49 protein-coding genes and 1 tRNA gene (1 of these 50 running past the window's edge) are annotated in these 57,671 nt (G+C 47.1%); 42 read left to right on the top strand and 8 right to left on the bottom strand.

The genetic code is table 11. The features are described 5' to 3' along the window. The 11 genes from RDL68_RS00250 to RDL68_RS00200 all read left to right on the top strand — a co-directional run. Nucleotides 1–44, top strand: the 3' end of a protein-coding gene (locus tag RDL68_RS00250; protein ID WP_308539657.1) for a hypothetical protein. It extends 460 nt beyond the left edge of the window; only the last 44 of its 504 coding nucleotides appear in the window; its start codon lies off the left edge, out of view; it ends in the stop codon at nucleotides 42–44. Nucleotides 45–53: 9 nt separating this feature from the next. Continuing rightward, nucleotides 54–1,130 carry a PhoH family protein gene (locus RDL68_RS00245; protein ID WP_308539656.1) on the top strand — a complete coding sequence of 359 codons (1,077 nt, stop codon included), beginning with the start codon at nucleotides 54–56 and terminating at the stop codon, nucleotides 1,128–1,130. Beyond that, complete coding sequence (gene era / locus RDL68_RS00240; RefSeq protein ID WP_308539655.1) at nucleotides 1,111–2,463, top strand: GTPase Era; 1,353 nt, start codon at nucleotides 1,111–1,113, stop codon at nucleotides 2,461–2,463. Before RDL68_RS00245 ends, era begins: the two co-directional genes overlap by 20 nt. Before the next feature lie 74 nt (nucleotides 2,464–2,537). Next, on the top strand, nucleotides 2,538–3,296 hold the full coding sequence (gene recO / locus RDL68_RS00235) for a DNA repair protein RecO (protein ID WP_308539654.1): 759 nt from the start codon (nucleotides 2,538–2,540) through the stop codon (nucleotides 3,294–3,296). 63 nt (nucleotides 3,297–3,359) lie between these two features. Further along, nucleotides 3,360–4,295, top strand: a complete 936-nt coding sequence (gene glyQ, locus RDL68_RS00230) for a glycine--tRNA ligase subunit alpha (protein ID WP_308539653.1) — start codon at nucleotides 3,360–3,362, stop codon at nucleotides 4,293–4,295. Then, complete coding sequence (gene glyS / locus RDL68_RS00225; RefSeq protein ID WP_308539652.1) at nucleotides 4,292–6,367, top strand: glycine--tRNA ligase subunit beta; 2,076 nt, start codon at nucleotides 4,292–4,294, stop codon at nucleotides 6,365–6,367. The genes glyQ and glyS overlap by 4 nt, the downstream gene beginning before the upstream one ends. Nucleotides 6,368–6,452: 85 nt before the next feature. After that, complete coding sequence (locus RDL68_RS00220; RefSeq protein ID WP_308539651.1) at nucleotides 6,453–7,475, top strand: deoxyguanosinetriphosphate triphosphohydrolase; 1,023 nt, start codon at nucleotides 6,453–6,455, stop codon at nucleotides 7,473–7,475. Between the two features lie 94 nt (nucleotides 7,476–7,569). Beyond that, nucleotides 7,570–9,498: a DNA primase gene (gene dnaG / locus RDL68_RS00215; RefSeq protein WP_308539650.1), complete on the top strand. Its 1,929-nt coding sequence runs from the start codon at nucleotides 7,570–7,572 to the stop codon at nucleotides 9,496–9,498. Then, nucleotides 9,495–11,573, top strand: coding sequence for an RNA polymerase sigma factor RpoD (gene rpoD, locus RDL68_RS00210; protein ID WP_308539649.1), 2,079 nt, complete (start codon nucleotides 9,495–9,497; stop codon nucleotides 11,571–11,573). The genes dnaG and rpoD overlap by 4 nt, the downstream gene beginning before the upstream one ends. 101 nt (nucleotides 11,574–11,674) lie before the next feature. Continuing rightward, a complete protein-coding gene (locus RDL68_RS00205; RefSeq protein ID WP_308539648.1) occupies nucleotides 11,675–12,379 on the top strand; it encodes a class I SAM-dependent methyltransferase in 705 nt (234 codons plus the stop codon). A 70-nt stretch (nucleotides 12,380–12,449) separates the two neighbouring features. Next, nucleotides 12,450–13,250, top strand: coding sequence for a Nif3-like dinuclear metal center hexameric protein (locus RDL68_RS00200; RefSeq protein WP_308539647.1), 801 nt, complete (start codon nucleotides 12,450–12,452; stop codon nucleotides 13,248–13,250). 80 nt (nucleotides 13,251–13,330) lie between these two features. Here the strand turns inward: RDL68_RS00200 and RDL68_RS00195 are convergent, their stop codons facing one another. Next, nucleotides 13,331–14,290, bottom strand: a complete 960-nt coding sequence (locus RDL68_RS00195) for a DUF1002 domain-containing protein (RefSeq protein WP_308539646.1) — start codon at nucleotides 14,288–14,290, stop codon at nucleotides 13,331–13,333. Nucleotides 14,291–14,509: 219 nt separating this feature from the next. On the opposite strand from RDL68_RS00195, the gene RDL68_RS00190 reads away from it, so the two are divergent. Beyond that, nucleotides 14,510–15,505, top strand: coding sequence for an Abi family protein (locus tag RDL68_RS00190; protein WP_308539645.1), 996 nt, complete (start codon nucleotides 14,510–14,512; stop codon nucleotides 15,503–15,505). Nucleotides 15,506–15,546: 41 nt separating this feature from the next. Next, nucleotides 15,547–16,848, top strand: coding sequence for a Mur ligase family protein (locus tag RDL68_RS00185; protein WP_308539644.1), 1,302 nt, complete (start codon nucleotides 15,547–15,549; stop codon nucleotides 16,846–16,848). On the opposite strand, the gene lexA is transcribed toward RDL68_RS00185, so the two are convergent. After that, nucleotides 16,842–17,477 carry a transcriptional repressor LexA gene (gene lexA, locus RDL68_RS00180; RefSeq protein WP_308539643.1) on the bottom strand — a complete coding sequence of 212 codons (636 nt, stop codon included), beginning with the start codon at nucleotides 17,475–17,477 and terminating at the stop codon, nucleotides 16,842–16,844. The genes RDL68_RS00185 and lexA overlap by 7 nt on opposite strands. Nucleotides 17,478–17,755: 278 nt before the next feature. Between lexA and RDL68_RS00175 the strand changes: the two genes are divergently transcribed. Beyond that, nucleotides 17,756–18,127, top strand: a complete 372-nt coding sequence (locus RDL68_RS00175; RefSeq protein WP_308539642.1) for a desulfoferrodoxin family protein — start codon at nucleotides 17,756–17,758, stop codon at nucleotides 18,125–18,127. Nucleotides 18,128–18,250: 123 nt separating this feature from the next. Here RDL68_RS00175 and RDL68_RS00170 read toward each other — a convergent pair whose 3' ends face one another. Further along, the gene (locus RDL68_RS00170; RefSeq protein ID WP_308539641.1) at nucleotides 18,251–18,454 is read right to left on the bottom strand and encodes a DUF6465 family protein; all 204 of its coding nucleotides are present in this window, start codon (nucleotides 18,452–18,454) and stop codon (nucleotides 18,251–18,253) included. A 249-nt stretch (nucleotides 18,455–18,703) separates the two neighbouring features. On the opposite strand from RDL68_RS00170, the gene RDL68_RS00165 reads away from it, so the two are divergent. From RDL68_RS00165 to RDL68_RS00105, 13 genes are all read left to right on the top strand, one after another. Further along, nucleotides 18,704–19,264 carry a manganese efflux pump MntP family protein gene (locus RDL68_RS00165; RefSeq protein WP_308539640.1) on the top strand — a complete coding sequence of 187 codons (561 nt, stop codon included), beginning with the start codon at nucleotides 18,704–18,706 and terminating at the stop codon, nucleotides 19,262–19,264. 48 nt (nucleotides 19,265–19,312) lie between these two features. Further along, complete coding sequence (locus RDL68_RS00160) at nucleotides 19,313–20,617, top strand: M18 family aminopeptidase (protein WP_308539639.1); 1,305 nt, start codon at nucleotides 19,313–19,315, stop codon at nucleotides 20,615–20,617. Nucleotides 20,618–20,621: 4 nt separating this feature from the next. Beyond that, nucleotides 20,622–22,118, top strand: coding sequence for a methyltransferase domain-containing protein (locus RDL68_RS00155; protein WP_308539638.1), 1,497 nt, complete (start codon nucleotides 20,622–20,624; stop codon nucleotides 22,116–22,118). Between the two features lie 166 nt (nucleotides 22,119–22,284). Next, a complete protein-coding gene (locus tag RDL68_RS00150; RefSeq protein ID WP_308539637.1) occupies nucleotides 22,285–22,866 on the top strand; it encodes a hypothetical protein in 582 nt (193 codons plus the stop codon). A 282-nt stretch (nucleotides 22,867–23,148) separates the two neighbouring features. Continuing rightward, on the top strand, nucleotides 23,149–24,036 hold the full coding sequence (locus RDL68_RS00145; RefSeq protein WP_308539636.1) for a Fic family protein: 888 nt from the start codon (nucleotides 23,149–23,151) through the stop codon (nucleotides 24,034–24,036). A gap of 555 nt (nucleotides 24,037–24,591) precedes the next feature. Next, nucleotides 24,592–27,822: a helicase-related protein gene (locus RDL68_RS00140; RefSeq protein ID WP_308539635.1), complete on the top strand. Its 3,231-nt coding sequence runs from the start codon at nucleotides 24,592–24,594 to the stop codon at nucleotides 27,820–27,822. 11 nt (nucleotides 27,823–27,833) lie between these two features. Next, nucleotides 27,834–28,493 (top strand): DUF4391 domain-containing protein, encoded by a 660-nt coding sequence (locus RDL68_RS00135; RefSeq protein ID WP_308539634.1) that lies wholly within the window; start codon nucleotides 27,834–27,836, stop codon nucleotides 28,491–28,493. Continuing rightward, on the top strand, nucleotides 28,490–29,329 hold the full coding sequence (locus tag RDL68_RS00130; RefSeq protein ID WP_308539633.1) for a serine protease: 840 nt from the start codon (nucleotides 28,490–28,492) through the stop codon (nucleotides 29,327–29,329). Before RDL68_RS00135 ends, RDL68_RS00130 begins: the two co-directional genes overlap by 4 nt. Then, nucleotides 29,329–31,254 carry a site-specific DNA-methyltransferase gene (locus tag RDL68_RS00125; protein ID WP_308539632.1) on the top strand — a complete coding sequence of 642 codons (1,926 nt, stop codon included), beginning with the start codon at nucleotides 29,329–29,331 and terminating at the stop codon, nucleotides 31,252–31,254. The genes RDL68_RS00130 and RDL68_RS00125 overlap by 1 nt, the downstream gene beginning before the upstream one ends. A gap of 15 nt (nucleotides 31,255–31,269) precedes the next feature. Further along, on the top strand, nucleotides 31,270–34,329 hold the full coding sequence (locus tag RDL68_RS00120; RefSeq protein WP_308539631.1) for a DEAD/DEAH box helicase family protein: 3,060 nt from the start codon (nucleotides 31,270–31,272) through the stop codon (nucleotides 34,327–34,329). A gap of 714 nt (nucleotides 34,330–35,043) precedes the next feature. Further along, nucleotides 35,044–35,676: a DUF4355 domain-containing protein gene (locus RDL68_RS00115; protein ID WP_308539630.1), complete on the top strand. Its 633-nt coding sequence runs from the start codon at nucleotides 35,044–35,046 to the stop codon at nucleotides 35,674–35,676. Next, nucleotides 35,630–36,259 (top strand): hypothetical protein, encoded by a 630-nt coding sequence (locus RDL68_RS00110; RefSeq protein ID WP_308539629.1) that lies wholly within the window; start codon nucleotides 35,630–35,632, stop codon nucleotides 36,257–36,259. Before RDL68_RS00115 ends, RDL68_RS00110 begins: the two co-directional genes overlap by 47 nt. A gap of 546 nt (nucleotides 36,260–36,805) precedes the next feature. Continuing rightward, the gene (locus tag RDL68_RS00105; RefSeq protein WP_308539628.1) at nucleotides 36,806–37,321 is read left to right on the top strand and encodes a peptidylprolyl isomerase; all 516 of its coding nucleotides are present in this window, start codon (nucleotides 36,806–36,808) and stop codon (nucleotides 37,319–37,321) included. A 126-nt stretch (nucleotides 37,322–37,447) separates the two neighbouring features. On the opposite strand, the gene RDL68_RS00100 is transcribed toward RDL68_RS00105, so the two are convergent. Together RDL68_RS00100 and RDL68_RS00095 are read right to left on the bottom strand one after the other, a co-directional pair. Next, nucleotides 37,448–37,520 (bottom strand) — tRNA-Thr (locus RDL68_RS00100). A gap of 70 nt (nucleotides 37,521–37,590) precedes the next feature. Further along, nucleotides 37,591–38,628 (bottom strand): neutral zinc metallopeptidase, encoded by a 1,038-nt coding sequence (locus RDL68_RS00095; RefSeq protein ID WP_308539627.1) that lies wholly within the window; start codon nucleotides 38,626–38,628, stop codon nucleotides 37,591–37,593. A gap of 14 nt (nucleotides 38,629–38,642) precedes the next feature. Between RDL68_RS00095 and RDL68_RS00090 the strand changes: the two genes are divergently transcribed. The 12 genes from RDL68_RS00090 to dusB all read left to right on the top strand — a co-directional run bounded on the left by RDL68_RS00090 (nucleotide 38,643) and on the right by dusB (nucleotide 49,853). Further along, nucleotides 38,643–39,446, top strand: coding sequence for an HAD family hydrolase (locus RDL68_RS00090; protein WP_308539626.1), 804 nt, complete (start codon nucleotides 38,643–38,645; stop codon nucleotides 39,444–39,446). A gap of 86 nt (nucleotides 39,447–39,532) precedes the next feature. Continuing rightward, on the top strand, nucleotides 39,533–40,006 hold the full coding sequence (dut, locus tag RDL68_RS00085) for a dUTP diphosphatase (RefSeq protein ID WP_308539625.1): 474 nt from the start codon (nucleotides 39,533–39,535) through the stop codon (nucleotides 40,004–40,006). A gap of 100 nt (nucleotides 40,007–40,106) precedes the next feature. Beyond that, a complete protein-coding gene (locus RDL68_RS00080) occupies nucleotides 40,107–40,358 on the top strand; it encodes an RNA-binding S4 domain-containing protein (RefSeq protein ID WP_308539624.1) in 252 nt (83 codons plus the stop codon). Beyond that, nucleotides 40,355–41,050, top strand: coding sequence for a septum formation initiator family protein (locus tag RDL68_RS00075; protein WP_308539623.1), 696 nt, complete (start codon nucleotides 40,355–40,357; stop codon nucleotides 41,048–41,050). The genes RDL68_RS00080 and RDL68_RS00075 overlap by 4 nt, the downstream gene beginning before the upstream one ends. After that, a complete protein-coding gene (tilS, locus tag RDL68_RS00070; RefSeq protein ID WP_308539622.1) occupies nucleotides 41,040–42,542 on the top strand; it encodes a tRNA lysidine(34) synthetase TilS in 1,503 nt (500 codons plus the stop codon). Before RDL68_RS00075 ends, tilS begins: the two co-directional genes overlap by 11 nt. Then, nucleotides 42,539–43,099, top strand: coding sequence for a hypoxanthine phosphoribosyltransferase (gene hpt / locus RDL68_RS00065; protein WP_308539621.1), 561 nt, complete (start codon nucleotides 42,539–42,541; stop codon nucleotides 43,097–43,099). The genes tilS and hpt overlap by 4 nt, the downstream gene beginning before the upstream one ends. A 14-nt stretch (nucleotides 43,100–43,113) precedes the next feature. After that, entirely contained in the window at nucleotides 43,114–44,982 is a 1,869-nt protein-coding gene (gene ftsH / locus RDL68_RS00060) for an ATP-dependent zinc metalloprotease FtsH (protein WP_308539620.1), read from the top strand. After that, nucleotides 44,979–45,614, top strand: a complete 636-nt coding sequence (locus tag RDL68_RS00055; protein WP_308539619.1) for a DUF5673 domain-containing protein — start codon at nucleotides 44,979–44,981, stop codon at nucleotides 45,612–45,614. The genes ftsH and RDL68_RS00055 overlap by 4 nt, the downstream gene beginning before the upstream one ends. A gap of 9 nt (nucleotides 45,615–45,623) precedes the next feature. Beyond that, nucleotides 45,624–47,255: a CTP synthase gene (locus tag RDL68_RS00050; protein WP_308539618.1), complete on the top strand. Its 1,632-nt coding sequence runs from the start codon at nucleotides 45,624–45,626 to the stop codon at nucleotides 47,253–47,255. A gap of 64 nt (nucleotides 47,256–47,319) precedes the next feature. Next, nucleotides 47,320–47,943: an ECF transporter S component gene (locus tag RDL68_RS00045; RefSeq protein ID WP_308539617.1), complete on the top strand. Its 624-nt coding sequence runs from the start codon at nucleotides 47,320–47,322 to the stop codon at nucleotides 47,941–47,943. 14 nt (nucleotides 47,944–47,957) lie between these two features. Next, entirely contained in the window at nucleotides 47,958–48,833 is an 876-nt protein-coding gene (locus RDL68_RS00040; RefSeq protein WP_308539616.1) for a type III pantothenate kinase, read from the top strand. Nucleotides 48,834–48,836: 3 nt separating this feature from the next. Then, the gene (gene dusB, locus RDL68_RS00035; RefSeq protein WP_308539615.1) at nucleotides 48,837–49,853 is read left to right on the top strand and encodes a tRNA dihydrouridine synthase DusB; all 1,017 of its coding nucleotides are present in this window, start codon (nucleotides 48,837–48,839) and stop codon (nucleotides 49,851–49,853) included. Here the strand turns inward: dusB and RDL68_RS00030 are convergent. From RDL68_RS00030 to RDL68_RS00020, 3 genes are read right to left on the bottom strand one after another with little or no spacing between them, the layout of a single operon-like run. Beyond that, nucleotides 49,839–51,200: a HAMP domain-containing sensor histidine kinase gene (locus tag RDL68_RS00030; protein ID WP_308539614.1), complete on the bottom strand. Its 1,362-nt coding sequence runs from the start codon at nucleotides 51,198–51,200 to the stop codon at nucleotides 49,839–49,841. The genes dusB and RDL68_RS00030 overlap by 15 nt on opposite strands. Next, nucleotides 51,190–51,888 carry a response regulator transcription factor gene (locus RDL68_RS00025; protein WP_308539613.1) on the bottom strand — a complete coding sequence of 233 codons (699 nt, stop codon included), beginning with the start codon at nucleotides 51,886–51,888 and terminating at the stop codon, nucleotides 51,190–51,192. The genes RDL68_RS00030 and RDL68_RS00025 overlap by 11 nt, the downstream gene beginning before the upstream one ends. Before the next feature lie 52 nt (nucleotides 51,889–51,940). Next, entirely contained in the window at nucleotides 51,941–54,931 is a 2,991-nt protein-coding gene (locus tag RDL68_RS00020; protein ID WP_308539612.1) for a transglycosylase domain-containing protein, read from the bottom strand. A 208-nt stretch (nucleotides 54,932–55,139) separates the two neighbouring features. Here RDL68_RS00020 and hflX point away from each other — a divergent pair, with 208 nt between their 5' ends. The 3 genes from hflX to RDL68_RS00005 are packed head-to-tail and all read left to right on the top strand — an operon-like array spanning nucleotide 55,140 to nucleotide 57,627. After that, on the top strand, nucleotides 55,140–56,255 hold the full coding sequence (gene hflX, locus RDL68_RS00015) for a GTPase HflX (RefSeq protein WP_308539611.1): 1,116 nt from the start codon (nucleotides 55,140–55,142) through the stop codon (nucleotides 56,253–56,255). Next, the gene (locus tag RDL68_RS00010) at nucleotides 56,252–56,896 is read left to right on the top strand and encodes a YigZ family protein (protein WP_308539610.1); all 645 of its coding nucleotides are present in this window, start codon (nucleotides 56,252–56,254) and stop codon (nucleotides 56,894–56,896) included. The genes hflX and RDL68_RS00010 overlap by 4 nt, the downstream gene beginning before the upstream one ends. Nucleotides 56,897–56,901: 5 nt before the next feature. Then, nucleotides 56,902–57,627, top strand: coding sequence for a YebC/PmpR family DNA-binding transcriptional regulator (locus RDL68_RS00005; protein WP_308539609.1), 726 nt, complete (start codon nucleotides 56,902–56,904; stop codon nucleotides 57,625–57,627). Nucleotides 57,628–57,671 lie beyond the last annotated feature (44 nt).

Genomic DNA, 57,671 nt, shown 5'->3' with positions numbered 1-57,671 from the left:
ATGAAAGGATGCGCCGGCGTGTACGTCGGCAAAGAGGGGAGTAAAACGAACGCATGAAAAAATTGCTATGGTCGAATGAGGAGCACTCTTCAAAAGATTGGGCGGCTCTTTTCGGTGAACTCAACGCCCATGCCAAGGCCATCGAAAATACATTCGCGGTCAAAATGAAGCTGACCGAAAATGGCTTGCAGCTTAGTGGCGAGGAATACGAAATGGAAGCTGCCGAAGCGGTTATGGGACAGATGTTTACCGTGATTGCTAGACAAGGTTATATTTCTTCCGAAGAGGTCGCCTATCTTCTACAGATGCAGAAAGAACACGAAGATGTGCCGGTGGAAAAACTGCTTACCGACATCATCACCACAACTGCGCAGGGCAAGCCCATACGTGCGAAAACCCTCGGACAAAAGCAATACGTGGACGCCATTGCGCATAATGGTTTTACCTTCGGTATCGGTCCTGCCGGTACGGGAAAAACCTACCTCGCTGTCGCCATGGCGGTAAAAGCGTTCAAAAACAACGCTGTACAGCGCATTATTCTCACCCGTCCCGCCGTGGAAGCTGGAGAAAGTCTTGGTTTTCTTCCCGGTGATTTACAGGAGAAGATTGATCCCTATCTTCGACCGCTTTACGATTCTCTGTATGAGATTCTTGGCGCAGATGCGTATCTGAAGCTCAAGGAGAGGGGGCAGATCGAAGTGGCGCCGCTTGCCTATATGCGTGGGCGCACACTGGACAATTCCTTTATTATTCTTGATGAAGCGCAAAATACCACCAGTGCCCAAATGAAGATGTTCCTGACGCGCATGGGATACGGCTCCCAAGCGGTGATTACCGGTGATGTCACGCAGGTCGATTTGCCACAGGGAAAAACGTCCGGCTTAAAGACCATTCAGCGTATTCTGCGCCATGTCGATGGCGTGGCATTTTGCACCTTTCATCATGCGGATGTAGTGCGCCATCCCTTAGTCCAACGCGTCATTGAAGCGTTTGAACGCTATGAAAACGAGCAGGAAAATCGAAAATCACAAGCTGCGTTCGAGAGCGGTTCTTTTGGAAAGAATCGGAAGGCAATGTCCGCCAAAATGAGCGATACGAAGAGGAGAAATCATGAATCTGCTCGTGGATAATCGAGATCCTTCACTTGTTTGGGAAGAGACGGACGAAAAAGAACTGGAAAAAGCATTACGCGTTGCTTTACATACGCAGCAGATACCGGAAGATGTGGAAATTTCGCTTTCCTTTGTGAATGGCGAAGAAATTCGTGCATTAAACGCGAAGTACCGCGGCAAGGACACAGAGACAGACGTGTTGAGTTTTCCGGTGTATGAAGCGGAGGAAATTGCGCTTCTTCGTGAAGAAGGGGCGTTGGATGTCCTCGGCGATATTGTCATCAATATGGAGCGGGTCAGAACGCAGGCGGAGGAATTTGGACACAGCGAAGAACGGGAGAGAATCTATTTAGCGGTGCATTCTCTGCTGCACTTATTGGGCTTTGATCACGAAGACGAGGAGGACAAGCGCAAAATGCGCCGAGAAGAAAAGCGGATTATGCGTGCGCTTGGTTTCGCCCAGCCGTTCCATTCTGGCTACGTCGCGGTAATTGGTCGGCCAAATGTCGGCAAATCCACGTTGATCACCCGTCTGTTGGGCGAGAAGCTCTCCATTATCTCCAACAAGCCGCAGACAACGCGGCATAAGCTACAGTTTATTATGACCGATGAACGAATGCAGGCGATTTTTTTGGACACGCCGGGCGTGCAAATTCCCAAGAATGCGTTGGGCGAGACCATGCTTAAGATTTCACGCGAGGCGCTTGAGGGCGTGGATCTCTGTCTTTTTGTGACCGACGTTTCCTCGCGCATCGGTCCTTTGGACCGACTCATTCTGGAACGATTAAAGACCATCCGGTCCATTCCGTTAGTGCTCTTGCTCAATAAAATTGACCTTTCTTCTGCGGAGATGGTCGAAGCAGAAAAACGTCGTTATGAGGAATTGGGGATTTTTCGGGCGGTGTTGCCTATTTCGGCAAAAGAAGAGGAAGATTTGGATGCACTTACAACGCTCCTCTACGAGCTTCTTCCCGAGGGACCGCAGTATTTTCCGGACGATATGGTGACGGATCGTTCCGAACGTTTTATTATCACGGAAATGATCCGCGAAAAATGTCTCTATCACATGCAAGAGGAAATTCCGCACGGTATTCATGTCGGCATTGACAGCATGAAAAAGAGAAGTGATCGTGAATTGTATGATATTTATGCCACGATATACTGTGAAAAACTTTCGCACAAAGGCATGGTCATCGGAAAAGGCGGAACGAAACTCGGTCGTATCGGTCGTGAGGCACGGAAGGATATCGAAGCACTCATCGACTGTCCGGTGAATTTGAAACTATGGGTCAAAGTCGATAAGAACTGGCGCAAGAACAAGCAGAAGGTTGACCGGTTAGGGTTTGATTAAGCGCATCGGCAAAAGGAAACGGTTCTATGCCTGCTGTGCGTTGCAGCGACATATACGACAGCGCGGAGGCACGTATGGAGGAAGAAAAAAGCTTACAGGGCATTGTTTTACAAGCCTATGATGTGCGAGATTCTTCGCGCATTGTCGATCTTTTCACACAAGAACGCGGCAAAATTTCCGTATTGGTGCGCGGCGCCAAACGAAATAAGAGCCGGTTTTTGAATCTCTCCGCACCGTATGTGGAAGGGCAGTTTCATGTGGTGTTCGGGCGTAGCACAAACTATTTGAAGGAAGGTACGATTACCGATGCGCATCTTGGTCTTAGGCGATCGCTTGCGCAGCTTACCGCCGCGCGCTTCGGCGCAGAGGCGTTGCTTGGTGTCCTCACCGAGGGCGAAGAACGGGATTTGTTTTTGCTTTTTCAGGCGTTTCTTTGCGCTGTGGAAAACGGCAATGTCGCACAACTCTCACATGGAATGGCGGCTTATCTGCTTAAATTATGCAGTTATTCCGGCTTTCGACCGCGCATTTCCACCTGTGTTTATGGCGGCGAGCCTATAGAAGGAGATTCTGTTTTTTTTGACCTTGAGGCAGGCGGAATGGCATGTCCTGTCCATGCGCCTTCCGTCGGTGCAGAAGGGCTTTCTGCTGCGGAATACGCAGCGATTGTCCGTTATCTCCGCCTTCCGCTTCGTGCTATAATGAACGCACGTGATTTTTCGTCTGTTGACGCCCGGCGATTGGCAAGGATCTCGTTTCGGTATTATGCGATGCATACCGACCGACACAGCCTGGGCGCCTTATCTATGATGGAAGAGCTCCGTCTTCTGTAAAGAAGAGCGACCTGCTGTTAAAGAGAACAGGGATTCGATCGTACAAGGAGCGAAGGAGGTTGAATGAATTTACAAGAAATGCTGTCCACCCTTACGGCGTATTGGTCTGCCCAGGGATGTACTGTTTTGGAACCCTACGATACCGAAAAGGGTGCCGGAACGATGAATCCGAATACCTTTTTACGCGCCCTCGGTCCCGAACCGTGGAAGGTCGTTTATGTGGAGCCTTCGCGCCGTCCTGCAGACGGACGTTACGGCGAAAATCCGAACCGGCTGTATCAGCATCATCAGTTGCAAATCATACTCAAGCCCTCTCCGGATAATATTCAAGATCTGTATTTGGACAGCTTGAAAACTATTGGTATCAATCCGTTGGAACACGATATTCGCTTTGTCGAAGACAATTGGGAATCACCGACGCTGGGCGCCTGGGGCGTGGGTTGGGAAGTATGGCTCGACGGCATGGAGATTACGCAGTTCACGTATTTTCAACAGGTGGGTGGCATAACCCTTAATCCTGAAGCGGGCGAAATTACATTAGGGCTGGAACGTATCGCGATGTATATTCAGGGCGTGGATAATGTCTTTGATTTACAGTGGAATGACCAGCTGCGTTACGGCGATATTTTCCAACAGCAGGAATATGAGAATTCCAAGTATTCTTTTGAGACGGCGGACGTAGATATGCTTCATACGCTTTTTGCGCTCTATGAAAAAGAAGCGCAGCGCCAGATCAAAGAAAAACTTGTTTTTCCTGCGTATGATTATGCGCTGAAGTGCTCCCATACTTTTAATCTTCTGGATGCGCGCGGCGCGATTGCCGTTTCCGAACGCAGTCACTACATTGCTCGCGTGCGTGATTTAGCGCGCGATGTCGCAAAGTGTTATTTGGAAAAACGGGAAGAGATGGGTTTTCCGCTTTTGTCTGCTGAGACGATGGGAAAGGACAAAAAAAATCCCTTGCAGCAAGCGGATAAGGAACAGGAGAAACGTGCATGACAACGTATCTATTGGAATTAGGCGTCGAAGAATTTCCTTCCCGCTATATGGCTTCCACAAAGCAGCAGCTTAAGCAAAATGTGTTGGATGGCTTGGCTTCTGCCGGACTTTCTTTTTCGGATGCCCGTGTTGAGGCAACGCCGCGCCGTTTTGCACTTTGGTTGGAAGAGGTGAAAGCAAAAGAGAGCGAGGGAGAAGAAGTCGTTCGCGGTCCGTCGAAACAGGCAGCGTTTGACGCGGAAGGTCAGCCGACAAAAGCGTTACTTGGCTTTTTACGCGCTAAGGGGCTGCAGCTGGAAGATACGTTTGTTGAGGATAATGGCAAAAACGAATATGTTTTTGCGCGCCTTAAGAAAGAGGCGGTCTCCGTGGAAAAGACGTTGCCGACGGTTATTGCCGAGGCAGTGCGTAAAATTTCCAATCCTCGTGCCATGCGCTGGGGCGGAAAGAATTTGCGTTTTCTTCGTCCCATTCGCTGGATGGTTTCTCTATTGGACGATCAGGTGCTTCCTATCGATTTAGAGGGCATTCCCGTGGGCAATCGCACGAACGGTCATCGCTTTCTCGGTGAGAAAAATTTCGTGATTCACGATGTCCACTCTTATGAGACCCAGTTGGAAGAGAACTATGTGATTATCGATGAAAGCAAACGCCGCGATCGCATTTTGCGTGGGTTGAATCGCCTTGCTCGAGAAAAGGGTGGGGTGCCTATGCAAAATGAGGAGCTTTTAGAAGAAGTGGTGAACATTGTCGAATATCCCACGGTCTTTCTCGGCGATGTACCTCGCGAATATCTTACGCTTCCTCCGGAAGTGATTATCACGCCGATGATGGATCATCAGCGTTATTTCCCCGTTGTGGATGATGACGGTCATTTGTTGCCCTATTTTCTTTCCGTGCGTAATGGCAATGACCAGGGATTGCAGAATGTCATCGATGGAAACCGAAAGGTGCTGATTCCGCGCCTTGAGGATGCCAAATTCTTCTATCAGCAGGATCAAGCGCATTCGCTAGAAGACTTGGTCCCGAAGTTGGATGAGCTGGTGTTTCACGAGAAGCTCGGCACGATGCGAGAAAAAACGGCGCGGCTGGAATCGCTGGGCGTTTCGTTAGCAAAGCTGCTGGGTTGCGGTCCCTCCATTCAACAGAATATTTCGCGCGCGGCGCACCTGTGCAAAGCGGACTTAGTCACGAAGATGGTCGTGGAATTTACGGAATTGCAAGGCACTATGGGGCGTATTTACGCTGCGGAAAATGGTGAAGTGGACGCGGTTTCGCACGCCATTGAAGAACATTATCTGCCTCGCCAGTCCGGCGGCGATCTTCCGAAAACCACAGCGGGCATGGTGCTTTCGCTGGCGGATAAACTGGATACTCTCGCGGGGCTGTTTGCCATTGACATCAACGTGACCGGTTCACAGGATCCCTTTGGTCTACGTCGCGCAGTCATCGGCATGTTGGATATTTTGCAGAAGAATTTGCTGCATATAGAGTTAAAAGAAGCGCTTCGTGACGCCCTCTTGCTCTATGTGGAACAAAAGGGGCTGGTTTTTGATTACAACGATGTGATTGCCCGCATAAGCGATTTTTTCCGCGGACGCTTGCGTACCAAACTGCAAGAACAGGGCATACGCTATGATGTGGCGGATGCGGTGCTTGCCACCGAGGATGACGACTATTTGCGTTTGATGCAAAAAGCGGCAATTGCTCAAAAAGTGATCGAAAAAGATACGGAAAATGAGTTGATTACCGGCTTTGTTCGTATTGAAAGCATGGCAGAACATGCTGAATCCACAGCGGTGGATGCGAATGTCTTGCAAGACGAAGATCAGACGATGTTTGCTTCCCTTTCTCGTGCGGATGCGGTTCGTGAAGCGTTGCAAAAAGATCATTATGAAGAAGCCTTTGCGCTTCTTGCTGACTGGATGCCGATCCTTCATGACTATCTTGACCGCACGATGATCCTTGTGGACGATGCGTCGCTTAAAGAGGCGCGACTGGGCATGTTGGCACAGGTCAATGCGCTAATTGAGGAGCTACTGATTCCGCATCGGATTGTGCGGGAATCCTGATTTTTCCTGCCATGTCAAGGGGGAAATCCAGCACCCATCGAAATAAACATATAGACTACAGAAAAGACGCAGGAGGGAGGTAGCCATGCTACGTGAACAGACAGAAAAATGGGAAAAGGAGTGGCTATCTCCTTATGCTTCGCATGTCTCTGCCACACGGGGCAGAGAACGGGCGGAAGAAGAAGATTCCGTTCGTACGGCGTATCAGCGAGACCGTGATCGGATATTGCATTCCAAGTGCTTTCGCCGCCTCAAACATAAAACGCAGGTGTTTATTGCACCGGAGGGAGACCACTACCGTACACGCCTGACGCATACGCTGGAGGTCAGCCAGATTGCGCGCACCATGGCAAGAGCGCTTCGCTTGAATGAAGATCTCATCGAAGCGATGGCGATGGGGCACGATGTAGGGCATACGCCTTTTGGTCATGCCGGCGAAAAGATCTTGCAGATATTAGATCCGGGGTTTCATCATGCCAAACAATCGGTGCGTGTCCTGCGTGTATTGGAGAATCGACGTGACCACGCGATTCCCGGTTTGAATCTCACCTGGGAAGTTTTGGATGGCATCGCGCATCACAGTGGTGAACAGAAGGCAGAGACGCTGGAAGGTCGTCTGTTGAAATTTGCGGATCGCATTGCCTATGTCAATCATGATATTGACGATTCGTTGCGCGCCGGTGTGTTGACGATGGAAGATTTACCGAAAGAAAGCATTGCCGTGCTGGGAGAAACGCATTCGGAACGCATCAGCACCATGGTTAATGCGATTATCGAAGCCAGTTTTGACAAACCGGACATTGCAATGGAAGATTCCGTCTACGAAGCTTCAAGGAATTTACGGGCATTCATGTTTCGTGAAGTCTATACCAATGAGATGGTAAAGGGCGAAAATACGAAGCTGGAACATATTATGACGGATCTTTTGGACTACCTGGTTGATCATCCCGATGTTATGCCAATAGACCATCGCCGTCTGTATAGAGATACCGCAGAAGAGACGGATGTTCGCCGCCAAGCGATTGATTATATTGCCGGTATGACGGATGATTTTCTCATCCGTACCTATCGTAATTTATTTATTCCCAAGGCATGGTCTATTCTTTAGCGGACTTGACCATGCTACAAAAGAGTGATCTAAATAATGAGTGAACCACGAAGGGCGCTTACGAACGAGAACGGTATTCGGGAAAGGGGGGATTATGCGCATTTCCGATCAAACGATTCAGCAGGTGCGCGATGCGATTGATATTGAAGAATTGGTCGCAAGCTATGTCACCCTGAAGCCTGCCGGCAAACAGAAGAAGGCATGTTGTCCGTTTCACCAGGAAAAAACGCCTTCTTTTTTTATCCGTCCGGAAAGAGGAACGTATAAATGTTTCGGCTGTGGAGAATCGGGCGATGGCATTACTTTTCTGATGAAGATGGAGCATCTTGAATTTCAGGAGGCTGTCGTGGCGCTTGCTGAACGGTATCATATTCCCGTGGAGGCGGATCATCCCGAAGATTCGCGCAAGCGGATGATGCGCGATTTGTACTATCGTATCAATGAAGACGCGGCGCGGTTTTTCTATAAAAATTTGCTCACCAGCGATGAAGCTCTTCATTATTTAGCAAAACGCGGCTTTAAGGCGCAGATTATCAACGATTTTTATCTCGGCTACGCAGATCCGAAAGGAAATACCCTTTTGCATTACTTAACGGATAAGGGCTATCGCGAGGAGGATTTGTTAGCTCTGGGGCTAATTGCGCGTTCTCACCGTGGGACAGGATACTATGACAAGTTTCGCGATCGTCTTATGTTTCCCATTGTTTCCATCAAAGATAAGATTATCGGTTTCGGGGGACGTGCTATAGGCGATGGAAAACCGAAATACCTGAATTCTCCAGATTCAGAGATTTTTCATAAAGGGGAGCACCTTTATCATCTGCAACAAGTGCGTAAAATTCCCAATTCACGCGAGGTGATTGTGGTAGAAGGATATATGGATGTCGCTGCTTTAGCCTTTCACGGCGTTCCCCATGCCGTAGCATCTCTGGGAACTTCGCTTACCGAGGAACAAGCCAAACTGGTCAAACGCTATGCCGATCGAGTCTATCTTTGCTATGATGGTGATTCCGCCGGCATTCGGGCGGCACGCCGTGCTATTGATGTCTTTCAAAAGGCGGAAGTATCGCCCAAGTTAGTCGTCCTTCCCGAAGGAAAAGATCCGGATGATGTCGTGCGCACAGAAGGGGCAGAGGCATTTCAACGCTATCTTTCTCTTTCATTAGACCCACTTGATTTTGAACTAAAATTGCTTTCTGCAGGCTATGACCTGACGGAGACTGCCGGACGAATGGATTTTCTGTCCCGCGCAGTGGATTTTTTAGCCGGAATCGAAAAAGAAACTCTTCGCGATGTCATGGCGGAAAAGGTGGCGGCACTGGCTAAGGTCGGCGTGGAAAGCGTGCAGCATGATGCCGGAGAGCGTCGTAAAGAACTGCTTGTTCGGCAAACAGAGCTCGGTCAGCGCAAGGAACAAAACGAATCTTTTTCATCCGAAGAAAACGAGAATGTTTTTCATCCGACAGAAACTCCGCCGTCGTATTATTACGCGGAAGGGGAAGAAGATTTTTCGGATTATGACGCGGAATATACGAGCCATGGTGAAGGAAAACGGGAGAGTTTGGGTATGTATTCCCAAAAGAGTATGAGGCTGGAGCGCTTTCAACTCGAACGGGAAATGGTGCGGCTTATTCGGGGAAACCGTGACTGTGATGACGTTCTATCGGCAGAGCAGGATTTTATTGAAAATCCGGGATTGCGACAATTGCTCTTGACTGTACGGCATTTACGGGAGGCGGGCATTTCTCCTCAACAAGACTGGTTAAAAGAATCGGACTTAACGGAAGAAGCAAGGGATATCGCGGAATCCTTCGATCGCGAAGAACAGCCGGTGAACATTGTTATGGCGAGAGAACTCCAAGAACGCATTCATCGTTTTCGTCTGCGAGAACGAAAGATGGCGCTTCTTTCTGCCATACATCATCCGGAAAAGCAGGAGAATGCGGCGTCGCAAAGCGCGCTATTAAAAGAATTGCAGGAGATTGAGCAACAGCTGCGTGTGCCTGGGGGAGGGCTTAGATGACGGATCGAAAAGAGCGATTAAAGGACGAAGGTCTGGACATCGAAGAGGTAAAGCAAGATATCGTGGAAGAGCTGCGTAAGATTGCTTCCGCTCAGCATGATCGCTTTCACCGAGACGATTGGGAAAATTTGGAATATATAGAACAGTTAAGCGAAGAAGATCGCCGCGATATTTTACAGATATTAGCGGACGATGGCATCACTATGGCAGAGACCGAACGTTCCGAAGGCATTGAAGAGAACGAAGAGGACGGAGATCTCTTAGATGAGGAAGAAGAAGATTCCTCATTAAATGATTTGGACGCCCTTTCCGATTTGGGAGCTAATTTTGAAGAAAGCAAAGAAGAGTCGGAAGCCGAATTAAGCGATCAGGAAATGCTGCAAAACATTGCCGTCGATGATCCGGTTAAGATGTACTTAAAAGAGATCGGTCGCGTTTCGCTTCTTACGGCAGATGAAGAGGTGCTTTTGGCTCGTCGGATGGAGTTGGCGGAAACAGCCGCTAAAGTTCTTCGTGGAGAAAAAGCATCCTTGCGTGAAGAAATTGAAATTGCGAAAGAGGCATTGAATAATACGCAAGCGGCAATGCTTTTGGATTTAATGGCGACAAAGGATGCAAAAAAGCGTTTTTTGACTGCCCAGACCAGGGAATACAACGCTTTTCGTCGTCTCTTAGAAATCGTACTTTCACCCGAAAATGTGGAGGTGAAGGAAGAAGACGAAGCGTATCGGGCGGTGAAGGTGGCAGCCCACGTAGAGCGCTATATTCGCCGTCGGTTAAGTCGTCTTGGTATGACGCAAGAGGAAGCGCAGGAGCTTTCGTTCTGTGTGGAAATTCAGCAGGCGCTGGTTGCTTTCGTTCTCACGCCGAAAGACATGACCGCGAAACAGAAAAATTGGAAGGAGATTGCGCTGGAGAACGAAGAGCGTATTCTTCATGCCATTGATCAGATTTATAAGAAGAGCAGCGAAAAGGAAGAACCGTCGGAGACATTGCTGGATTTGGCGGAGGCTTTTCACGTGAAACCTTTTACCGCCGAAGAGACCATTCCGGGAGAAAGCCGACGCGAACTCTTCGAACGAAATACCATTGTGGATAAGCTTAATATGACCTTGCGCAAGCGCCAGCCCAAAGATGCGTTAACCGAAAAAGAAGCGGAAAATTACGCGATCTTACAGGAAGCTTTGGAAGCCATCAACAAGCGTATGGCACATTTCAAAAATGATTTTTCGCCGGAACGGGCAAAGCTGGAAGAGCTTTTGGTAAAAACGGAACCTGCCGGTCGCATACTGATGGGCTTACCGCTTTCCGCAGAGAATGAAAAGCAGCTTAAGCAAGCCATGCGCATTGGTTCCATGGCAAAACAGCGTTTAGCAGAAACAAACCTTCGTCTGGTCGTATCTATTGCCAAGCGTTATGTCGGACGCGGCATGAGTTTTTTGGATCTCATTCAGGAAGGCAATCTCGGCTTGATGAAAGCTGTGGAGAAATTTGACTACCATCGCGGCTTCAAGTTTTCCACGTATGCAACATGGTGGATACGTCAGGCGATCACGCGCGCCATTGCCGACCAGGCGAGAACGATTCGTATTCCGGTTCATATGGTAGAGACCATCAACAAGCTCTCTCGTGCGCAACGTCAGCTTCTGCAGGAACTGAATCGCGATCCGACCAATGAAGAAATTGCTGCAGAAATGAATATCGATGTCGAAAAAGTACGCATTGTTCGCAAGATTGCGCAAGAGCCGGTGTCCTTAGAAACACCGATTGGAGAGGAAGAAGATTCGCATCTTGGCGACTTTATTGAAGACGATACGGTTATCTCTCCGGATGAAGCAGCAAACTTCATCATGCTTCGCGAGGAGCTCGCCAATATTTTGGCGACGCTTTCCACCAGAGAGCGCAAGGTATTGGAACTGCGTTTCGGTCTTAATGACGGAACACCTCGCACACTTGAAGAAGTGGGAAAAGAGTTTAATGTAACACGCGAGCGCATCCGTCAGATTGAAGCGAAAGCGATTCGTAAACTTAAGCATCCTACACGCAGCCAAAAGGTGCGTGATTTTCTGGAATAAGAAAGCAGGCGCTTTTGTCTGGCAAGGTCGTTTGCCGGAGGAAGGCGCTTTTCTTCTTTATTGATGAGCAGTACCGACACCGACTTTTTGCAGGAGGTTACATGCAGCGTATAGAGACCCTCATTCGCCTTGTTCCGCCTTGTTCCCGCGTGATTGACGTGGGCGCGGATCATGGACTGGTGTCCCTCGGTTTGGCGGAGAGGGAAGATATTGAACAGATATTGGCGACGGATATTTCTGCCGCCTCACTTGCCAAGCTAAAACAAGCTCTTGAACGTGCCGATTCATTAACAAAACAGAAAATCACCCTTTTCGTTACCGACGGTTTGCAGGATCTTCCCTGGCAGTCAGCGGATACTCTATTAATAGCCGGGATGGGTGGTCCCCTGATTATGCGTATCCTTTCTGAATCCTTTGCCTTTGCACAAAGTGCTGGTACATGGGTGCTCTCCCCACAAAGCGGCATTCCGGCATTTCGTCGTTATTTGCAGCGCCTATCCTGTCGCGTAGAAGAAACCATAGTGGAAGAAGAAGGAAAGTTTTATCCTCTTTTTCTTGTTTTTCCTCGCGAAGCATGTCCGCCGCAGAGCGGTTACGCGCATATTTTGACAGAACAGGAAGAAATATACGGACCGGACTTGTTGCGCTTGCATCATCCTTTTGTGGAAAAACAGATTCGAAAAGACCAGGCGCATTGGCATCAGTTGTTGCAACAATTAGAGGGAAAATCATCACGAGGAGCGAGGGAACGCCGAAAGGAAGCCCAAGCCGCGCTTTGCGCGCTTTCGACCTTGCTGTCTCGTTAAGGTTCTTATCGACGGAAAAGAAACCGTCGCATAGCGTATAGGAAATTGTATCAAGAAGAAAGGACTTCCGATGCAAATACAAACATGGGTTGAGGAATGGGAAAAGCGCGTGCCGCTTTCCTTACAGGAACCGTGGGATCACAGTGGAAAACAGTTCGGTCGTTTCCAACAGTCGCTTAGCGGCATCGTTTTTGCGCTGGATTTTACTTCAGGTGCTCTTCAAAAAGCGATGAACGAAGGCGCAAATCTGGTTGTAACGCACCACCCGGTGCTTTTTGAAGGGGTACATACGCTTTACGAGGATGACCCACTGCAAAATCTCGTTATGCAGGCGATAGAGGCCGGCATCGCCGTCTATGCTTCGCATACACCATGGGATTGGGTCAATGGTGGCGTAAATGACGTTATGGCAGATCGCATGGCGCTACGGAATCGAAAACCGCTTCGTCGTCGAGAAGAAAACGATGTGCATCTCGCGTATTCGACAGGTTTTGGTGTTTACGGGGAATGCGCGCCCATCACGCTTGTTTCCTTCGCGCAATTTCTTTCCTCTGCTTTTTCCGCTCCTTCGGTTGTTTTCTATGGGCAGTCTGATCGGCAAATTGAACGTATTGGCGTTTTGGGCGGTTCGGGCATGGAGTTCGTTTCGGATGCTCTCGCTTCCGGCTGTGATGTTTTCGTCACCGCGGATATAAAATACCACGAGGCGCAGTTTGCCATACAACGGGGAATATCTCTCATTGATCTCGGTCATTATGCGGCGGAATTTCCTTCGATGGCACAGGCGCTTCGCCTGTCACAGACGTTTTCTGCTGATGTAGATCAACAGCTTTTTGATGCGCAAGAAAATAAGCGTCATTCTCTTCGTTGAGAATGACGCTTAGTCTTGCTACACGCATGGAAGAGGAAGGTATCGTCGCTCCACGTCGAACACCGGCAAGAAAGTGGTTCTTATTTTAGAAGGTTGCTAAAAAAGTCGAGGATTCCCTGAAAGAGATTTCCGAAAAATCCGCCGAGCTCCGCTTTGGTATCCGGAGAAAGATGCGCCCAATCCGCCTGTACTTTTTCCATGAGATTGCCGCCTTCCTTTAAGAGCTTTTCGCCCAGCTCCCGTAGATTCGCACGCTGTTCCTCCGTAAGCTCAATTTTGGAGAACTGTTCCATCAGGCTTTGCAGGGAAGAAATGTCTGCGTCATTCAGCACCCCGTCGAGGTGATAATTATTCACGACGGTATTAATAATGGTCGTGATGTCTCCTACCGAAATGGTTCCGCCATTCTCCTGTTTTTGTTTGGCGATTTGCGCTTTCATTTCCGCAAGAGCAGCATTGAGCAGTTCATCGGAATAGCCGTCTTTTCCCTGCTTTTCGCTGGTAATCTTGGAAGTTACTTCCAGCTCTTCCTGTGCTGCTTTGACGTTTTCTTCGGGCAGTGTACCGGTTGTACCGCTAAAGGCCTTATAGACGCCTGCCAGTGCGCCGGAACCATCGACGGCTTTCACGGAAGCCACGCGAATGGTCATATTGGTTGCTCCAGCCGTGATGGCGGCATTCGCATATTGCGTCGCCGTAATGTCCGTGATGGTTTTTGGCGTAACAATTTCCACCTTTACGCCCGAATCCTTATCAGACGGTTCGAGATAAACCGAGGAGTACACCTGATAGTAGTCATACTGGTCATGAAGCAGCGTATTCATCTCATCGATGTTAACCTGCATTTCTAATGCTTTATCGGACACCCCCAGTAAACGCGCCGTTTCCTTCTTTTGTTCCGCCGTGAGGCTTTGTCCGTAAGCATAAACCGATTGTTTTAAGTTCTCCGCTTTTGCCGGGAAAGCAAAACTTGCCAGTACAACGAGTAAGGTCATTGCTCCGGCAGCGAGGCGTCGGTATAGCACATTTTTCTTTTTCATTGTTTCTCCTTGTTTCTTTCTATTTCACCAATGATTATGATGTACTCATCCTATTCCGCCCTTGTGTTTGCAATATGAAGAGAATCCGATTTAGAGCCGGTTACCCGGACGCTTTTTCTTTTCCTTTTGCAAACTGTGTTATACTATATTCACCGATCCCGCCACACCTCTCTATGACGTGCAAAACGGCGGGACTTTTACGATAAGGTGGTGCACGGTATGGATTCCCGACAAGTAATGCATTCAGATGCCAAATTGATGGATATGGCGAAGAAAGAAAAACTGCTTATTCGGGACATGGACTATGCCAGGAAAGTATTCCAACGTGTCAGTCCTTTCCATCTTGAGAATTTCGGTTTACCGTGGAAGACGGCGGAAGGGACGTACCGAGAGGGTACAACGTTTGAGATGATAGTAGATGGTTATCTTGCCGACCGTCGTATTAAGAACTTTTTATTTGACTATCTTTCTGATTATGAGGTGCAGCTGCGTCATGTTCTCGGCACAGTTATGCTTGAAAGCTTTGGGGCGTATGGTTATTTGGACGCAGATCATTTTCGCCAAGAGGAATACCATAAGAACTTTATGAACGATTTGGAGAATGAACTTACCCGAGCGAATGAACCCTTTGTGCGTCGGTTTTATGCACAAGAGGGAAAACCGCAAGCTGTTCCGGTGTATGTTGCCATGGAAGTCATCACGCTTGGCACGCTCACTAAGATTTTTAAGAACTTGCGTCGTCCGGAACAAAAGCGTGTTGCTGATTTTTATGGAGTGGCTTCTGAAACGGTGCTGTATTCTTTTTTTACTTGTCTTGCCAAATTGCGCAATACCTGCGCTCATCACGGCCGTTTATCCAACCGTCGTTTCGGAGAAGGCTGCGCCGTTTTGAAAGAAGATAAACGTGTGATTGCGCGACTTGCATCGAACGATCATCCGGATCCGTATCGTTTTTTTGTCATGCTTTTGGCGCTTATGCATGTTATGGATGCGCAAAGCAATCGGGAAATCCTCATCCATTTTCGGCGAACGTTTGATCGGCATCCGTACTTTTTACCGCGCTTTTTGGATTTTCCACAAGAATGGGAAACGATTTTGTGTTATGCCGCCGGTATAAAGAGATCTTCTCTTGATGAACAGGATGTGTGTGAAGAACCCATTGCCTCGGACCGATGGATATTGTCGGCGCAGGAGGCGGATAATCCAGTTAGATAGCACGGCATCGGATTACCGATGTCGATAGACAGGAGGAAAACATGCGTCCACAACAGGAATGGAATGCGCTGCAAAAAGCGACGTATCGTTGGTTAGAAGCATTTGATCATCCGGGAAATAACAAATTTATTATTCATCTCATTGGAACCAATGGAAAAGGTTCGACAGGGCGTACCATTGCGTTAGCGTTGGAGAAATTGCTCGACGAAAAGGTAGGCCATTTCGTTTCGCCGCATGTGCATTGCTACGAAGAACGCATCATGCTTCAATCTCGACCGATTGCGCATGAGCGATCGTTGGAAATACAACGGGCGATGAAAGAAAAGGGGGAGAAGGAGAAACTGCCTTATATTCCGTATTTTGCCCGCAGCATGGTGGAAGCGCTTCTTGCCTATCGGGATGAGGCGCGCGTGTTGGTCATGGAAGCCGGTATTGGAGGTCTTGACGATTGTACGAATCTGCTTTCGACGGCAATGACGGTTTTTACGACGATTGATTTTGATCATCGTGACCGGCTTGGTGATACGATTGAAGAAATTGCCCGTGCCAAAGCCGGCGTGCTGCAAAAGGGGTCTTTGGCGGTTTCTGCCAATCAGCGAAGCGAAGCTGCTTTGGTGCTGAGAGAAGTGGCAGAAGCACAGGGGGCATCGCTACATTTCTTTTCTCCTACGCAGATTACCAAAACACATCTCCTCTGGAAGGAAAGGGAACGTCCGCGTTTGCAGTTCACTTTTACGGGGGGAATGCTAAGCGGAGACTACGAAGCACGCCTTATTGGACGTCATCAACTGCAGAATTTCGGTACGGCGTTAACCGCTCTTGAAGCCTTGCTTTTGCCGGATTCACGAGTCGCCGGTTCTCTTTTTTCTGCGGCACAATTTCCCTCTCCGGAAAGCATTCAAGAAGCGGTACATGCCGCTGTAGCGGAAGCCTATCTGCCCGGAAGGTTGGAAATGCTTTCTTTTAATCCCATGGTGTTCATCGATGGTGCGCATAATCAGCAGGCGGCAAAAATGCTTGTGGAAAATCTGGATGCGCTTAGTGCTTGTGCGCCTGGAACAGGTAAAGAACATGTGTTGCTTTTCGGAATGCACGATGGAAAATTAAGCCGAGAAGAGCAGGAAGCGTTTTTTGCCGCATTTGATGCCGTTTACCGGATTCCCGTGCAGGACGAGGGAGACGATGCGGTTATCGAGGCGATGGGAAAAGCGATGGATGCGGCGTATGGTGCGCATCCTCATGCTTTGTTTGTAGCGGCAGGATCGCTCTATCTTTTAGATGGTGCAGCGCATTGGGTGGAAAAACACTCATCTAAAACGGACGAGAGAAGAAAGAATCAGTAGAGACGATAGAGTCCACAAACAACGCCTAAAATACGGCATTCGTTTACAATAATCGGCTCTAAGGCAGCATTTTCGGGACGAAGCTCCACATAGCCCGCTCGTTGAAAGAAGGTTTTTACGGTCGCCGAGTCTTCGATAAGTGCGACGACCTGTTGCCCGTTGCGTGCTGTTTGCTGGCGGCGGACGATCACATGGTCTCCATCAAAGATGCCGGCTTCAATCATCGATTCGCCTTGAATCTTCAGGATAAAATAATCTCCGCCGTCATGGTGAAAAAAAGCCGTCGGAAGGGGGATGGACTCTTCGGTATAATCATCGGCATAAATCGGCAATCCGGCGGCTACCGCACCGTAGACCGGAATGTCAAATACATCTTCCCGATAGGGGGTGTCGTTCGTTGGCATTTCTGTTTCATCCTGTACCGGACGAATCGAGCGATACGATCCTTTGGTCATGGTAATTTGTTCGGCATCCATGAGCGCATGCAGGTCTTTGGAAACCGTTGAGGTGGAGCGAATGCACAACGCCTCTTGAATGTCGCGCACGGTTGGCGCAATGCCGTTTTCTGTCCAATACGAGGAAATATAGTCCAATATAGCGGAACGTCGTTTTTGCGCGTTGGATTGCATTGTCGCCTCCTTTTCTGTGAAACAATTTACCGGAGAAATCAAACGATGGCGGAAACAACGGTTGTAAAATATCCGTTCGAATCGAATGTTTCTCAAAAGGTCGTACTGCCATAAAAACGAACAAACTTTCGCTTTTATTATACTGCGCTATGTGGCGTGTGACAACCGAGATTTGGGGTATTAAAGAAAACGTAAGAGGGAGATGCCCTTGATGGTTTCGCTTGAGAAGACAAATCGTTTTCGGAAGCGGTCAGGGGAGCAAAATTGAAGGAGGAATTATGGAATTTTACTACTGTGAGCATTGCGGAGCGTTGTATGTTAAAGCCAACCAAGTGGGAAACGTAACGCCGGTTTGCTGTGGAGAACCGACAAAGAAATTAACAGCGAATACGACGGATGCAGCGGTTGAAAAGCATGTTCCGGTCGTTACCCGTGAAGGCAACAAGATTTCGGTTGTTGTTGGCGAGGTCGTGCATCCCATGGAAGAAAATCATTTCATTACCATGATTGCCGCCGTCCAGGGCGATAAGGTGCAAAGCGTTGCCTTAAAGCCGGGCGAAGAACCCAAGGCGGTATTTTTCGTCGAGGACGGACCGGTTACAGTTTATGAGCATTGCAATAAGCATGGTCTCTGGAAAGCGGAAGCTTAAGACCTCTTTCTTGTCGAGAAAAATGAACCAAAAAGACGAGCTGCGCAAAGTACGCGCAGCTCGTCTTCGTTATGCTCGTCCATGTACGGAACAAAGAGATTGCCAAGTACGAATATCCATTATTTAGTAGGAAATACGTCCCTTTTGTTCTTCATCATTGATGCTGTAATAGGCAGCGGATTCTTCCGGTTTGACGTAAATATCCAGCGTTTTCAACTCGCTCAATTTATGTCCGCCCTGTTTCCAATAGATTTTCGCCTGTTTTACCAAGGCTTCCATATCCACTTCGTTTCCCTGATATTGAACAACATATTTTGTTTTCAGCATGTTTACCTCCTGCCGGTTCGATAAAACCGAAAAGTTTTTTCGATTTCTGTCATAGTTTATCAAAAATGGCACAGAACAACAAGAAAAAAGGAGATTATTAGTCAAAAAAAACGGGATTTTTGTAAAAATAAAGAAAAATGAGGCACATTTTACAGAAAAAATACTTTTTGGGGTAAAATGACGATAACCGTTGCAGAAGAAATAAGATAGAGATAACACAGTGCGTTTTCTCGGTCGGAAAGGAAGAGAATGTCTTTTTTTGAACTGTTGTTGCTGGCGGTGGGCGTTTCTTTGGATGCCTTCTCGGTTGCGATTTGTAAGGGACTGGCAGTAAAAGAACTGAAGGTTCGTCATGGACTCCTTGTCGCTGCCTATTTTGGAGGTTTTCAAGGCTTAATGCCCCTTTTCGGCTTTCTGTTGGGTACGTGGATTGCCCAGTCCATGCAGGCGATTGACCATTGGGTAATTTTGCTCATTCTCGGCTTTATCGGCGTACAGATGATTCGAGAGGCATTGAATCCGGAATCGTGTCCGACGGGGGATTTTTCCTGGCGGACGATGTTGCCCCTTGCCGTAGCCACGAGCATCGATGCCTTTGCGGTAGGTGTCACCTTTGCTATGATGGAAGTGGATTTGTGGAAAGCGATTCCGTTGATTACCGTGTGTACGGGGGTATTTTCGTTTGTCGGCGTCTACATCGGTCATTATTTCGGACAGCGTTATCAAAAACCGGCTGGCTTTATCGGCGGAGCGATATTGTTGCTCATTGGTTTTCGCGTATTTATCACGCACTGGATTCAAGGCGTTTAGTGCAAACGGATTTTACGAAGAGGCATAGAAAGGAATGAGGAAAAGACCATGAAAATTTCGAAACAGGCGCGGCAACGCGCAAAAGAGCTGCTGCATTTTATTGACGGCTCTCCGACAGCGTATCAAGCGACAGAACAGGAAAAAGCACTTCTGAACAAGGCGGGTTTTACTCCGCTTGCGCTGACTTCCCGTTGGAAACTGGAGCCCGAAAAGACGTACTACGTGGAAATTTCGGATGCCACCATCTTTGCTTTTCGCACGGCAAAACAGGCGAATGCCGGTTTTCATATCATCGGTGCGCATAATGACTCGCCTGGTTTTCAACTTAAACAGAACGTGAATATGCCGCGCAGCGGATACGGTCAACTCAATGTCGAACCTTATGGCGGTTTGATTTTACGTACCTGGCTGGATCGTCCGCTCTCTGTGGCAGGGCGTTTGCTGGTGAAAGAAGATTCACCGCGCGGCTATGCCGTGAAGAAAATCCATCTTACTCGTCCTTTGGTGATTATCCCGAGTCTTGCCATACACATGGATCGGGAAGTGAATAAAAACGGTGAAATTAAACCACAGAACATGATGGCACCGATTTGGTGTGTAGCCGATGAATCGAACAAAAGAGGTGATTTTTTAGCTGTAGTGGCAGATGAAGTCGGCATTTCCCGTGAAACGATACTAGATGCGGATCTGTTCCTCTACGATGTACAAAAGGGAATGCTCGTCGGAGAAAACGAAGAATTCCTTTCTGTGGGACGGCTGGACAACCTTGCAATGTGCCATGCTGCGACGACGGCGCTGACGCAGGCAAAGACGGCAAACGTTCATCAAGTGATTGCCCTGCATGATCATGAAGAAATTGGTTCGATGAGCCGTAAAGGGGCGGATTCGGCGACGCTTCGGGATGTTCTTTCGCGCATTGTCCGCAGTCTGGGTGGCGACGAGGAAGATTTCGCCATCGCTTTAGCGAAAAGTTTCACGATTTCTTGCGATATGGCACATGCTGTACATCCCAATCACACAGGATGCGCCGATCCGACCAATCGTCCGCTGATGAATCATGGTCCGGTGCTAAAGTACGCGGCTTCCAAGAGCTATATTACCGATGGGGAAGGCGGCGCACGCGTTCGTCTCTATGCCGAAAAAGCCGGCGTATCCTTCCAGACATTCCATAATCATTCCGATAAACGCGGCGGCGCGACAATTGGCGCTATGGATGAACAATGGACGAGCATTCTGAATGCTGATGTAGGCAACCCGATTTTGGGGATGCATTCCGTTCGCGAATTGGGCGGCGTGGCAGACCATGACGCGATGATACGCACGTTAACTGCCTTTTTGAGCGATGAACAATAATCCCATGGCGCAAGAGTTTTCGGTGACCATCACCGACCTTACCGTGGATGGTCGCGGCATCGGGCACCTGACAGCGCAGGATGTGCTCTTTTTATCGCAAGGTGCAGTTCCTCTGCCCGAAGAGGAGAGTGGGCGTACCGTTTTTGTCTATGGTGCTCTGCCGGGAGACGTCGTTCGTTTTCGTGTGCAAAAAAAGAAAAAGAATATTGTAGAAGGGCAGGCGGTTGCTCTGCTTACGCCTTCTCCAAAGCGGCGAATGGTTACGTCCCATCCCTATACGCAAAATGGCGATTTATCGTATTTGGGAGACAAGTCCGATGACGATGCGCTTTCTCCGCACGACGGTTTTCCGCTGCTTTCCTGGGAACCGGCAGAACAGAAGGCGTGGAAAATGCGCCGTGTGCATGAAGCCCTGGTTCGTGTCGGTGGCTTTTCCGATTCGACTCTGCCGAAAGCAGAGGACGCATCGCCGTTAACGGACTCCGAAACGGAGCCTTTTTCGGCTTCGAACTTGCCAAATATAGACTGGATTGCTGCGGAAGAAATGCATTACCGCAATAAGATTAATCTTCGCCTAACGCCGGACGGTCGTCTGGGCGATACTGCGCGGAATGGGAAAGTGCGTCCACTTTCCTCCTATGTGATCGCCGCGCCGATCTTGGAACAAAAACTTCAGCAATGGAATGGACTTGCTTTACAGACACCGCATTGGGCAAAGACCCTCTCTGCCGTGCGCATGGTCATTTTGCGCGTAAATGAGAAGGGGGAGACCATGGCGGCACTCGTCACCGATCCGCTTTCTTCTTCGCAGCGAAACGCCATTTTTACCCTTCTGCAACCCCTGTCGTTCACGGTGCTTTGTCAGGGACAAAACCGTCGTCCCGGTGATGTGCGCCTTCGTGAACCCATCTCGTATGCTACGAAGCGTCGAACGCTGCAGACAACGCTTGACGGGCACTCGTTTATGATATCTCCCCCTTCGTTCTTTCAGGTGAATCGCTTTTTGACCCCTGTTTTATATGCAAAAGCTCTTTCTTTCTTTTCCTCTTTAGCTGACTCCACGATCCTTGATCTCTACTGTGGTACGGGCACGACTTCTTTGCTCCTTGCACAGCAGGCGAAGCGCGTCATCGGGGTGGAGATGGTCGAAGCCGCTGTCGCAGATGCCCGTCAGAACGCTGAACGAAACGGCTTAACCAATGTTTCTTTTATAGCCGCCAAAGCCGAGGAGATTCTTCCCCAATTGACCGCAGACTTGAAGAACGAACACCTTTGCGTTCTCGTCGATCCACCGCGCAAGGGCTTGGATGAAAGTGTGCGTCGCTCGCTTCTATCCACCGACCTTCGCGAACTCGTTTATATTTCCTGCTATCCCGAAACCCTGGCTCGCGACCTTCGCGATTTTCGTCAACAAGGTTGGATGCTTGATCGCCTCTGTGTGTCGGATATGTTTCCCAACACGCCGGAGATTGAGACGGTGGTGCTAATGTCCCAACATTAATTAAAGGGGTATGTTCAAATACCTTCTGAGCCAGAAACTAAGAGAACCCATACCATCTAAGAGGCAGCACAACTCAGATAAATTAGAATGAAAAAGACAATGGCATGACAACAAGAAAATGGTTGTTTTTCAACCCAACAAATAACAAAAGAAAAGAGTATGAAAAATGAGAAAAAACAAGTCAGTCCGTGTTATCTTGATTTTAGTTTTTGCGCTTCTTATGGCTTCTTGTGGAGATTCAAAAGTTAGGGAAGAAAAAGTTGTTCAAAATAGTACAAGTACAACAGAGACCATGGAGATTAAAAGTACATCAGAGCCGGAAAACCAAAACGAGCCGCTCAAATATGCTGAAGATGAAGTTGTAGATACGTTTATAAGAAATTACAATTCCTTTTCTGATAGCCCTATTGAACACATTGAGAAGGGCAGTATTAGAACAAAATATTATGGAGAAACCTATGGCTATTGGGTTGAGATGTTGGATGCGGCGGATACGAACAAGATCGTAGTTACTATTGACAAGACGGATAAAAATAGAAATCTCGGAATGGAAGGAATGAAAGAAGTATTTCATGATGCGATACAAGCTATTATTCCGGATGTCAGTATAGAAGAAATAAATAATTATTTTGATCATCTTGTTAGTAATGAATATATGGTAACAGAAGAGGCTTTTAATCAACTTGAAATACATTTTTTCCCGGACACAGAAGGAAGTAATGGCCATATCGAGATACATTCTAAATAGTCATTGTACTGCTCAGTGTTTTTCGCGAATGAGAAATTCAAGAAAGAACTACAAGTGCTTATGCTAAATTCGCATCGATATCGGTCTTGCACGGGTCTAGACGGCTCATTTTCTTCAGTCATTTTTCCAGGATTTATAAATAAGGTAGGGAATCTGATTTTCATAGGTCAGAGCAATCAAAAATTTCATTCCGATAAACAGCATTGCATCATTCCGATAGATCGCAATGTTCCGATAAAGTGATATAGTAAAAACAGAGAGGGGAGGTGAGAACTTATGTTTATGACCGTAAAAGAAGCCGCAGAAAAATGGGGGATTTCCGACAGACGACTTAGAGTATTGTGTGCGGAAGGGAAAATTCCGGGTGCGTATCAGAAAGGACGCGGTTGGAAGATACCCGTTGATGCCGAAAAGCCCACGGATGGCAGGTTTAAGTCAAAGGAGAGCCTCCTATCCCAGATTGACCGTAAGAAACAGGAGTTGGATGGAAAACGGCCTCTGACTGCAGGAGAACTGGAGAGATTAACCGAGGAGTTCGCGATCGAGTACACGTACAATTCCAATGCCATTGAAGGCAACACGTTGACGCTTCGTGAAACCGATCTGGTTTTTCGTGGGTTGACGATCGATAAAAAGCCTTTGAAGGATCACATGGAAGCGGTAGGTCATAAAGAAGCGTTCGACCTTGTTTGTGAGCTGGTAACAGCGAAATCACCCCTCACCGAAAGTGTCATCAAGCAGATCCATTCTCTCGTGCTTTGGGATAAGAAAGAGGACCGTGGCGTGTACAGACGAATTCCTGTTCGCATTTTGGGAGCACATCATGAACCTGTGCAGCCCTATCTGATCGAACCGATGATGGAACAGCTTCTTTCCGATTATGCCGCAAACCAAGAGCATATTGTGACCAAACTTGCCCGCTTCCATATCCAGTTTGAGAGCATCCATCCTTTTATCGATGGTAACGGACGTATAGGCAGGCTTCTTGTGAATTTGGAGCTGATGAAGGCAGGGTACCCGCCGATCGACATCAAATTCACGGATAGACTTGCCTATTACAACGCTTTTGACGAATATCATGTGAAGCACAATCTTTGTGCCATGGAAGACCTGTTCGCAGGGTACCTTAACACAAGGCTCGATACGTATTTAAAAATAATAAAGTTGTAAAGCAAGGAAAAACTCTCTTAACGAAAGCAGAAATTTTGGTCGAGTCTGCAGGAGTGAAACTGGGAACAATTGAATGCATCGATTATTCATGGCAAGAGTTACGAATCATTGCACATCCTGTTAAGGTGATGACCGAAATCCTTCACTTTTCATATTCGGAGACTCTTACGATATCGATATTGAAGCGGACGATATGGACGTGAACGACACGGTGACGATGGAATGGAGTAATGAATAGAAAGGGCTGTTACAAGAGGAATTTGTGATCAAGCTGTACGTGGTAAGACAGACCGTGTCCTAATGGAAGCGGGATACATCGCATTCCTTTCCTTGGAGCGGTTGTTGGGATGATGTTCATAAGACCAAGGAAGTGAGCACGCTTGTGTCAGAACCATAGTGCTTGGCTAAAATAACGGGAAAGAAAATTTAGTGCAGATAAGTGAATAGTGCGGACGAACAATAGCGTCTTGCTCTATAATAGAGCGAGACGCTATTGTAAAATGTGAATAGAAATGATGGGAAAAGTGGGAAAGAACTGGAAATGGGCGGACGTTTATGAAACTCTTTGACAATGTCACGGATCTCGTCCGTGACGATTTAAAACAGACGATAAAGCGCGGCAGCAAGGTTTCTATCGCAGCGGCGTGCTTTTCCATGTATGCCTATCGAGAGCTAAAAGCACAACTGGAGCGGGTGGACGAGTTCCGCTTTATTTTCACGTCTCCGACCTTTATCAAGGAGAAGGCAGAAAAGCAAAAACGTGAATTTTATATTCCTCGTCTCAGCCGTGAGAGCAGCTTATATGGCACAGAATTTGAAATCAAACTGCGCAATGAGATGACGCAGAAGGCCATCGCAAAGGAATGCGCAGATTGGATTCAACGTAAAGCCACATTTCGGTCCAATGTTACCGGCGAGAACATGGGCGGCTTCATGACCGTCAAAGCATCCGCGGAAGAAGTAGCATATATGCCGATGAACGGCTTCACGACCGTGGACATCGGGTGCGAGCGTGGTAATAATAGCTATAACATGGTGAGCCGCATGGAATCTCCGTTCTCGACGCAGTACATGCAGCTATTTGAATCGCTCTGGAACGACAAAGAGAAGATGCAGGACGTGACGGATGTCATTATTTCCAATATCCGTATAGCCTACGCAGAGAATGCGCCGGAATTGATTTATTTCATGACGCTTTACAATGTGTTCAGCGAGTTTCTGGATGATCTATCGGAAGACGTCCTCCCGAATGAGGCAACCGGTTTTAAACAAAGTAAAATATGGAATATGCTGTATGATTTCCAGCGCGATGCGGTACTTGCCATCATAAATAAGCTGGAAAAATACAATGGTTGTATTCTTGCAGATAGCGTAGGTCTTGGCAAGACGTTTACTGCGCTGGCCGTGATCAAATATTATGAAAATAGGAATAAAACAGCCCTAGTCCTCTGTCCGAAGAAACTATCCGAAAACTGGAACACCTATAAGGATAATTACGTGAACAATCCGATTGCATCGGATCGATTGAATTATGATGTTCTTTTCCATACCGACTTGTCTCGCACAGGAGGATTATCAAATGGACTTGATCTTGACCGCTTGAACTGGGGAAATTATGATCTTGTTGTCATCGATGAATCGCATAATTTCCGTAACGGTGTCGGAACTCATGCCAATACGCAGGAAAATCGGTATGTCAAGTTGATGGATAAGGTTATCCGGGCAGGCGTTAAGACAAAAGTACTCATGTTATCCGCCACTCCAGTTAATAATCGTTTTGTAGATTTGAAAAATCAACTAGCGCTGGCATATGAGGGCAATTCTGAGCTTATCAATGACCAGCTCGATACAAAGAAACCGCTGGAAGAGATATTTCGTCAGGCACAGAAAGCCTTTAATGCGTGGAGTAAGCTCGATCCGGAAGATCGGACGACAGAGGCCTTGCTTCGTACACTGGATTTTGATTTCTTTGAAGTGCTTGATAGCGTGACCATTGCCCGCTCCAGAAAACATATCGAAAAATATTACAATACCGAAGAAATCGGCCAGTTTCCTGAGCGCTTAAAACCTATTTCAAGGCGTCTGAGCATGACCGATCTTTCCAGTGCTATAAATTATAATCAGATTTATGAACAGTTGATGCAGCTGACTCTTGTGATCTATACGCCGTCAAATTATATTTTTCCAAGTTTGATGTCGAAGTATATCGACCTCACGCATAACAAAGGGGATAACCTGACGCAGAAAGGTCGTGAGCAAGGCATCCAGCGCTTGATGAGGATTAATCTCCTGAAACGTTTAGAAAGTTCTGTTTATTCATTCAATCTGACGCTAAGCAGAATATTGACCTTGATTAAGAGCACCATCCGGGCGATTGAAAATTTCGAGAAGTACGGAAAGGCAGATCTCGATTTCTATGAGGCTACGGAAAACGATTTTGACATCGATGAGGAGAATAACGATTATTTTACAGTAGGGAAGAAGGTCAAAATCAACCTAGCAGATATGGACTACAAAACTTGGCGTGATGAGCTTCAGCACGATGCGGATACCCTTGAGCTGCTGACACTTATGATTGCCGACGTTACACCAGAGCATGATCTAAAGTTGCAGACCCTGTTCCACCTGCTGGATGAAAAAATGAAGCACCCGATCAATGCCCAGAACAAGAAGGTGTTGCTATTTTCGGCGTTTTCCGATACAGCAGAATACCTATATGACCAGGTATCTGTATACATGAAAGAAAAATACGGCTTGGATACTGCGGTTATTACCGGAAGCATCGATGGACGCACAACGGTAAAAGGGCTGAAGGCAACACTCAATAATGTGCTAACCTGCTTTTCTCCGATTTCCAAAGGCCGTGACCTCTTACTGCCGGGCAGTACAAAGGAAATTGACATTCTGATTGCCACAGACTGTATTTCCGAAGGCCAAAACTTACAGGACTGCGATTATCTGGTAAATTATGACATCCATTGGAATCCGGTACGCATCATTCAGCGTTTTGGACGAATTGATCGTATTGGCAGCAAGAATAAATATATCCAGCTGGTCAATTTTTGGCCGGATATGACGCTGGATGATTACATCAATCTAAAATCTCGTGTTGAGACCCGAATGAAGATTTCTGTCATGACTTCCACCGGTGATGATGATCTGCTCAATCCGGAGGAGAAGGGCGACCTGGAATATCGTAAACAACAGCTGAAACGTCTGCAGGAAGAAGTCGTCGATCTCGAGGAAATGTCTTCTGGTATTTCCATCATGGATCTGGGGCTCAATGAGTTCCGTCTTGACCTGCTGGAATACATCAAGACGCATGAAGATCTCGCTTCGAAGCCGAAAGGGCTTCATGCGGTAGTTCCGGCCACCGATGAAAATCCGGAAGGGGTGATCTTTGTTCTGCGGAATATCAATAACAGCATTAACATTGACAATCAAAATCGCATTCACCCCTTCTATATGGTTTATATTCGTGCTGACGGAGAGATTGTCTGCGACTATCTGAATCCGAAGAAACTGCTGGATACTGTTCGGTTATTGTGTCGTGGTGAGTCTGAACCGATCCTGACACTTTGCGAAAAATTCAACAAAGAAACAGACGACGGACGAAACATGGAAGAGATTTCGCAGCTACTTTCTGATGCAATTCATTCCATCATAGAGGTAAAAGAAGAAAGCGATATTGACAGTCTGTTCTCTTCAGGCGGGACTTCCGCCTTGCTGTCAGAGATTCGTGGCTTAGATGATTTTGAGCTTATTTGTTTCCTGGTATTGAAGTAAGGGGGGATCCGGTGATTGGATTACCGAAGAGTACGGCATTTAATCGACGTATTCCGAAACAGAAGTTCTACGAGAGCCTTTCCGTTTCGCCAGCGTTAAAGCGAGTGTTCATTGAGCAAATTAAAGCGATTTATTGGCGTAACAAAGTGGCTGCAACGACCATGAACCTTGCCGCCGGAGATACCGTGACCGAGCTGGAGATATTTGAAGTAAAGCTAAACGGGGATCAACTGGATACGTCAGCCCTCCGACAGATAGACAAACAAATCCCGTATCATATCCTGTTCCTTCTGGAATATGATGGAAAGTATCAGGCATGGATCGCATACAAAGAGGCTACAGCCTCCGGCTCACATGCATTTAAGGTAGGAACCTACTACCACACAGACTGGCTGATGGAAGAGGAGCTGCCGCTGAAAATAGATGGCCTGAGCATCGATGAGGTGTATGAAAATTTTGTTCGGCAGATTGCCGGTGATGCGCTCCGCTTTGAAGGAGAAAATAGTTCGTCATTGAAGGAATCGGTAGAGCGAGACAACCGTCGGCAGGAACTGGAAAAGCAAATCGCAGCACTTCAAGTCAAAGTTCGCAAAGAAAAACAACTGAACAAGCAGGTGCAGCTGAACACAGAGCTTAAAGAGTTAAAAAAGGAGTTAGAATACTTAGTATGATCAAGAAAATGAGCTTATCGGAAATGATTACATACGCGACGGTTTTAATAAAATGTCAGTATAGTAACGGAACGACCGGAAGTGGAACAGGATTCATTATTAATCTGTGTCAGGATAAGGAAAATGGAACGTGCATCCCGGTTCTTATTACAAATAATCATGTTGTAGAGAATAGCATAAAAACTGTATTTGAGTTTTGTAAGGCTGATGATTCGGGTGACCCGATAGACACTGAGCCATTCTCGTTTACCTATGAAGGAAATTCCTGGATCCATCATCCTAATAAAAATGTTGATTTACGATGCTTGTTTTTAGGTGAGGCTTTCAATCATTTGGAAAAAGCTAACACACGAATATTCTATTTGCCACTGGAAACCAGTTTAATTCCAAATGAAGAACAGTTGAGCCAGCTTTCTGCTATGGAAGATGTGGTAATGATTGGTTATCCTATAGGTCTTTCTGATACATATAATCATAAGCCAATAATTAGCAGGGGAATAACCTCCAGTCATCCTAATAAAAATTATTGTGGGAAGAATGAAATACTACTTGATGTGGCTTGGTATCCAGGATCAAGTGGTTCTCCAGTATTTATTCTAAATCAAGGGGCTTTTGCAACGCCAAAAGGAATCTCTGTAGGGGAGAGAATTTTTTTGCTCGGCGTTTTATATGGTGGTTATGAATTTGATGCAAGAGGCGAGCTTCAACTTGCGAATCTTCCTAATGCTCCAGTTCCAGTAACAAAGATTCCGACTAATTTAGGACTCATGATAAAGTCTCAAAAAGTATTAGATTTTGAGGATATGATTAGAACTTATAAGAGAGGAAATAACTAATGGAAAAAATGAGAATGGAAACGCCTGATTTGACGGCAGCAAACATAGAAAAAATTGGTGCGATCTTTCCGAATTGCGTTACAGAAACAGTAGACGAAAACGGAAAGCCAAAGAAAACTATTAATTTTGAACTCCTCAAACAGATGCTTTCGGATGAAGTTGTTGATGGTGATGAAGTCTATGAATTTACATGGGTCGGAAAGAAGGCTGCTATCGTTGAAGCTAACAAGTCTATTCGTAAAACGCTCCGTCCTTGCCCGGAAGAGAGTGTGGATTGGGACATAACAGAGAACCTCTATATTGAGGGGGATAATCTGGAAGTACTCAAGCTCCTACAGGAGAGCTACCTGGGAAAGGTTAAAATGATCTATATTGATCCCCCATACAATACAGGATCAGATAGCTTTATCTATGCGGATAACTTTGCTAGGGAAATTGATGAGTATGAGGAAGAAGCTGGCCATTATGATTCCGAAGGAAATCGATTGTTCAAAGAGAACAATATGTCCAATCCTCGTTTCCACTCTGATTGGTTATCAATGATGTACTCTCGACTGATGTTAGCTCGAAATTTGTTATCTGAAAATGGTGTTATTTTCATCAGCATTGATGAGAACGAGATTTATAATTTGCAGAAGATTTGTAATGAAATTTTTGGTGAGAAAAACTATGCTGCCACGTTTATTTGGACAAAAACTGCGACTCCACCAGCGCTTTCTTATAAATGCCGAAAAACAGTTGAATATGTTTTGGCCTATGAGAAGAAATGGAGTCTAATAAAGTACTTTGGTGCACCTTTAGACGGTGGCGATGCTCCACTCTTAAACACCGGCAATCCACCGAAGACTCTTCTTTTCCCAGCAGGCAGTATCCATTTTATTTTTATTACTGAAGGTATCGTTGAGGCTGGAATAAAAGATAAGGTTGAGTTATTGGATGAGTTGCATGTCAAAAATGGTTTAAATGAAAATGCAGTTCGGTTTGTCGGTGAGTTTAAATGGGAGCAGAATACCTTAAATGAAGAAGTCGCTAATGGAACGTATTTTGTGATTAAAACTGCAAAGTATTCTATTAGATTCCAGAGGAAAAATTTGGAGGATTCATTCAAGACACCTACAAATTACCTTAATATTGAGTTAAACAGAGAGGCTGGAGTTGGAACGAACGAAACAGCAGTCAAAGAATTAGCAGAGTTAGGCCTTGGCAAATGCTTTGACTATTCAAAACCGTATTCGCTGATTGAAACGGTTGCCAATATGATATGTAAAAATGATCCAGAGTCAATAGTCTTAGATTTCTTTTCAGGATCGGGAACTACAGCTCAAGCTATTATGAATATGAATACTTTAGATAACGGAAAACGAAAATTCATAATGGTTCAGCTGCCAGAGGAAATTACAAATAATTCTATAGCAAAAAAAATGGGATTTAATACTATCTGCGAAATCGGCAAGGAACGTATTCGCCGAGCAGGGAAGCAGATCAAAGAAGAAAGCCCTCTGACGACCCAACAACTTGATACCGGCTTCCGCGTATTTAAGCTCGACTCATCCAACATGAACGATGTCTACTACTCCGCCGGCGAATACACTCAGGACATGCTCTCCATGCTGGAATCCAATGTAAAGGCGGATCGTACGGACCTTGACCTATTATTCGGCTGTCTGCTGGAGTGGGGATTGCCCTTATCCATGCCATATACCTCAGAGCAGATTGAAGGCTGCACCGTTCACACATATAACGACGGTGACCTGATTGCTTGCTTTGATGAAAATATTCCTGATGCAGTGATTAAGGAAATCGCCAAGCGCCAGCCGCTTCGTGCCGTGTTCCGTGATAGTAGCTTCAAGGGAAGCCCGGAAAAGATCAATGTCGGAGAGATTTTCAAAATGCTGGCACCGGATATACGAGTAAAAGTGATCTAAGGAGGTGGCATCCGCATGAGGATACAATACAAACATCAAAAATTCCAAGCTGATGCAGCTAAGGCTGTTGTGGATGTCTTCGCCGGCCAGCCGTATTTGACGCCTTCTTATATGATGGATCGCGGCTTCGGTGATATTCAGCAGACGATGACAGATGATGTAGACTTTACCGGCTGGAGCAACCAGAAGATTGTGCCGGAGCTTTCCGACCAGATTATTCTGGAGCACATACAGAAGATCCAGCGTAGCAATCAGATTGAGCCCTCTTCCCAGTTGGAAGGCCGAAGCGACGGGTTTAATCTCACCATCGAGATGGAGACCGGCGTCGGCAAGACCTATACCTACATCAAGACAATGTACGAACTGAATCGTGCCTACGGTTGGAGTAAGTTCATTATCGTTGTGCCAAGTATCGCTATCCGCGAGGGTGTCTATAAGTCTTTCGAGATGACGCAGGAACACTTTGCCGAAGAGTATGGAAAGAAAATCCGCTTCTTTATTTACAACTCCTCGCAATTGACGGAAATTGATCGCTTTGCATCGGACAGTTCGATCAATGTCATGATCATTAATTCGCAAGCCTTCAATGCCAGAGGAAAAGATGCACGACGCATCTACATGAAGCTGGATGAGTTTCGCTCCCGCAGACCGATCGACATTATTGCGAAGACGAATCCAATATTGATTATCGATGAGCCGCAGTCTGTTGAAGGCAAGCGGACAAAGGAACGATTAAAAGAATTTCGACCGCTTTTGACCTTGCGATACTCTGCCACACATAAAAGTGACAGCATATATAACATGGTCTATCGCCTTGATGCCATGGAGGCTTATAACAAGCGTCTGGTGAAGAAAATTGCTGTTAAGGGCATCGCGGAGACGGGAAGCACGGCTACGGACAGCTATTTCTATCTGGAAGGCTTGAATCTCTCTAAGGGGGATCCCACCGCAACACTTCAGTTTGAAGTGAAGATGGCCAGCGGTACACTGAAGAAAAAGAGCCGTATCGTGAAAATCGGGGATAACCTCTATGACTATTCCGGTGGATTAGAAGAATATAAGAACGGCTTTGTTGTTAAGCAGATCGATGGCAGGGATGATTCGGTAGAGTTTTTGAATGGCATCAAAATTTTTGCCGGGGATGTGATGGGGGCGGTTGATGAAGATCAGCTGCGCCGTATTCAGATTCGTGAAACGATCCTGTCGCATATTCAAAGAGAACGTCAACTCTTCTATAAGGGAATCAAGGTTTTGTCCCTGTTCTTCATTGATGAGGTAGCAAACTACCGTAAATATGATGCTTCCGGTCAGGCGGGGAATGGAAAATATGCCACGATGTTTGAGGAAGAGTATGAGGATATTATCGGAAATCTTCAGCTTTCCATGGGCGAGGATGAGTACATAAAATATCTGAATAGCATTAAGGCGTCCAAGACTCACGCAGGGTATTTCTCGGTAGATGGCAAGGGGAAGATGATAAATTCCAAGGTCGGGCGTAAAGAGAGCACTTCGGATGACGTGAGTGCCTATGATTTGATTATGAAAAATAAAGAGCTTCTTCTTGATCGTGATCCGAAGAAGTCACCGGTACGTTTTATTTTCTCGCACTCTGCTCTGCGCGAAGGCTGGGATAATCCGAATGTATTTCAGATTTGTACATTGAAACAATCCGGAAGCGATGTCCGTAAGCGCCAAGAAGTCGGCCGTGGTCTCCGTCTGTGCGTCAATCAGGATGGAGAACGCATGGATGTCAATGCACTCGGAAACGATGTTCATAACATCAATGTGCTGACAGTTATCGCCAGTGAGAGCTATGACTCTTTTGCAAAAGGCCTGCAGACGGAGATGGCGGATGCTGTTGCCGATCGTCCGCGTGCCGTTACCATTGATCTCTTTGTCGGCAAGGTTATCAAAGATGACCAGGGTAATCAACAGGTTATCGATCAGGATACCGCTTCATCCATTCAGTACGATTTAATCAAAAACGTTTATATCGACCCCAAGGGGATTCTGACGGATAAGTATTACGAGGATAAGGCCAATGGAGAACTCAAAGTTGCAGAGGAAGTGGCCGATTATGCAGCTTCTGTTATAGAAATTATCGATTCTATTTACGATGCTCGTAGTATGCAGCCTGAGAATGCACGCAGTAACAATGTCGAGCTACATATTGATGAGGATAAGCTCGCAATGCCGCAGTTTAAAGCACTGTGGAAAAAAATCAATGCCAAGTCCGTCTATGTTGTGGATTTTGATACGGATGAACTGATTCGAAAATCCATTGATTCTCTTGATTCCAAGCTTCGCGTTTCGAAGATTTACTTTCAGGTGGAATCCGGTGCAATGGATACGATCAAATCGAAAGAAAAACTGATTTCCGGAGAATCCTTCGTAAAAAAAGAGTCTGCCAGCTATGGGGTGACGATCACCGCAAATGCGAATGTGAAATATGATCTCATTGGAAAATTGGTGGATGAGACCGGCCTTACCCGAAAGGCCATAATTGCAATCCTTCAGGGAATCAAAAAGGCTGTATTTGCGCAGTTCAAAGATAATCCGGAGGAGTTTATCGTAAAGGCCGCAGCCCTGATCAACGATGAAAAAGCCACGGCGATTATTGAACATATCACTTACGATATTCTGGATGAACATTATGGTATGGACGTTTTTACCGACCCGACCATCAAGGGAAAGCTGGGCGTCAATGCGATGAAGGCAAGGAAGCATCTGTACGATCACGTCGTTTATGATTCATCGAATGAACGAAACTTTGCTACAGAGCTTGATACGAACAGGGATGTGGCGGTTTATGTGAAGCTACCGGATGGATTTTATATTTCCACACCGGTAGGTCGCTACAATCCAGACTGGGCGATTGCGTTTTATGAAGGCAAGGTCAAACACATCTATTTTGTAGCGGAGACGAAAGGCTCCATGAGCTCAATGCAGTTACGCTTGATTGAGGCATCAAAAATTCATTGCGCAAGAGAACACTTTAAAGCGATCTCCCATGGGAATGTGGTATACGACGTCGTCGATAGCTATAAATCTCTTCTGGAAAAGGTCATGAAATGACACGGTGAAATATATAGCTAATGCCTTTTATTTTGCTGGACTCTGTAGTTTCGTCTCCTCTTCAGAGTTGTGATGGAGAAGACTTAAGTCCAAGCCTTAATGATAAAGCGAGCCGCTTAGCTTTTGGTTTAATCAGTAGCCTCTCTATTTGTCCCACATCAACTGTATCTCTACAATCGGTCAGGCGGTATTTAGAGGACCTTATGGATGACTTGCTGAAAGAAGGGTATAATGTACTCAAACATTCTAGCGAATATGGGCATGATCAATGGTTGCGAGGAAACAATGAGGAATCTTTAGCAGAATCTCTAACCCGGCTATTTTTAGGAGATTCGTCAGCGAATATTAGGTATTTAGGGAGGAGGGTGGCAGAAGATGGTAAACTTTGATATGGATAAATACTGTGCGGCTATGAAGAATTTTAGCACTATTGTAAGGCCATATATGGTTGTTGATGGTTCTAAACGCTGATGCTCCAAACAACGTAAAAAAAAGCATATAAAGAGGCACTCTATCGGGATAAGCAAAAGATCGAATGGCAGCGCATCACCGGCGAACATTTCAGATAGCAGATAAAACAAAATATTGTTACCAAAGCAGTAGGCAAACGCCCGCTGCTTTTTTATTGGGAGGAATCCCACGTCCAAGCCTTATGACGTAAAACTGTGGGGAGTCGGGAAGGTGACTATAACTTTGAGAAACAAGGAGGCAGAAATGGCTGAGAAAGTAAAACAGGTGGAAAAACAGGAAGAACCGATGCTGGCGGAAGACGAGCAACAAGAGACGACGAAGGCAACCGGAGAAAAGAAAGAAGCCGACGGGAAGTACACCGACGAGCAGGTGAATGAAATCATCAATCGCAAGTTTGCCGAGTGGTCAAGCAAGAAAGAAAAGGAGCTCGACGAGGCGAAGAAGCTTGCGCAGATGGATGAGCGCCAAAAAGCGGAGTACGAACGTGATGTATTGAAGCAGGAATTGTCCGAGCTAAAAAAAGAAAACACGCGGGCAAAGATGGCGAAGACAGCACGAGCAATGCTATCGGAAAAGAACATCGCTATCGGCGACGATCTGGTGTCCATCCTTATCACGGATGAGGCAGAATCCACAAAAGCAAATGTCGATCAGTTTTCCTCTTTGTTTCAGGATGCGGTGGAAAAAGCAGTGGCAGAGCGACTCAAAAGCAAAACGCCAGAAGCGAATTTAACGACGAACTTTGTGAAAGCGCAGAGCTGTCGCACGTTATCAGGTACAATGAGACTCAGATCTGTGGAAAGCGTATGGGAAAGGAGCGGGGGGGGCAATGAAAGAAATACCAAAAGAGCTAAAAATAGTATTAACAGAAGATAAATTTAAGGTAGATGAAGAGATAACGCTTACGAGGAGGTCATATATTCATCAAGGTCAGAGAGGATTAAAACATATAAAATGGTGCGAGTATCGGTTGCCATCCGACATTGGGGAGTGTATAGAAGAGTTAAGACCTTATGATAATATTGCTTTAAGTTTTTTTCGGATTACACCGGAATGTAAAGAGAGTGCGGAAACAAATCTCATAGAAACTGGCGTCTCCGAGCCAAATTGCCCCGTACCGCACATACATTTGACGTCGGGCAATATTCATCCAAGTCGTGAATATGTCCAGGGATATGTAAAACAGTATGATGAAAATACTATTTCGCAGCTTGTTTTATGTAACGGATTAGGTCCCGAAATAAGTACGAGTCATGGCGTTTGCGCTGACGAACTTGATCAAAAATATAATTTATATCCAAACCTATATCCAAACAATAGTAAAAAGTTCTATGTACACAAAGCCTCTTATTATCCCTTGATCAGTGAAGAGGAGGAGTTGAAAAAAGATAAGCGCTATTTATTCTTGTCTTTAGTCTGGGAGAAACTAAAGGAAGAGAATATAGTTATTATTTCATGACTATTTTGGAGCTGAAATAAGGTTCCTTCCACCTCTAAGTGAAACCATCTCTGATGTAGAAAAAAATAATATATAACCTGTTTAGAAAATCCTTTTCCGGGGTACTATAGGAATACCAGAAGAGAAGGAGGTGAGACCCTTGGACACAGAACACTCTTTCTTGAGGGAATCACCGGACTCCCTCAAGACATCGACAAACGATTCAAACGCATTGTAGGGCAGATAGACCTGCGGGTTCGGCGTGAGACGGACTTTCCGTCACCGAGATGCGTGCTTGGAAAAGAAAACGGTAGACAATGAGGAATGGGTTGGTCGCGTATGGCGTAGCTCAGGCAGAGGCCTGTTGAGATAGAATTTCACTGGTTGTTCCTCGTCAAACGGGTTCTTTACAAGAGAATCGTAACAAAAGAATAGTTGGTGGGCGTCTTCCGTCGGAGAAGACGCCCTTGTTTTTGCTTTTGTTTTACGTCGTTGTCTTGTTTACGGCAACCTGCACGGCATCTGACAAAGAATAGGACGGCAGGCTTTTATCCACAAGGAGGAAAAATGAAAAATCCGATTGTAACGTTTACTTTGCCACAAGGGACAATTGAAGCGGAACTGTATCCGGAAATTGCCCCTAATACGGTCAACAACTTTATTTCCTTGGTGCAAAAGGGCTTCTATGACGGGCTTATTTTTCACCGCGTCATTCCGCAATTTATGATTCAGGGCGGCGATCCGGAAGGCACGGGAATGGGTGGCCCGGGATACACCATTGCCGGCGAATTTAGCCATAACGGATTCTCCAATGCACTAAAACACGAAGCCGGTGTGCTTTCCATGGCGCGCAGCATGGATCCCGATTCGGCAGGCAGTCAGTTTTTTATTATGCACAAGGCGGCTCCGCACTTGGATGGGGAGTATGCCGCATTTGGAAAAGTGACCAAAGGCATGGATGTTGTTGATGCCATTGCGACCGTAAAGACCGGTTGGGGCGACCGGCCAAAAGAGGATGTGGTCATGACCAAAGTGACCGTGGAAACGTTCGGAGAAAAGTATTCGGAGCCGGAGAAACAATAGCGAAGTATTGTGCCATGCGTTTCTTCGCCTGCTTTAACAGCTGCTCATAGGGCTTTATCGTAGGAGGACCGCAATTTTAACGAAAAAGAAAGCCGCCTGAAAAATGATTTCAGGCGGCTTTTTCTAAGCCGGCAAAAGGACTTGAACCCTCAACCCTCTGATTACGATTCAGATGCTCTACCGATTGAGCTATGCCGGCACAAATTACCCGATCATTATAGCAAGCCGACAAAGAAGATGCAAGAGAGGTCACAAAAAATCTACGTAGTTTATAGCGAATCGACCGTGGGATACCGCTCTACATCAAAGGTGTTGAATTCATCGAGATTTCCTGCTTCGTAGCCTTTCTTATACCACCGGGCACGCTGCTTGCTGCTGCCGTGGGTGAAGGATTCCGGCGTGACGTGCCCTTGGATGCGTTTTTGAATTGCGTCATCGCCGATGGACCAAGCACTTTGGATGGCGGCATCCAGCTCGCCCTGTTCAAGAAAACCTTCTTCCTGCTGATGCCGAGCCACTACACCTGCGAGATAATCTGCCATCAGCTCGAGGCGAACAGTGAGGGCGTTGCGTTCCTTTTCGCTCGCCCTTTCACGAAGTCGATTGACTTCCTCTAAAATGCCAAGTTCATTCTGTACGTGATGCCCGATTTCGTGGGAAATGACGTAACTTAAGATGAACTCGTTTTTTTCTGCTCCAAATTCATCGACCAACATATCATAGAACGAAAGATCCATATAAACGCTTCGGTCTCGACCGCAATAGAAGGGACCGGTGCCTGAATCGGCAATGCCACAGCCGGTTTTAATCTTTTGCTGGAAAATAACCATTTCTGTTTCGCGATAGTCCTGTTTCTCTTTTTTTAGCAAGGCGTGCCAGGTATCTTCCGTGTCCTTCAGTGCAACCGATGAAAATTGGTACAGTTCCTTCTCTTGGCTTGACAGCTGCAAAGGCTCCTGTCGCACAGAACCGGTGGTCATTCCGTTGCTGCCAAGTCCGACATTGAGTGCGGCTAACGGGTTTCCCGTCAAGAGAAACACGAGGAGAGCAAGAAGCAGACTTCCACCGCCGATGAGTTTTCCCGTCCCTCTTCCACCGCTGCGAACATTGCTGCTGCCCTGTCGATCTCTCCACTTCATCATGTTCTCCTTTCGCCGATACCCTGTGGGCTGAATACGAAATACCACCGATAGCATTCGTTTATTTATTTCTATTATGCCCATTTCGCCGTCAACCTGCAAAAAAGACAATTCATTTTGTCCGGTTTCTCTAAAACGAAGGGGATTCGCTATGGTATTATAGGACAAGATAAGGAGGGGACATGATTCGACTTTTTTGTTCGGACTTTGATGGAACCTTGTCACCCAGTACGACGATTTCGCCGGAGAATGTCCTGGCGATTCGACAATTACAGGATGCCGGTGTGGTGTTTGCTTTGGTCAGCGGACGTCCCAAGGCGAATGCGCAAAAAATTCTTGCGCGCGCCGGACTCACCATCCCGATGGTTACCTCTAATGGCAGTGTCGTTACGCTTGCCAATGGGCGAGATGTATTCAATAAAGGAATTGCCCTGGATGCCATCGAGGATATTCTGGAGGAAGCGAACAGACGAAAGAGCTTCTATATCGCTTATGAACAGGATAGATGTTTTTTGCCGCCTTGGGTGCCTTTTCTTGGGATGAAGAGCATGACGCGATTGGTACAGAAGAAAACCGGTATTTTGCCCGAACGTTTGTGTAAGGACGATCTCGCCGGATGGACAGTGACGAAATTCAATTATTATCCATTGGGCAAGCCTAACGAGGAAGATTGGCTACGCTGGCAGAACGATGAGCGCGTTTATGTGACGACGTCATCCCCTCATAAATTAGAATTATCTGCTTCCGGTGTGTCAAAAGGAAATGCAGTTCGTATACTTGCTCAAGAATTGGGCATCCGTTCCGATGAAGTTGCTGCGATTGGCGATTATCTGAACGATTGCGATATGCTGAAGGCCGCCGCGTTGCGTTTTGCGGTTGCCAATGCGAGAGCGGAATTAAAAGCCATTGCCGACCACGTGGTTTCGTCTGCAAAGGAAAACGGCGTAGCAGAAGCGATTCATTATGTTCTTGCCCATCAGCGTTAGGATACTGTAGAGTAATGCAATTTCAGGAAAGAAGAAAAGCCGTTCGTATGGCGACTTTGGAAAGACAACGAGGAAAAGGAGAAGGCATGAACGAGGAAAAAAAGTTTTCCGCGACGACAGCAAATAAAGAGCAGGTCGTGATGCGCTATTGTGCAACCGGAAAAGATCCCAGTTATTCCAATGCTTTTGCAGCAGGACTGGACTTGCCGCTGATGAATGAGGAAGGGCTGACGCTTGGTTCGGGAGAACACGGGGTGGCGCATACCGGCATATCTGTCGAGTTGCCGGAAGGCACTTTTGGGCTGGTTGCCATTCGATCTGGCTTGGGCATGAAAGGACTTGTCCTCTCCAATGGGATAGGCGTGATTGATGAAGATTATCGTGGAGAAATTCGCATTCCTCTGTTTTACCATGGCGAAGGAACGCTTACTCTCGCCAAAGGGGAGCGCGTTGCGCAGATGATTGTGGTGCCCTATCTCCAGCCCACCTTACAGAAAACGGAGACGCTAAGTCAGACGGATCGAGGAAAAGACGGCTTTGGCTCAAGTGGTCGATTTTAATAACGTTCCTCTTTTCTGAGGAAGATGGCGGACACATGGTACATGAATATTGTGCGTAGCGGACAATAGAGAGCGATCGCTATGGACAAGGAGGAGAAGCGTGCGTGTCGATAAATTTTTGAAAAATTCGCGTTTGATAAAACGGAGAACGGTCGCTAAAGAAGCGGCGGACGGCGGACGTATTGCCATCAACGGGCGAACAGCAAAAGCCGGAACGGAAGTTGTTGCAGGGGATCGAATGCGAATTGCCTTTGGCAATAAAACCATGGAAATTGAAGTGTTGGCTGTGCCGGAAACGGTGCGTAAGGAACAGGCACAGGAGATGTATCGCGTGATAGGAGAAGACGAATGACGCAATTCAAATCGATTTTGCCAAAGACGGATCCGTCCGGTCAAAGCGGTTCGGGAAGATCGTCGAAAGAAGGAGATTCTGGCGTAAAAAATAGGCGAGAGGAGGGGCAGAGAGCTGAACGGCGAAGAGAAGACCGCGCTGTACGACAGTCGCGCCGAAGCAGCACCCCAGCCGTCGAGACCGACACCATGCGTGTACATAAAAAACGTTCCCCCATAAACCGCTCCAGTTTGGGTGTTTTTGCGCTTTTGGGCGTACTGCTCCTGATTCTCATCCCTACGGCGTTAACCCTGAGGAGCACATCGAAACAGCTTACCGAGACGAAAGCGATGCAGTCTTCTTTGGAGATGCAGCGTGAAGAGTTACAGACTTCCGTCAATGATTTGAAGAGTCAGCTGGATATTGTAAACACCGATCAATTCATCGAAAAATATGCCCATGAAAAGTTAGGTATGCTGCGTCCCAATGAGATTCTGATGGATATGGGAGATGGCAAAGTTAAGATTAATGAAGAGGCGTTGGCAAAATATAATGCTGCGCAGGCACAAAAGGCATCCTCGGCATCCTCTTCTGCGCCGGTAGTCGAGTCCGAATCCGGCGAACAGAATGCGTCGGGCGAGGGGTACGGTGCGACAACACCACCGGTGGAACAGAGTCCGGCAGAGTCAACCGGTACGAATAATGGACAATAATACGAAGAAAGCGCCGGTACTTTCGCAGGAAGTGCTGGCGCTGTTACACGTTCCACGGCGCATCTATGTTGCGGTGTCCGGTGGTGCAGATTCTATGGCGATGGTTTCTCTTTTGGAGGAAGCACGCAGGGATTTGGCTATTTCCACACTCCCGACTATTCTGCACGTTCATCATGGTTTGCGTGGAAAAGAAGCGGATGAGGATGAGCGTTTCGTAGAGGCTTGGGCGAAAGAGCAGGCATGGCGTTTTCGTACGACACACGTCGATGCTACGAAGATTGCCCTAAAAACCGGAAAGTCGATAGAAACTGCCGCGCGTGATCTGCGGTATGCTTTTTTTGCTCGCGTTCTTGCAGAAGAAGACGTAAAGGAGGAGGCAAAGCCCCTTCTCTTTGTCGGGCATCATCAGCAGGATCAGGCGGAGACCATCTTATTTCATATTCTTCGCGGATGCGGAACGGATGGACTTGGCGGCATGACGGAGATAGAAGAACGATCGAACTTCATTTTGGTTCGCCCGCTGTTATCGGCTACAAAAGAGCAGATTTTGCACTATCATGCCGGTCATCATTCTTCTTGGCGAGAAGATTCGACAAATCGCGAGATGGATGCCACCCGTAACCGTTTGCGCGGCGTGCTTTTTCCTGCCATTCGCAAAGAGGTGAACCCCGCAGTGGACGATGCGCTGGTGCGATTGGGAGAGATTGCCCGTGAAGAAAGCAACTATCTGAATAACACGGCAGCAGCTTTGTTTCCAACGATTTCGACAATTGGGGAAGAGCGTGAACCTTTTTCGGCTTCTACGCTTGCGCGAAATGCCTGTTTTCTTCATAGCATCGCTCTTTTACGAAGCAAATTTCTTGCCCAACCTCTTGCGATGCAAAGACGTCTGATCCGTTATTGGACGGCAACACTTTCGGAGAGGGAACAAGGTGAAAAAGTCGTACTTTCCTTTGAGGAAGAAGAAGAGATTCGCCGTCATTTTCAACGCCCGAACGGTAAAATACTTGCACTTTATGGTATGATATTTTTAACTGATTTTGAGGGCGTACATGCATTATCTCTTGCACGCTTTCAGGATATAGAGGACGAAACACGTCAAGACATCACCCTTTCTATCAAAGAAAAAAAGCAGGAATGGGATTTGTTTTTGGGACGATGCGAGATGACGTTTTTTGCGAAGGTGGATTCGGATAGAGTATCCTCTTTGTCGTCTTTGCCTTCTGCCTCTTGCGCGATAGATGCAACCGAGCTTGATGCGTTGACATGGCGCTGTGCCAGACCGGGAGACATCTTTGTTTCCTTTGGAGGGGGCTCCAAGCCACTGCGCAAAATGTGGAATGCTTGGCATGTTCCTGTGCCTTTGCGAAAGATTTGGCCAGTTGTTACCGATGGCAAAGATATTTTATGGGCATTCGGTCTGGGAAGAAGCGCAAAACGCCCTGTACAGCCGGGGCGCGATATGGTGATGATGAATTGGAGAAGAAGATGAGTGGAGATAACTTACAACAATACGTTGATCGCATTCTGTTCACCGAAGAAGAAATTCAGCGCCGCGTTGCGGAAATTGGCAAGCAGATTACGGCGGATTATGCGAATCGAAATGCGGATTTACTGGTCATCGGTATCCTTAAAGGCGCGTCTGTTTTTATGGCCGATTTGTTGAAACATATCGATCTCGATGTGGAGATTGACTTCATGTCCGTATCCAGCTACGGTGCCGGTACGGTTTCCAGTGGTGATGTGCGTATTATAAAGGACTTGGAACAGCCTATTATGGGAAAAGATGTACTCATCGTCGAAGACATTGTAGACACTGGATACACCTTAAAATATTTGGTCGAAAATTTACTGGCGCGGGGTGCGCATAGTGTGAAGATTGCCTGTATGCTTGACAAGGCGGAACGCCGTGTGACAGAAATTCAGGGCGACTATGTCGGTTTTCCGATTCCGGATGAGTACGTCATTGGATACGGCATGGACTTTAATCAGAAACTGCGCAACTTACCATTTATTGGGACGCTTAATCCCATTTACTATCGCCAGTAGGGAAGGACGAAGGAATGAATAAAAAGACACCCAATCGAAATAACATGGGGATGTTGGTGAGCTATCTGCTCCCCTTGCTCATGATTGCCCTCATCTTTATGTTCTTTAACGGAAACAAGATGGCAAAGAACTCTATGACGCACAACACCCTGATCACCCAGTTAGACAAGGGAAATGTGAAGAGTCTTGTCTACCAAGGGGAAAAGTTACGCGGGGTATTGAATGACAAAGAAAAAACGCCGTTTGAAGTGATCATTCCGCAGGAATATTTTTCTACGTTTTATCAAGAACATATACGTCCGCAAGTGCAGAAGGGAACATTGGAAATGGTCTTCCAGGCGGTTCCGGAGCCCAATCCGTTCCTAACTATGCTGCCGGATATCTTGTTCTTGGGTCTTCTCGGCTTTATGCTGTATAACTTCTTCAAGCGCACGGCAATGCAAAACAGCAGCATGAACAGTTTCGGTAAAAGCAAAGCACAGATGCATAAGGATAAGGGAGAAAAAGTGTCCTTTCAGGATGTAGCTGGTTTACAGGAAGAAAAGGAAGAACTTTCCGAGATTGTTGATTTTCTTAAAAATCCGCGAAAATTCATTGATTTAGGCGCACGAATCCCGAAGGGCGTTTTACTTGTGGGCCCGCCGGGAACGGGGAAGACCTATCTTTCTAAAGCAGTAGCAGGGGAAGCCGGTGTACCGTTTTTCTCCATTTCCGGTTCGGATTTTGTCGAGATGTTTGTCGGGGTCGGGGCTTCTCGCGTTCGTGATTTATTTACGGAAGGCAAAAAAAATGCGCCCTGCATCATCTTCGTGGATGAAATTGATGCAGTGGGTCGTCGCCGCGGAGCTGGTCTTGGCGGCGGAAACGACGAGCGTGAACAGACGCTCAATCAGCTGTTGGTTGAGATGGATGGCTTTGATAAGAATGAAGGCATCATCATCATGGCGGCAACGAACCGTCCCGATATTCTCGATCCGGCATTGCTTCGTCCGGGTCGTTTTGACCGACAAGTATTGGTCGGGATGCCGGATGCGAAGGCACGTGAAGCCATCTTAAAGGTGCATACGCGCAATAAGCCGGTTGCAGATGATATTGATTATCTTGCCTTGGCACGCCAGACGGCAGGGTTTACCCCCGCTGACCTTGAAAACATGGCGAATGAGGCAGCTCTTCTTACGGCAAGAGAGGGCAAATCCGTTATCGACATGAAGACATTCGTGGAAGCCTCGATCAAAGTGGTGGCGGGTCCCGAAAAGAAATCGCGAGAAGTGATTGAGAAAGAAAGAGTGTTAACGGCGTACCATGAAAGCGGTCATGCCATTGTTACGCGTGCTTTACCGGATACCGATAAGGTCAATATGATTACGATTGTTCCACGTGGTTATGCCGGTGGATTCACCTCCTTTTTGCCGGAGGATGACCGCCAATTCATGTCCCGTCAGCAGATGTTGACCGAAATCATCACCTTTTTGGGTGGCCGTGCAGCCGAAGCGTTGGTTCTTCATGACGTATCTACCGGTGCGTCCAACGATATTGAGCGTGCAACGAAGATGGCGCGCAACATGATTGTGAAGTATGGCATGAGTGCGAAACTGGGTCCGGTAGCGTACGAAGAAGGCAAGGACAATGTCTTCTTAGGCAATGATTTAGGACAAATTCGCTCGTATTCCGAAGAAACGGCGCAGGCCATCGATGAAGAAGTACGCAGTATCATGCGTGACGCTTTAGAGAGAGCCATGTCCATATTGCGCCGTAACCGAGAAATGTTGGATCAGTTGGCGAATACGTTGTTGGAAAAAGAAACTATGCACGCCTCGGAATTTGAAGAGCTCTTTCAGACGTATGGGGTGATGGCACAGGAAAACGAAGGAGTGAACGCATGAGTTCAGAAGCGGCAAGCAAAGCACAACAGGCGAAAGCGTCATTGCCGGGAATTAACATTGCCGGGATAAATGTGACTTTTATCGATGTCCTTTATCTGGGAATGCTTATTTTCCTGCTGTACCAGGTATTTCGTTCCCTCAAAATGGAACGGAAATTGAAGGATCCAAAATACTCTTTTTCGACGCGCCCCAAGTCCATCAATATGGTATTGATGTCCATCATCTTTATTTTCGGTGTGATGACGATTGTCAATCAAAAAGAATATGCCCGTGGACTCATGATGATTTTTTTAGGCATTACGTTCTACTTTTCCTCCCAAAACAAGGTGATTGTTTCACAGGAAGGCCTTTTTGCCGATAATAAATTCATTCGTTGGCAAGAGTTGCGTAAATGGGCTTGGGATACCAAGACAGGTAATTTGGTGATTATCACAAAAGAGTTTGGCAAAAACGAGATGCGCCAGGTTTTGCAGATTGGTCGTCCGCACATGGCAGAGATTAACGAACGCATTCGGGAATTCAAACTGGGGAAGAAATCCGCACTATTTGAAGAAAATAAAATAGCCGAACCCATCAACGGGGAAGAGCAGAAAGAACAGGAAAACGAACAAGGCGAAACGACGGAGTCGTAGGGGGAGAACATGGCAAAGTTTATTTTCGTGACCGGTGGTGTCGTTTCCGGTATCGGTAAGGGAATCTGCGCAGGAAGCGTAGGCAGATTGCTCAAAGACAACGGGTATTCAGTATTTATGCAGAAATTCGATCCCTATCTGAATGTTGATCCGGGTACGATGAGTCCGTATCAGCACGGTGAGGTGTTTGTTACCCGCGATGGCGGAGAAACGGACTTAGATTTAGGGCATTATGAACGCTTTATCGATGAAGAGTTGACTAAAAACTCCTCCGTAACCAGTGGGCGCATTTATTCCAACGTCATTCGCAAAGAGCGCGCAGGCGATTACGAAGGTAAAACGGTGCAGGTCATTCCCCACGTGACCAATGAAATTAAAGAAAAAGTATATTCCGTCGCAGAAGAATCTGGCGCGGACTTCATCATTACGGAAATTGGTGGGACGGTAGGCGATATTGAATCGCAGCCGTTTATTGAAGCCATCCGTCAGATTCACTCTGAAAATTCAGAGGATGTCCTTTTTCTGCATACTGTACTGATCCCGACTATTCCGGGAACGGATGAATTAAAGACAAAGCCTGCACAGCATTCCTTTAAGGAATTGATGAGTTATGGGATTAAACCGGATGTCTTTATTCTTCGTGCCGATAAGCCCATTACCGAGGATGTGTACGAAAAGATTTGCCTGTTCTGCGATTTGCCGCGCGAAGCGGTGGTGGAATCCAAAACGGTGGATCTCATCTACGAGGTACCACTGGTTTTCAAGGAGCAGGGTTTAGATCAATATATCCTTCGCCATTTTCACTTAAAGACACGCGAAGATCATACGGGCGATTGGGCTAAAATGTGTGCCACATTCAAAGCGGCAAAGCAGAAACTTAAGGTGGCACTAGTCGGCAAATATACGGCACTGAACGATTCATATCTCTCTGTCTTTGAAGCGGTGCGAGATGCCGGCTATCATTTAGGGGCAAAAGTGGATGTGCATTATGTTGACTCTGAGACCATCACCGAAAAAACAGCAAAGCGCATACTTTCTTCGTATGACGGCATTATCATTCCGGGGGCATTTGGCTCTCGCGGAACAGAAGGGATGGTCGAAACCGTACGCTATGTTCGCGAGAATACTGTGCCGTTTTTAGGCATCTGTATGGGAATGCAGATTTCCTGCATCGAAATTGCGCGCCATATTTTAGGCATTGACGATGCGTCTTCTTTAGAGTTTGATGCGGCTACGCCGAGTCCGGTGATTACCTTCCTGGATGGACAATCGGAAGAAATCGACCTTGGCGGTACCCTGCGTCTGGGCAATAATGACTGTGCTTTAACGGAAAATACGTTGGCATATCGTCTCTATGGACAGAAAAATATCGTCGAACGGCATCGCCATCGGTATGAATTCAACAACAAATACAAGGAACTGTTTGAGCAAAAAGCAGGAGTGGTCTTTAGCGGCATTCAACTTGCAAAGAACCTGATGGAAATTGTTGAGCTTCCTGCGCATCCGTATTTTATTGCCGTACAGTTTCATCCCGAATTCAAATCGCGGCCAAACGCACCGCATCCGCTTTTCACGGGGCTTGTGCGTGCGTGTATAGACCGAAAGAAAACAGCTTCTTCTGCGACAACCGCAGTAAAGTAGAAGGAGTAGCTGGGGCAAAGCCCTGAAATGACCGGCATCCTGTGTGAGCCGGATCGGAGGAAACATGAAAAACAAATTCTTTACCGGACAAAATTTAGCACGATTAGGCGTATTGATTGCGTTGATGCTCGTATTGAGTTCAACGCCTATCGGGTACGTTCTCATCGGACCTATTCAGGTCACGACCATGCACATTCCTGTGGTTCTGGGCGCCATCATTGGCGGTGTACCGTACGGCTTTATTCTTGGGTTGGCATTTGGACTCAATTCTATGCTTCGTGCGTTACAGGGATTATCCGGTCCGCTGTCGTTTGCGTTTGCTAATCCATTGATCAGTGTTGTGCCGCGCGTGCTTTTTGGCTTGATTGTCGGCTACCTTGCCACCGTTTGGCGCAACAAAAATGTGGTTATTCGTTACGCACTGCCGGCCGTGATTGGAACCGTCATGCACACGTTGTTGGTGATGGGTACGCTGTATCTTGTGTATGCTGCACGTGTGGCGGAAGTGCGAAATATTACGGCTGAGGCGGTGCAAGCGATGGTGCTTTCGACGGTAGTGGCGAATGGTATTCCGGAGGCTATTTTAGCGGCAGTGGTTTCTACGCCAATCGCCCGTATATTGGAAAAACGAGAACATCATCAACCGCTTGGTGATGCGAAAGAGACGGAAACATCGACAAAAGCCTGATAGGAGGAACGCTCGTGGAGAAGGCGGAACAACCGAAGAATCGGTCGCTGCTTTTGGCTATTGATGCCGGAAACACCAATATCACGTTTGGCTTGTTTCACGGAGAAATCATCATCCATCAGTGGCGTATTCAGTCGGACAGTGAAAAAACTTCCGATGAATACGGAATTGAATTGGAACAAATTCTACGCCACTTTCATTACACGCGAGAAATGATTTGCGCGGTCATCCTTTCCAGCGTTGTGCCGGAGCTGGTGCACCAGATGAGCGCCATGTCGGAGCGCTTTTTAGAGCTGACGCCGATGATCGTAGGCGAGGGAACCAAGACCGGTCTGCCGCTTCGCGTGGATAATCCGCGTGAGGTCGGTTCGGATCGCATTGCCGATGCGGTGGCAGGCTTCGCCCTGTACGGGGGACCGTTGATTATTATTGATATTGGCACGGCCATCACGCATGAGGTCGTCAATGAGCAAGGGGAATATATCGGCGGAACGATTTCGCCGGGCATTGGCATTGCCGCAGCGGCGCTGACCCGAGGTACTTCCAAGTTACCGCGTGTGGAACTCACACAGCCGGAAAAGATCATTGCCACAAATACCGTCAATGCCATGCAGGCAGGTTTGGTACGCGGCTTTATTGGTTTGATTGATGGCATTACAGAAGGCATTTTGGCGGAGTTGAAGGAGCAAACCGATAAAAAACCTCATGTGATTGCCACGGGTGGGTTTTCTACACTCCTTTCGCAGCATTCCAAATATGTTGACGGGGTAAAGCGGGATCTCAATCTGCTCGGTTTGCGTCTTATCTACTATCGTACGATGAAAGCACGGGCGAATGAGCGCCTTCGTGAAGAAAAGGATCATGAGATGCACAACGGGCAAAAAGGATAATCTATGTGCGAACAGAAAATACAACAAAAATACGCCCAGGAAACCGGCAGCCGTAAGCAGCCGGTTTCCGCTTTTGTATCGCTCGCACCTCTTGCCGGTGTCAGTGATTGCTGTTTTCGAGAAATATGCTTTCGCTATGGCTGTAGGGAAGCGACGACGGAAATGATCAGCGCTCAAGCGCTTCTCTTTGATAGCGCACGTACAGAGAAAATGCTCGAAAAAGGAAAAGAAGGCAAGCTTATCGTGCAGCTGTTTGGCAAGGAACCTTCCACTCTCGCACGTGTGATTCGAGAGCGTTTTAATGGGGATGATCGCTTTCAGGCGGTGGAACTGAATATGGGATGCCCTGCGCCTAAAATTGTCCATAATGGGGAAGGAAGCGCTTTGATGCGCGATCCAACGCTTGCCGGACATCTTTTCCATGCCATGGTGGAGACCTCCACAAAGCCGGTCTATGTCAAAATGCGTCTCGGTTGGGATGAACATTCCATAAACTTTTTGACCATTGCGCATATTGCCGAGGAGGAAGGAATTTCGCGTATAACGCTCCATGCGCGCACGAGGGAACAGATGTATTCGGGAAATGCCGACTGGGAAGCTATTGCCCATCTGAAAAATTCAGTAAACATACCGGTGGTTGGAAATGGTGATGTGACTACACCGGAGGAAGCGCAGGAAATGGAAAACGTAACAGGCTGCGACGGTATTGCCATTGGCAGAGGCGCCATGGGCAATCCATTTCTTTTTCGTCAGATACAGGCGTATCGTTCGACCGGCACTTATGCAAAGACCGACGTCAAAGAAGCCGTTTCTGTGCTATTAGCGCATTATGCGAGTGAAATTGCGTGCCGTGGCGAAGAACGTGCCATTTTAGAAATGCGTAAACTCATGGCGTGCTATCTTAGCGGCTTTTATGGGTCGGCAAAAACAAAATCCGCCATCATGACCATGACGGACATGACGGCGATACGTCGGGAATTGGAGCGATTTTCTGCGAACGCTTCTCTATTGCGCCCCTAAGGGCCGGAAAAATTCGTCCGGCAGACGAACGCGGAAGGTGGTTCCTTTGCCGACTTTACTTGTGACTTCAATGTGTCCGCCTAATTGCTGCACGATATTGCGTGTAATAGAAAGACCAAGTCCTTGTCCGCCGGCGGCACGATTACGAGAAGAATCTACCCGGTAAAAACGATCGAAAAGATGGGCGAGATTGTTTTGCGCGATGCCGACGCCATTGTCGGTCACGGTGAGAACTACATATTTTCGGTCCGCATTGAGTGCTACGCGAATCTGACCGCCTTCTTCAATCGCTTTAATGGCGTTCGAAAGCAAATTGCTAAGAATTTGGGAAAAGAGCCGTTCGTCGGTTTGCAGACTGATAGCCGGATCTATAGCGCGAACGAAAGCTCCGTTTTTCTGAACGATACGTGGCTCAAAACTGTCTATAACGCGCTCGGTAAGCGCTGAACAGTCAATAAAACGGATTTCTTCCGCAGCAACCAGCGATGCTTCGCGAAACGTATTTTTCAATCGTTCCACAAGAAGCGTAAGCTGTGTGATGTTCGCTTCAATCTGTTCCCAGTTTTTTTTGTCCGAAGGGATGATGCCATCTTTCATCGCTTCCACATGCAATTGCATATTGGTTAGCGGCGTGCGTAATTCGTGAGAAATATCCTGGGCATAGCTGCGCCTCGCGTCCTCCTGTTGCCGCAGAGAAGAAGCCAAGTATTGCATGTTTGCATTCAAACTCTGCAATTCATCAAAGGGAGAATCATCCAGTGTAATATCGAATTCATTTTGGCGAATGCGATCTGCGGCACTGCGCAAGGATTCAATCGGTTCGGTAATTTGCTTCGAAAAGAAATAACTGAAGACGATAGCAATGAGCCCAAAGACGACGATGCCAAGCATCGTTGAGTTAAGCGAACGACGCTGAAAATCATGCAAAGCGTTCCGAAGAGCCGGACTGCTGCGATCATACGTCACCAACATGGTACCGCGCTTTTCACCATGGCTATCCACTAATTGATATTGATCGACCTGAATGTCCGCTTCGGCGTTTTCGACGAGCCCCCGATAGTTAGCAAGTATTGTCGATTCCGTATCCATAATCGTAATGTTGATATTGGCATCACGGGCATAGAGCTGCAATTGCTCATTAGCTCCGTCTTTCGTGAGATCAAGCGATTCTGTGCGCGCAATAGTACCTATGTCGTTTACGATACGTTTTAATCGCGTTTCCTCTTCGTTTTCCAGATAATTAAAAAAGGAATCGGAATAGGCACGTTGCATACCGTAGGCAATGACCGCCATGGTGATAAAGACAATGATGATGATAGAAAGACTTAGACGGGTTCTAAGCTTCATCAAAGCCTCCGGCACGATAGCCTACGCCGTAAACCGTTTTAATGTATACCGGATTTTTGGGATCGGCTTCAATTTTCTGGCGAATATTCTTTATGTGCGTGTCAATAGCACGATCAAACGCTTCATAATCCATGCCGAATGTGACTTCGATAATTTCGTCGCGTGTATAGATCTTATTGGGATGCGTAAAGAGCGTCTGCACAATAAGAAATTCATTTTTGGTTAAATGGATTTCTTTTTCATTGACGAAGGTGCGCATAGATTCCGTATCCAAACGCAGTCGTCCATCCTTGGTCTGGAGAATGGTTCCCGATACTCTTTCAGGAAGACGTCGAAAAATGGCATGAACCCGCTCCACCAGTTCGCGCGCTGAAAAGGGTTTTACCATATAATCATCCGCTCCGTTTCGTAGATTTTCAACACGATCGTCTTCTTCGGCTTTTGCTGAAACGATAATCACCGGCGTATTGCTCTGCGCCTTGATCGCTTTTAGCACCTCTTCTCCGGAAATTTCCGGCAGCATCAGATCCAATACGACCAGATCGGGAGCAAAAGTGGAAAAAAGGGAAAGAGCTTCTTTTCCATCCATTGCTTTTTCGACAAGATAATCGGCTTTTTCTAGATAGGCTTTTTCAATATTGATGATGCCTTCTTCATCTTCAACTAAAAGTACTTTTCGTTGTGCCATACTGTTCTCCTTGGCTTTCTATGGGGTATTACGTTGGGATCCGCCAATGCGGTCAATGGTTCGTTCGGGGTGTAGCGGCAGGGGAGTTGCGATTAGGCTCTGCGGAGGATTCACTGCTCTGCTGATTCGGCGGAACAATGGTCTTTTCGAGCTGTTTTCCCTTCCGATCAAAGCTGACGATTTGCATACTGCCGTCCGGAAGTTTAGTTTTTTCCACATAGCTTCCGTCATCTTGATTGTATTCACGGATGGTCGTCAGGCCGTCCTTGGTAAAGGTCACGGAAGGAATCGTAGCCCCCAATTCGGATACCTTGGTGGGCACCTGACGAGACCAATCTTCCGGAACAACACCGTTAAATTTCGAGGGATCGTAATCGGAAGGACGAACCAGGAACACTTTCGAGACACGAAGGCGTGCAGGCGTTTTATCGCTGGCAAGCAAGTCGTTACGCGCATCGAGTTCACGGAACACATACGCGGTATCTTCCATGCGCGGTGCCGTTTCCTTGCTGACAGGCACAACGAGGACGCCGTTACCTGCAGCGGTAGCAGAGGTCGGGGTTTGTCCTGTAATATTTGAAACTTCTTCCTCGTATACACCTTCCGGAATCGGGAATTTCTTGGCTTCCCGTCCTTCATGAATAATCGCATGGATATTGGCGTAGATATTCGCCGGAGTACGAGAGTCACCTACAAGGGAGATGAGGGCATTGTCCGCGCCGACCCAAACGGCGGTCGTATAATACGGCGTAGTTCCGGCAAACCAGAAGTCCATATTGTCGTCGGTAGTACCGGTTTTTCCTACCAGCGCCATATCACCACCGGAAACAGTGCCATTCGTAAAACCGTCTTGAATAACGTGACGCAAGGCATCAGCAAGCTGATAATTCAGCTGCGGCGGAAGCACCTCAATGCCGGTATGTTTGTTTTCGTAGAAGACTTTTCCGCGGTTATTGGTAATTTTGGAAATGCTCATTGCCGGGACACGAGTACCGTTGTTGCCGATGGCTTGGTACGCGCCTGCCATATCCATTGAAGTCAAGCCTTCCGTCATGGAACCGATTCCCATGGCAAGGTTTTCGTCGTTATGCTGGCTGTCTTCGGATGCCTCAACAAAGTGATCCCGATCAGGATGTTCACGGTTGATAATGCCATAACGGGACAGATATTCCTTTGCCGTATCAATACCGATTTTTTGCAGCCAACGTACCGCAACCGGGTTGGAGGAACGTACAAGCGCTTCCTGCATGGACATCATGCCGCGATAACGCAAGTCTACATTGGTCGGCCAAGTGCTGTTTTCCAACATTTGTACCGGCGCATCATCCATGGCGACCCCTTGGTTGTTTCCGGCAGCAATCGCGCCGGTGTAATCGGCGATAGGCTTGATGGAAGAACCCGGCTGACGCGGATAACTGGAAGCGCGGTTGAGGAAATGGCGATCATCCTGTTCCCGACCGCCGATGATGGCGCGAACCTCTCCCGTTACCGTATCGAGAACCGTAAAGGACACCTGCGGTTGTTTTACGCCAATGTCGTCATAGTCGTAGTAATCGCGATTCAGCAACATCGCACCGTCCTCACGTATCGTATAGAGCGGCGTGGTATTGGTGTCTAAAAACGCTTTTGCAATGTGCATTGTGCCGTCGGAATCGATTTGGAGATATTTTTCATCAATGGGAATGGTGCCGACACGATGAGAACGAAGCACATCATTATCATCCACGGTATAGTAATCCATAATGTCTATATAGCCGCTATAGCCGCGCAGTCGACCGGACTGAATTGTCAGATTGCCTTTTTCGTCAATTTTGAATTGGTTTTCCGGCACCACGACGCGCCCTTTTTCATCCAAAAGATTGGATTGACGATAGTAAAGCAGGGCATCGTTTCGTCCGATGATATTTCCGTAATCATCATAGCGAAGGTCGAGCTTTAAGGGCGATTCATCGCCGGTCGGCGAAGTCAGCGAAGTAGCAAGAGAGGCGGTAAAATCCTGCAATTTGCGCTGCAAATCCATATCAACGGTGCAGGTAATCGTTAATCCGCCGTACATCAATAGCTGTCTTGCTTCCTGACGAGAAATGTTTTGCGTATCCATAAGCGTCCAGATGGCTTGTTCCTTCACCAAGTCCGTAATATAAGTGGAAAGGTTCTGCGCACGTTTTTGCGGCGCATCAATCGTTTGGGACACATCGGTGTTAACCGCTTCTGTGTATTCCGCCTCGGAAATAAAGCCGTTGTTTTTCATTTCTTTGAGAACCCATTTTGCCCGTTCGTAAGCGGGAGGGTTGTAGATGGCCAAATACCGTTCGCCATTGATTTCGGTTTCATCCAATACGCGCTCATTGGTTACTTCCGAAGGACGATAGGTGGAGTAGAGCGCATAGCGGGAAGGCGCCGGCACAATACTTGCCAGTGTCGCACATTGTGCCAAGGTCAAATCCTGCACATGTTTTGAAAAATAAATCTGGGAGGCGGCTTCTACACCGTAAGCGTTTTGTCCGAAGAAAATACGATTGAGATACGACTCCATGATCTGTTTCTTGTCCAACTGATCGTCAATTTGGAATGCCAAGAAAATCTCTTGAATTTTGCGCTGCCAGTTTACGTCATTGCTCAAAAATACGTTACGTGCAAGCTGCATCGTAATGGTGGAGGCGCCGCGCATGTCGCCGGAGCGGAAAAAATCGCGAATGGTTGCCGCAATGCCGTAAAAATCAACGCCATCGTGTTGCGCGAAACGCTTATCTTCGGCACTGATGAAAGCATTAATCAAGTTTTTCGGAATTTGTTCGTAGGGGACGATTTTTCGGTATTCCGCCGTATCAATCTGTTCAATGAGATTGCCGTTCATGTCCACTATTTGCGAATTTTCTTTGAGGTTGGACAGCAATAAATCAGGATTCATTTTGGGCGCTGCCTTAGCAACCTCCAACATTGCGCCAACGAGATAGCCACAAAGAATGGCTAAGAAAATCAAAAAGCTCAGTACAATAATTGCAATGATTTTTCGTACTTTCGAAAAGGTGCGTTGAACCATATTTATCTCCTTGCGTGGAATCGTTCCTTTTGCATAGTGTGCTATTTCTTTGCCTATTTTACCATAAAGCGTCCGGTCTATTTTAGGAGAGAAAATGTGTTTTATTTCTCTTTCCATAGTTTGCTCAGCACATGTGCGCCGCGTCACGATGTAGTGCAAAGTCTGTTCGGGAGTATGGTAGAATGGGCACGACAGAAAGGACTGAGCGATGACAGCGAAGGAAACGAGAAATAAACAACGCGTGCTTCTTGTTTTTGCTTTTCTGCAGGCAAAGGAACAGGAGAAACAACGTCGTCGCCGCGAACTTTCGGACATTGTTCGCTCTTGTGGCGGCGAGGTGGTCGATTGTAGCGAGCAAAACTTGCTTCGTTTTCATCCGGCAACGCTGATTGGGAAGGGGAAAGTGAAGGAAATTGCGGGATTTGCGCAAGAAAATGACATTGATCTGGTTGTTTTTGAGCAGGAACTTTCCGGTGCGCAGCGCCTTCATCTTTCAGAGCGCATTCCCTGTCGTGTTTTAGATCGTGTGGATTTGATTCTTGATATTTTTGCCCTCCGTGCACAGACCAAAAAAGCGAAAGTAGATGTGGAACTTGCGCAATTAGCGTATCGCCTGCCCAATTTGCGAGGCTATGGTAAAGCCCTTTCTCGTACAGGAGGCGGCATTGGTACACGCGGTCCGGGCGAGCAGAAACTGGAAACGGACAGACGAAGTATCGAAAAGCGAATGAAACGGTTAAGGGAACAACGAGTCCGGATCAGCGCTCAAGAGAGGGAATCCGGGAAACGCCGTTACGTATCTCCCTATCCCATTGTAGGACTCGTAGGATATACGAATGCCGGAAAATCCACCATTATGAATGGTCTTCTTTCTGCTTTCGGCAAAAAGGAAAAAGCGGTTTATGCCGACGATCGATTGTTTGCCACGCTGGATATTTCTATGCGACGCATTGCCGAGACCGGCAAACAGACGTATCTTTTAGCGGATACCATCGGATTCATCCATGATTTACCGGAAAGATTATCCGATCCTTTTGCGGGTACATTGGAAGAAATTCGCCATTGCGACTTGCTTCTTCACGTTGTGGATGTTGCAGAGGAAGGTGCTGCGGAACGCATCAAGACGGTACAAAAGAGCATACGATCCGCACAGGCAGATGTTCCCGTTTTGTATGTGCTCAATAAAATCGATATGGGCGATGACCGCGTTATGACTCCACCGGACAGTACGATTCGTTTGAGCGCAAGACGAAAAGAAGATATTCTTCATCTTCAGGAGTGCATTCTGAACCGTCTTGCGGAGAAATTGGGGGAAGCAACATGAGCTATCGCAGTTTACTACGTGAAGGCGAAGCGTATCTGATAGTCAAAAAATCACAGTTTATCGGTTATGCACGGCGCGTGCAAACGGTGCAGGAGGCGGAAGCGAAAATACAGGAAATTAAAGCGTTACACCCGACAGCAACACATCATTGTAGTGCGTATATCTTGGGCAAAAACGGCACGCAGCAAAAAGCGGAGGATGACGGGGAACCGCAGGGGACAGCCGGGCTTCCTATGCTGGAAGTCCTAAAGCGGGAAGAAGTCGATGATGTTTTAGTCGTTGTGGTTCGCTATTTCGGTGGGATTAAGCTCGGCGCGCCGGGCTTGGTGCGTGCGTATACAAAGGCTTGTACGGATGTTCTTAAATCTGCTTCGCCTGTGGAGTATTATTCTTTTCGTTCCGTGACGGTATCGTATTCATACCCCGTGCAGGGAAAGTGCGACTATGCCATGCGTCAATATAAAGAACGAAGGCGTGAATACGGGGAAAAAGTTACGGTGTGCTATTGGCTTCCAGTAGAAGTGATTGACAAGATTCAATCCACGTTGTTAAATTTGACGAGTGGACAAATGAAGTGGATCGAAGGAGAGGAAAACTCCTTTCCTACCGATGCACTTGGACGACCGGTAGAAGGAAAGTAGGAAGTATGTCAGGACATAATAAGTGGAGCAAGGTAAAAAACGTTAAAGGAAAAGAAGATGCCAAGCGCGCCAGCGCTTTTACGAAAATCAGCCGCATGATTATGGTTGCGGTGCGCGAAGGTGGTGGAGATCCGGACTATAATGCAGCACTGAAGATGGCGATTGAAAAGGCAAAAGCCGAAAACATGCCGAATGACAATATTAATCGCGCCATTAAAAAGGGGCTTGGCGATCTTGACGGACAGGAATATAGTCAAATTCTTTATGAAGGCTATGGCCCCGAAGGCGTTGCTGTGATTGTTTCTTGCCTGACCGATAATAAGAATCGTACGGCGGCGAATGTGCGCCATTATTTTGATAAATACCATGGGAACCTCGGTACAAGCGGATCCGTTATGTTCCAATTCGACTTCAAAGGGATTCTAGTTACCGATGATGAGGGAAAAGAAGAAGATACGGTCATGATGGATGCCCTTGATGCCGGTGCTGAGGATGTGCGTCATGAAGACGGCAGTTATGTTTTGCTGACGGATCCGACGCAGTTTTCGGCGGTCAACGAAAAATTAGTCGAGGCAGGCTATGTGTTTAGTGTTGCGCAAACAGGCTATTTGCCCAAAAACATGGTACGCATTCAAGGAGAAGAGAATCAAAAATTGATGGAAACTTTAGTGGACGTCATGGAAGAAGACGATGATGTTCAGGATGTGTATACCAACTGGGAACAGGAATGAAACGCATAAGCGGCATGGCTTTCTCTCTTTTTCTTTTATTGTCT

The organism is uncultured Murdochiella sp. (genome assembly GCF_902488755.1).
Lineage (GTDB): Bacteria > Bacillota > Clostridia > Tissierellales > Peptoniphilaceae > Murdochiella.
The sequence above is the reverse complement of the archived record's forward strand: the minus strand, read 5'-3'. Positions and strand labels throughout refer to the sequence as shown.

Excerpts from the sequence above, each read along its gene's own strand:
- era (WP_308539655.1), top strand. The coding sequence starts at position 1,111 with ATGAATCTGCTCGTGGATAATCGAGATCCTTCACTTGTTTGGGAAGAG.
- ftsH (WP_308539620.1), top strand. The coding sequence starts at position 43,114 with ATGAATAAAAAGACACCCAATCGAAATAACATGGGGATGTTGGTGAGC.
- glyS (WP_308539652.1), top strand. The coding sequence starts at position 4,292 with ATGACAACGTATCTATTGGAATTAGGCGTCGAAGAATTTCCTTCCCGC.
- RDL68_RS00020 (WP_308539612.1), bottom strand. The coding sequence starts at position 54,931 with ATGGTTCAACGCACCTTTTCGAAAGTACGAAAAATCATTGCAATTATT.
- RDL68_RS00155 (WP_308539638.1), top strand. The coding sequence starts at position 20,622 with ATGGCGCAAGAGTTTTCGGTGACCATCACCGACCTTACCGTGGATGGT.
- hflX (WP_308539611.1), top strand. The coding sequence starts at position 55,140 with ATGACAGCGAAGGAAACGAGAAATAAACAACGCGTGCTTCTTGTTTTT.
- dnaG (WP_308539650.1), top strand. The coding sequence starts at position 7,570 with ATGCGCATTTCCGATCAAACGATTCAGCAGGTGCGCGATGCGATTGAT.
- RDL68_RS00125 (WP_308539632.1), top strand. The coding sequence starts at position 29,329 with ATGGAAAAAATGAGAATGGAAACGCCTGATTTGACGGCAGCAAACATA.
- RDL68_RS00190 (WP_308539645.1), top strand. The coding sequence starts at position 14,510 with ATGGATTCCCGACAAGTAATGCATTCAGATGCCAAATTGATGGATATG.
- RDL68_RS00110 (WP_308539629.1), top strand. The coding sequence starts at position 35,630 with ATGAAAGAAATACCAAAAGAGCTAAAAATAGTATTAACAGAAGATAAA.
- glyQ (WP_308539653.1), top strand. The coding sequence starts at position 3,360 with ATGAATTTACAAGAAATGCTGTCCACCCTTACGGCGTATTGGTCTGCC.
- RDL68_RS00005 (WP_308539609.1), top strand. The coding sequence starts at position 56,902 with ATGTCAGGACATAATAAGTGGAGCAAGGTAAAAAACGTTAAAGGAAAA.
- RDL68_RS00025 (WP_308539613.1), bottom strand. The coding sequence starts at position 51,888 with ATGGCACAACGAAAAGTACTTTTAGTTGAAGATGAAGAAGGCATCATC.
- RDL68_RS00030 (WP_308539614.1), bottom strand. The coding sequence starts at position 51,200 with ATGAAGCTTAGAACCCGTCTAAGTCTTTCTATCATCATCATTGTCTTT.
- RDL68_RS00160 (WP_308539639.1), top strand. The coding sequence starts at position 19,313 with ATGAAAATTTCGAAACAGGCGCGGCAACGCGCAAAAGAGCTGCTGCAT.
- dusB (WP_308539615.1), top strand. The coding sequence starts at position 48,837 with ATGTGCGAACAGAAAATACAACAAAAATACGCCCAGGAAACCGGCAGC.
- RDL68_RS00220 (WP_308539651.1), top strand. The coding sequence starts at position 6,453 with ATGCTACGTGAACAGACAGAAAAATGGGAAAAGGAGTGGCTATCTCCT.
- RDL68_RS00055 (WP_308539619.1), top strand. The coding sequence starts at position 44,979 with ATGAGTTCAGAAGCGGCAAGCAAAGCACAACAGGCGAAAGCGTCATTG.
- RDL68_RS00145 (WP_308539636.1), top strand. The coding sequence starts at position 23,149 with ATGACCGTAAAAGAAGCCGCAGAAAAATGGGGGATTTCCGACAGACGA.
- RDL68_RS00120 (WP_308539631.1), top strand. The coding sequence starts at position 31,270 with ATGAGGATACAATACAAACATCAAAAATTCCAAGCTGATGCAGCTAAG.
- RDL68_RS00045 (WP_308539617.1), top strand. The coding sequence starts at position 47,320 with ATGAAAAACAAATTCTTTACCGGACAAAATTTAGCACGATTAGGCGTA.
- RDL68_RS00175 (WP_308539642.1), top strand. The coding sequence starts at position 17,756 with ATGGAATTTTACTACTGTGAGCATTGCGGAGCGTTGTATGTTAAAGCC.
- RDL68_RS00130 (WP_308539633.1), top strand. The coding sequence starts at position 28,490 with ATGATCAAGAAAATGAGCTTATCGGAAATGATTACATACGCGACGGTT.
- RDL68_RS00140 (WP_308539635.1), top strand. The coding sequence starts at position 24,592 with ATGAAACTCTTTGACAATGTCACGGATCTCGTCCGTGACGATTTAAAA.
- RDL68_RS00245 (WP_308539656.1), top strand. The coding sequence starts at position 54 with ATGAAAAAATTGCTATGGTCGAATGAGGAGCACTCTTCAAAAGATTGG.
- lexA (WP_308539643.1), bottom strand. The coding sequence starts at position 17,477 with ATGCAATCCAACGCGCAAAAACGACGTTCCGCTATATTGGACTATATT.
- RDL68_RS00150 (WP_308539637.1), top strand. The coding sequence starts at position 22,285 with ATGAGAAAAAACAAGTCAGTCCGTGTTATCTTGATTTTAGTTTTTGCG.
- tilS (WP_308539622.1), top strand. The coding sequence starts at position 41,040 with ATGGACAATAATACGAAGAAAGCGCCGGTACTTTCGCAGGAAGTGCTG.
- dut (WP_308539625.1), top strand. The coding sequence starts at position 39,533 with ATGAACGAGGAAAAAAAGTTTTCCGCGACGACAGCAAATAAAGAGCAG.
- RDL68_RS00195 (WP_308539646.1), bottom strand. The coding sequence starts at position 14,290 with ATGAAAAAGAAAAATGTGCTATACCGACGCCTCGCTGCCGGAGCAATG.
- RDL68_RS00010 (WP_308539610.1), top strand. The coding sequence starts at position 56,252 with ATGAGCTATCGCAGTTTACTACGTGAAGGCGAAGCGTATCTGATAGTC.
- RDL68_RS00115 (WP_308539630.1), top strand. The coding sequence starts at position 35,044 with ATGGCTGAGAAAGTAAAACAGGTGGAAAAACAGGAAGAACCGATGCTG.
- rpoD (WP_308539649.1), top strand. The coding sequence starts at position 9,495 with ATGACGGATCGAAAAGAGCGATTAAAGGACGAAGGTCTGGACATCGAA.
- RDL68_RS00200 (WP_308539647.1), top strand. The coding sequence starts at position 12,450 with ATGCAAATACAAACATGGGTTGAGGAATGGGAAAAGCGCGTGCCGCTT.
- RDL68_RS00205 (WP_308539648.1), top strand. The coding sequence starts at position 11,675 with ATGCAGCGTATAGAGACCCTCATTCGCCTTGTTCCGCCTTGTTCCCGC.
- RDL68_RS00075 (WP_308539623.1), top strand. The coding sequence starts at position 40,355 with ATGACGCAATTCAAATCGATTTTGCCAAAGACGGATCCGTCCGGTCAA.
- RDL68_RS00165 (WP_308539640.1), top strand. The coding sequence starts at position 18,704 with ATGTCTTTTTTTGAACTGTTGTTGCTGGCGGTGGGCGTTTCTTTGGAT.
- recO (WP_308539654.1), top strand. The coding sequence starts at position 2,538 with ATGGAGGAAGAAAAAAGCTTACAGGGCATTGTTTTACAAGCCTATGAT.
- RDL68_RS00185 (WP_308539644.1), top strand. The coding sequence starts at position 15,547 with ATGCGTCCACAACAGGAATGGAATGCGCTGCAAAAAGCGACGTATCGT.
- hpt (WP_308539621.1), top strand. The coding sequence starts at position 42,539 with ATGAGTGGAGATAACTTACAACAATACGTTGATCGCATTCTGTTCACC.
- RDL68_RS00170 (WP_308539641.1), bottom strand. The coding sequence starts at position 18,454 with ATGCTGAAAACAAAATATGTTGTTCAATATCAGGGAAACGAAGTGGAT.
- RDL68_RS00090 (WP_308539626.1), top strand. The coding sequence starts at position 38,643 with ATGATTCGACTTTTTTGTTCGGACTTTGATGGAACCTTGTCACCCAGT.
- RDL68_RS00050 (WP_308539618.1), top strand. The coding sequence starts at position 45,624 with ATGGCAAAGTTTATTTTCGTGACCGGTGGTGTCGTTTCCGGTATCGGT.
- RDL68_RS00105 (WP_308539628.1), top strand. The coding sequence starts at position 36,806 with ATGAAAAATCCGATTGTAACGTTTACTTTGCCACAAGGGACAATTGAA.